At 45.5% G+C, this 57,671-nt stretch carries 61 protein-coding genes and 1 other RNA gene (1 of these 62 running past the window's edge); 43 read left to right on the plus strand and 19 right to left on the minus strand.

Features of this window, described 5'->3' with window-relative positions; translation table 11 throughout:
- Positions 1-793, minus strand: the 5' portion of a protein-coding gene (locus tag DN730_RS09340; protein ID WP_115467846.1) for an NAD-glutamate dehydrogenase. Its footprint begins 4,025 nt before the window's first position; the window shows 793 of its 4,818 coding nt (coding positions 1-793); its start codon is at positions 791-793; its stop codon lies off the left edge, out of view.
- A gap of 258 nt (positions 794-1,051) precedes the next feature.
- Between DN730_RS09340 and DN730_RS09345 the strand changes: the two genes are divergently transcribed.
- From DN730_RS09345 to DN730_RS09365, 5 genes are all read left to right on the plus strand, one after another.
- Complete coding sequence (locus DN730_RS09345) at positions 1,052-2,104, plus strand: GlxA family transcriptional regulator (protein WP_342768175.1); 1,053 nt, start codon at positions 1,052-1,054, stop codon at positions 2,102-2,104.
- A gap of 139 nt (positions 2,105-2,243) precedes the next feature.
- A complete protein-coding gene (locus DN730_RS09350; protein WP_115467847.1) occupies positions 2,244-3,011 on the plus strand; it encodes an ABC transporter ATP-binding protein in 768 nt (255 codons plus the stop codon).
- Between the two features lie 94 nt (positions 3,012-3,105).
- On the plus strand, positions 3,106-3,861 hold the full coding sequence (locus tag DN730_RS09355) for a transporter substrate-binding domain-containing protein (RefSeq protein ID WP_115467848.1): 756 nt from the start codon (positions 3,106-3,108) through the stop codon (positions 3,859-3,861).
- A gap of 64 nt (positions 3,862-3,925) precedes the next feature.
- Complete coding sequence (locus tag DN730_RS09360) at positions 3,926-4,615, plus strand: ABC transporter permease (RefSeq protein ID WP_115467849.1); 690 nt, start codon at positions 3,926-3,928, stop codon at positions 4,613-4,615.
- Between the two features lie 4 nt (positions 4,616-4,619).
- Positions 4,620-5,336: an ABC transporter permease gene (locus tag DN730_RS09365; RefSeq protein ID WP_115467850.1), complete on the plus strand. Its 717-nt coding sequence runs from the start codon at positions 4,620-4,622 to the stop codon at positions 5,334-5,336.
- A 71-nt stretch (positions 5,337-5,407) separates the two neighbouring features.
- On the opposite strand, the gene glnK is transcribed toward DN730_RS09365, so the two are convergent.
- On the minus strand, positions 5,408-5,746 hold the full coding sequence (glnK, locus tag DN730_RS09370) for a P-II family nitrogen regulator (RefSeq protein ID WP_115467851.1): 339 nt from the start codon (positions 5,744-5,746) through the stop codon (positions 5,408-5,410).
- A 134-nt stretch (positions 5,747-5,880) separates the two neighbouring features.
- On the opposite strand from glnK, the gene DN730_RS09375 reads away from it, so the two are divergent.
- The gene (locus DN730_RS09375; RefSeq protein WP_115467852.1) at positions 5,881-6,261 is read left to right on the plus strand and encodes a hypothetical protein; all 381 of its coding nucleotides are present in this window, start codon (positions 5,881-5,883) and stop codon (positions 6,259-6,261) included.
- A 7-nt stretch (positions 6,262-6,268) separates the two neighbouring features.
- Here DN730_RS09375 and hemE read toward each other — a convergent pair whose 3' ends face one another.
- The 3 genes from hemE to DN730_RS09390 form a co-directional block, all read right to left on the minus strand.
- Positions 6,269-7,369, minus strand: a complete 1,101-nt coding sequence (gene hemE, locus DN730_RS09380; RefSeq protein ID WP_115467853.1) for a uroporphyrinogen decarboxylase — start codon at positions 7,367-7,369, stop codon at positions 6,269-6,271.
- A 124-nt stretch (positions 7,370-7,493) separates the two neighbouring features.
- Positions 7,494-8,297, minus strand: coding sequence for a DUF2927 domain-containing protein (locus DN730_RS09385; RefSeq protein ID WP_115467854.1), 804 nt, complete (start codon positions 8,295-8,297; stop codon positions 7,494-7,496).
- Complete coding sequence (locus tag DN730_RS09390) at positions 8,284-8,820, minus strand: NUDIX hydrolase (RefSeq protein ID WP_115467855.1); 537 nt, start codon at positions 8,818-8,820, stop codon at positions 8,284-8,286. Before DN730_RS09390 ends, DN730_RS09385 begins: the two co-directional genes overlap by 14 nt.
- 216 nt (positions 8,821-9,036) lie before the next feature.
- On the opposite strand from DN730_RS09390, the gene astE reads away from it, so the two are divergent.
- The 22 genes from astE (at position 9,037) to gspM (ending at position 29,892) form a co-directional block, all read left to right on the plus strand.
- On the plus strand, positions 9,037-10,035 hold the full coding sequence (gene astE, locus DN730_RS09395) for a succinylglutamate desuccinylase (protein ID WP_115467856.1): 999 nt from the start codon (positions 9,037-9,039) through the stop codon (positions 10,033-10,035).
- An 85-nt stretch (positions 10,036-10,120) separates the two neighbouring features.
- Positions 10,121-11,206 carry a zinc ABC transporter substrate-binding protein ZnuA gene (znuA, locus tag DN730_RS09400; RefSeq protein WP_115467857.1) on the plus strand — a complete coding sequence of 362 codons (1,086 nt, stop codon included), beginning with the start codon at positions 10,121-10,123 and terminating at the stop codon, positions 11,204-11,206.
- Positions 11,207-11,306: 100 nt separating this feature from the next.
- Entirely contained in the window at positions 11,307-12,275 is a 969-nt protein-coding gene (locus DN730_RS09405; protein WP_115467858.1) for a KpsF/GutQ family sugar-phosphate isomerase, read from the plus strand.
- 25 nt (positions 12,276-12,300) lie between these two features.
- Positions 12,301-13,158: a 3-deoxy-8-phosphooctulonate synthase gene (gene kdsA, locus DN730_RS09410; RefSeq protein ID WP_115467859.1), complete on the plus strand. Its 858-nt coding sequence runs from the start codon at positions 12,301-12,303 to the stop codon at positions 13,156-13,158.
- Entirely contained in the window at positions 13,159-13,749 is a 591-nt protein-coding gene (locus DN730_RS09415; RefSeq protein WP_115467860.1) for a KdsC family phosphatase, read from the plus strand.
- Positions 13,750-14,526 carry a 3-deoxy-manno-octulosonate cytidylyltransferase gene (gene kdsB / locus DN730_RS09420; RefSeq protein ID WP_115467861.1) on the plus strand — a complete coding sequence of 259 codons (777 nt, stop codon included), beginning with the start codon at positions 13,750-13,752 and terminating at the stop codon, positions 14,524-14,526. It abuts the gene before it with no gap.
- Between the two features lie 9 nt (positions 14,527-14,535).
- On the plus strand, positions 14,536-15,270 hold the full coding sequence (locus DN730_RS09425) for a hypothetical protein (RefSeq protein WP_115467862.1): 735 nt from the start codon (positions 14,536-14,538) through the stop codon (positions 15,268-15,270).
- A 158-nt stretch (positions 15,271-15,428) separates the two neighbouring features.
- The gene (locus tag DN730_RS09430) at positions 15,429-16,313 is read left to right on the plus strand and encodes a type II secretion system protein N (protein WP_158541195.1); all 885 of its coding nucleotides are present in this window, start codon (positions 15,429-15,431) and stop codon (positions 16,311-16,313) included.
- A gap of 11 nt (positions 16,314-16,324) precedes the next feature.
- Positions 16,325-18,202 (plus strand): type II secretion system secretin GspD, encoded by a 1,878-nt coding sequence (gene gspD, locus DN730_RS09435; protein ID WP_245957933.1) that lies wholly within the window; start codon positions 16,325-16,327, stop codon positions 18,200-18,202.
- A gap of 219 nt (positions 18,203-18,421) precedes the next feature.
- On the plus strand, positions 18,422-19,756 hold the full coding sequence (traF, locus tag DN730_RS09440; RefSeq protein ID WP_115467864.1) for a conjugal transfer protein TraF: 1,335 nt from the start codon (positions 18,422-18,424) through the stop codon (positions 19,754-19,756).
- Between the two features lie 11 nt (positions 19,757-19,767).
- Positions 19,768-20,274 (plus strand): hypothetical protein, encoded by a 507-nt coding sequence (locus DN730_RS09445; RefSeq protein WP_115467865.1) that lies wholly within the window; start codon positions 19,768-19,770, stop codon positions 20,272-20,274.
- Positions 20,271-21,524 carry a hypothetical protein gene (locus DN730_RS09450; RefSeq protein WP_115467866.1) on the plus strand — a complete coding sequence of 418 codons (1,254 nt, stop codon included), beginning with the start codon at positions 20,271-20,273 and terminating at the stop codon, positions 21,522-21,524. The genes DN730_RS09445 and DN730_RS09450 overlap by 4 nt, the downstream gene beginning before the upstream one ends.
- Before the next feature lie 75 nt (positions 21,525-21,599).
- Positions 21,600-22,541, plus strand: coding sequence for a hypothetical protein (locus tag DN730_RS09455; protein ID WP_115467867.1), 942 nt, complete (start codon positions 21,600-21,602; stop codon positions 22,539-22,541).
- Positions 22,542-22,568: 27 nt separating this feature from the next.
- Positions 22,569-24,065 (plus strand): type II secretion system ATPase GspE, encoded by a 1,497-nt coding sequence (gspE, locus tag DN730_RS09460; protein ID WP_425452728.1) that lies wholly within the window; start codon positions 22,569-22,571, stop codon positions 24,063-24,065.
- A gap of 2 nt (positions 24,066-24,067) precedes the next feature.
- Positions 24,068-25,270, plus strand: a complete 1,203-nt coding sequence (gene gspF, locus DN730_RS09465) for a type II secretion system inner membrane protein GspF (protein ID WP_115467869.1) — start codon at positions 24,068-24,070, stop codon at positions 25,268-25,270.
- Positions 25,271-25,309: 39 nt separating this feature from the next.
- The gene (gspG, locus tag DN730_RS09470) at positions 25,310-25,768 is read left to right on the plus strand and encodes a type II secretion system major pseudopilin GspG (protein ID WP_115467870.1); all 459 of its coding nucleotides are present in this window, start codon (positions 25,310-25,312) and stop codon (positions 25,766-25,768) included.
- An 8-nt stretch (positions 25,769-25,776) separates the two neighbouring features.
- A complete protein-coding gene (locus DN730_RS19260) occupies positions 25,777-26,253 on the plus strand; it encodes a type II secretion system protein (protein ID WP_115467871.1) in 477 nt (158 codons plus the stop codon).
- Entirely contained in the window at positions 26,234-26,620 is a 387-nt protein-coding gene (gene gspI, locus DN730_RS09480; protein WP_158541196.1) for a type II secretion system minor pseudopilin GspI, read from the plus strand. The genes DN730_RS19260 and gspI overlap by 20 nt, the downstream gene beginning before the upstream one ends.
- A complete protein-coding gene (gene gspJ, locus DN730_RS09485) occupies positions 26,617-27,252 on the plus strand; it encodes a type II secretion system minor pseudopilin GspJ (RefSeq protein WP_115467873.1) in 636 nt (211 codons plus the stop codon). The genes gspI and gspJ overlap by 4 nt, the downstream gene beginning before the upstream one ends.
- Positions 27,249-28,223, plus strand: a complete 975-nt coding sequence (gene gspK, locus DN730_RS09490) for a type II secretion system minor pseudopilin GspK (protein ID WP_115467874.1) — start codon at positions 27,249-27,251, stop codon at positions 28,221-28,223. Before gspJ ends, gspK begins: the two co-directional genes overlap by 4 nt.
- 20 nt (positions 28,224-28,243) lie before the next feature.
- Positions 28,244-29,380, plus strand: coding sequence for a type II secretion system protein GspL (gene gspL, locus DN730_RS09495; protein WP_115467875.1), 1,137 nt, complete (start codon positions 28,244-28,246; stop codon positions 29,378-29,380).
- Positions 29,377-29,892, plus strand: a complete 516-nt coding sequence (gene gspM, locus DN730_RS09500) for a type II secretion system protein GspM (RefSeq protein WP_115467876.1) — start codon at positions 29,377-29,379, stop codon at positions 29,890-29,892. The genes gspL and gspM overlap by 4 nt, the downstream gene beginning before the upstream one ends.
- Before the next feature lie 6 nt (positions 29,893-29,898).
- Here gspM and DN730_RS09505 read toward each other — a convergent pair whose 3' ends face one another.
- The 3 genes from DN730_RS09505 to DN730_RS09515 all read right to left on the minus strand — a co-directional run bounded on the left by DN730_RS09505 (position 29,899) and on the right by DN730_RS09515 (position 31,067).
- On the minus strand, positions 29,899-30,465 hold the full coding sequence (locus DN730_RS09505) for a 5-formyltetrahydrofolate cyclo-ligase (protein ID WP_115468041.1): 567 nt from the start codon (positions 30,463-30,465) through the stop codon (positions 29,899-29,901).
- 6 nt (positions 30,466-30,471) lie between these two features.
- A non-coding RNA gene (gene ssrS / locus DN730_RS09510) (6S RNA) lies at positions 30,472-30,649 on the minus strand.
- A gap of 124 nt (positions 30,650-30,773) precedes the next feature.
- Positions 30,774-31,067, minus strand: a complete 294-nt coding sequence (locus DN730_RS09515) for a cell division protein ZapA (RefSeq protein WP_115468042.1) — start codon at positions 31,065-31,067, stop codon at positions 30,774-30,776.
- Positions 31,068-31,215: 148 nt separating this feature from the next.
- Here DN730_RS09515 and prfB point away from each other — a divergent pair.
- The 4 genes from prfB to DN730_RS09535 all read left to right on the plus strand — a co-directional run bounded on the left by prfB (position 31,216) and on the right by DN730_RS09535 (position 35,280).
- Positions 31,216-32,311 (plus strand): peptide chain release factor 2 gene (gene prfB / locus DN730_RS09520; protein ID WP_115467877.1). Its coding sequence is split into 2 segments (ribosomal slippage): positions 31,216-31,287 and positions 31,289-32,311, totalling 1,095 coding nucleotides; the frame shifts between segments, so codons are not numbered across the junction.
- Between the two features lie 38 nt (positions 32,312-32,349).
- Positions 32,350-33,852 (plus strand): lysine--tRNA ligase, encoded by a 1,503-nt coding sequence (gene lysS / locus DN730_RS09525; RefSeq protein WP_115467878.1) that lies wholly within the window; start codon positions 32,350-32,352, stop codon positions 33,850-33,852.
- Positions 33,853-33,967: 115 nt separating this feature from the next.
- Positions 33,968-35,026 carry a histidinol-phosphate transaminase gene (gene hisC / locus DN730_RS09530; protein ID WP_115467879.1) on the plus strand — a complete coding sequence of 353 codons (1,059 nt, stop codon included), beginning with the start codon at positions 33,968-33,970 and terminating at the stop codon, positions 35,024-35,026.
- A gap of 35 nt (positions 35,027-35,061) precedes the next feature.
- Positions 35,062-35,280, plus strand: coding sequence for a VF530 family protein (locus DN730_RS09535; protein ID WP_115467880.1), 219 nt, complete (start codon positions 35,062-35,064; stop codon positions 35,278-35,280).
- A gap of 60 nt (positions 35,281-35,340) precedes the next feature.
- On the opposite strand, the gene dxs is transcribed toward DN730_RS09535, so the two are convergent.
- The 3 genes from dxs to xseB are packed head-to-tail and all read right to left on the minus strand — an operon-like array spanning position 35,341 to position 38,394.
- Positions 35,341-37,224, minus strand: a complete 1,884-nt coding sequence (dxs, locus tag DN730_RS09540) for a 1-deoxy-D-xylulose-5-phosphate synthase (RefSeq protein WP_115467881.1) — start codon at positions 37,222-37,224, stop codon at positions 35,341-35,343.
- Between the two features lie 49 nt (positions 37,225-37,273).
- The gene (gene ispA / locus DN730_RS09545) at positions 37,274-38,155 is read right to left on the minus strand and encodes a (2E,6E)-farnesyl diphosphate synthase (RefSeq protein WP_115467882.1); all 882 of its coding nucleotides are present in this window, start codon (positions 38,153-38,155) and stop codon (positions 37,274-37,276) included.
- A complete protein-coding gene (gene xseB / locus DN730_RS09550) occupies positions 38,152-38,394 on the minus strand; it encodes an exodeoxyribonuclease VII small subunit (RefSeq protein ID WP_115467883.1) in 243 nt (80 codons plus the stop codon). Before xseB ends, ispA begins: the two co-directional genes overlap by 4 nt.
- Before the next feature lie 169 nt (positions 38,395-38,563).
- Between xseB and pomA the strand changes: the two genes are divergently transcribed.
- The 3 genes from pomA to dapB all read left to right on the plus strand — a co-directional run bounded on the left by pomA (position 38,564) and on the right by dapB (position 41,279).
- Positions 38,564-39,319: a flagellar motor protein PomA gene (gene pomA / locus DN730_RS09555; protein ID WP_115467884.1), complete on the plus strand. Its 756-nt coding sequence runs from the start codon at positions 38,564-38,566 to the stop codon at positions 39,317-39,319.
- Positions 39,320-39,352: 33 nt separating this feature from the next.
- The gene (locus DN730_RS09560; RefSeq protein ID WP_115467885.1) at positions 39,353-40,360 is read left to right on the plus strand and encodes a flagellar motor protein MotB; all 1,008 of its coding nucleotides are present in this window, start codon (positions 39,353-39,355) and stop codon (positions 40,358-40,360) included.
- Between the two features lie 118 nt (positions 40,361-40,478).
- Positions 40,479-41,279: a 4-hydroxy-tetrahydrodipicolinate reductase gene (dapB, locus tag DN730_RS09565; protein ID WP_115467886.1), complete on the plus strand. Its 801-nt coding sequence runs from the start codon at positions 40,479-40,481 to the stop codon at positions 41,277-41,279.
- A gap of 86 nt (positions 41,280-41,365) precedes the next feature.
- On the opposite strand, the gene DN730_RS09570 is transcribed toward dapB, so the two are convergent.
- From DN730_RS09570 to DN730_RS09585, 4 genes are all read right to left on the minus strand, one after another.
- A complete protein-coding gene (locus tag DN730_RS09570) occupies positions 41,366-41,860 on the minus strand; it encodes a MarR family winged helix-turn-helix transcriptional regulator (protein ID WP_115467887.1) in 495 nt (164 codons plus the stop codon).
- A 171-nt stretch (positions 41,861-42,031) separates the two neighbouring features.
- Positions 42,032-43,420 carry a cryptochrome/photolyase family protein gene (locus DN730_RS09575; RefSeq protein WP_115467888.1) on the minus strand — a complete coding sequence of 463 codons (1,389 nt, stop codon included), beginning with the start codon at positions 43,418-43,420 and terminating at the stop codon, positions 42,032-42,034.
- A 3-nt stretch (positions 43,421-43,423) separates the two neighbouring features.
- On the minus strand, positions 43,424-44,404 hold the full coding sequence (locus tag DN730_RS09580; RefSeq protein ID WP_115467889.1) for a YbgA family protein: 981 nt from the start codon (positions 44,402-44,404) through the stop codon (positions 43,424-43,426).
- Between the two features lie 10 nt (positions 44,405-44,414).
- The gene (locus DN730_RS09585) at positions 44,415-45,383 is read right to left on the minus strand and encodes an NAD(P)/FAD-dependent oxidoreductase (protein WP_115467890.1); all 969 of its coding nucleotides are present in this window, start codon (positions 45,381-45,383) and stop codon (positions 44,415-44,417) included.
- 108 nt (positions 45,384-45,491) lie between these two features.
- On the opposite strand from DN730_RS09585, the gene DN730_RS09590 reads away from it, so the two are divergent.
- Together DN730_RS09590 and DN730_RS09595 are read left to right on the plus strand one after the other, a co-directional pair.
- Entirely contained in the window at positions 45,492-46,358 is an 867-nt protein-coding gene (locus tag DN730_RS09590; RefSeq protein WP_115467891.1) for a MerR family transcriptional regulator, read from the plus strand.
- A 94-nt stretch (positions 46,359-46,452) separates the two neighbouring features.
- On the plus strand, positions 46,453-46,692 hold the full coding sequence (locus DN730_RS09595; RefSeq protein WP_115467892.1) for a DUF2061 domain-containing protein: 240 nt from the start codon (positions 46,453-46,455) through the stop codon (positions 46,690-46,692).
- Between the two features lie 73 nt (positions 46,693-46,765).
- Here the strand turns inward: DN730_RS09595 and DN730_RS09600 are convergent, their stop codons facing one another.
- Entirely contained in the window at positions 46,766-48,115 is a 1,350-nt protein-coding gene (locus DN730_RS09600) for a sodium-dependent transporter (protein WP_115467893.1), read from the minus strand.
- 510 nt (positions 48,116-48,625) lie between these two features.
- Here DN730_RS09600 and ectA point away from each other — a divergent pair.
- The 5 genes from ectA to DN730_RS09625 all read left to right on the plus strand — a co-directional run bounded on the left by ectA (position 48,626) and on the right by DN730_RS09625 (position 53,488).
- Entirely contained in the window at positions 48,626-49,129 is a 504-nt protein-coding gene (ectA, locus tag DN730_RS09605; RefSeq protein WP_115467894.1) for a diaminobutyrate acetyltransferase, read from the plus strand.
- 63 nt (positions 49,130-49,192) lie between these two features.
- Positions 49,193-50,503 (plus strand): diaminobutyrate--2-oxoglutarate transaminase, encoded by a 1,311-nt coding sequence (gene ectB, locus DN730_RS09610; RefSeq protein ID WP_115467895.1) that lies wholly within the window; start codon positions 49,193-49,195, stop codon positions 50,501-50,503.
- 87 nt (positions 50,504-50,590) lie between these two features.
- Entirely contained in the window at positions 50,591-50,980 is a 390-nt protein-coding gene (locus DN730_RS09615) for an ectoine synthase (protein WP_115467896.1), read from the plus strand.
- A gap of 29 nt (positions 50,981-51,009) precedes the next feature.
- Entirely contained in the window at positions 51,010-51,939 is a 930-nt protein-coding gene (gene thpD / locus DN730_RS09620; protein ID WP_115467897.1) for an ectoine hydroxylase, read from the plus strand.
- A 106-nt stretch (positions 51,940-52,045) separates the two neighbouring features.
- Complete coding sequence (locus DN730_RS09625) at positions 52,046-53,488, plus strand: aspartate kinase (RefSeq protein ID WP_115467898.1); 1,443 nt, start codon at positions 52,046-52,048, stop codon at positions 53,486-53,488.
- 105 nt (positions 53,489-53,593) lie between these two features.
- On the opposite strand, the gene DN730_RS09630 is transcribed toward DN730_RS09625, so the two are convergent.
- Positions 53,594-55,792: a bifunctional diguanylate cyclase/phosphodiesterase gene (locus DN730_RS09630; protein ID WP_115467899.1), complete on the minus strand. Its 2,199-nt coding sequence runs from the start codon at positions 55,790-55,792 to the stop codon at positions 53,594-53,596.
- A gap of 318 nt (positions 55,793-56,110) precedes the next feature.
- Between DN730_RS09630 and DN730_RS09635 the strand changes: the two genes are divergently transcribed.
- Entirely contained in the window at positions 56,111-56,764 is a 654-nt protein-coding gene (locus DN730_RS09635) for an HD domain-containing protein (RefSeq protein ID WP_245957934.1), read from the plus strand.
- 9 nt (positions 56,765-56,773) lie between these two features.
- On the opposite strand, the gene DN730_RS09640 is transcribed toward DN730_RS09635, so the two are convergent.
- Together DN730_RS09640 and DN730_RS09645 are read right to left on the minus strand one after the other, a co-directional pair.
- Complete coding sequence (locus DN730_RS09640) at positions 56,774-57,223, minus strand: MarR family winged helix-turn-helix transcriptional regulator (RefSeq protein WP_115467900.1); 450 nt, start codon at positions 57,221-57,223, stop codon at positions 56,774-56,776.
- 50 nt (positions 57,224-57,273) lie between these two features.
- Entirely contained in the window at positions 57,274-57,663 is a 390-nt protein-coding gene (locus DN730_RS09645) for a Rieske (2Fe-2S) protein (RefSeq protein WP_115467901.1), read from the minus strand.
- Between the last annotated feature and the right edge of the window lie 8 nt (positions 57,664-57,671).

Below are 57,671 nucleotides of genomic sequence, written 5' to 3' on the forward strand. Positions count from 1 at the left end.
ATTTCTCTTTCTTGGTCACACGGAAGGTGCCCAATCCAGAGTTCTCTTGAAATTTAAGGTGAGTTTCACCGTCTTGTTCAACTAGGTCATAAGCGCGAAAACCAACGAATGTGAAATGGTCGCTTTCTACCCAGCGCAAGAATGCAAGATTTTCAGCGTGTGTTTCGTTGTCTTTTAAATGAGATACGTTTTCAGAGTCCTTAATGATATCGGCAAGGCGTGCTTTCATTTTTGGCCAGTCGTCGACACACTTTTTCACGTCCTCCATCGTATCTAACAACGCTTCACGAATTTCTTCCATTCTGGGAAGATCTGAGATCCGGTCGATTTCAAAACGAATGAGTGCTTCTACGGTGGATTTTTTTGAGTTGTCATTAATACTCTTAAGTTCACCTTTAGCCGTTCGTTCGACGCTAACAATTGGGTGTGCAGTAAAGTGGATCGTATGACCTAGGCGAACCATCGCCATATTGAATGACGATACGAGGAATGGCATGTCGTCTGTGAGTACTTCGACGACAGTATGTGTCGATTGCCAGCTATGTTCCTCATGGTTGGGATTATAAACACGGACCTTAGGGGAATTAGGTGTACGTTGTTGGACAAAATCCCACAAGCAGAGTGTCGTGCCGTAAAGATTATCAATTGAATTTTGCTGCATGTCTTCAAGGAGCAGGTCCTCGAAATAGAGGTTAGTCAGCTTGATCAGGTCGTTAGATTCAGCGCTGCTAAAGTTGTCTTTAATCTCTGCTTCTATGCGAGCAATTAATTCGCTCTTTTTTGTATTCGTCATGTTTACTCATCCTCATGAGTGAGTGGTGCTTAAATGAATGTCTATTATTCTTATCAAAAAAGGCTACCCAACACTGATTATTCGATTATTATGAAAATTCAGGTTGTTTGATAGATAGTAACTTTTCAAATTGCGACATTTCGTTTTAGTGAGGCGTCCGGTGCTTCAAAAAAAGCTTGATGTCACTTCGAAAAGCCTCTGTTATTCATTCTAAACGATATAAACCTCTTTTTAGTGAGCTCATCGCAGGATAATAAATTGTACAAGTCGGAATTTGCATCACGTGAAATCATGCAAGCGAGTAAAAAAATGCAAAAATACGGTTTTTTACTCATGCCGCAGTTCTCTATGCTGGGTTTCTCGTCTGCTATAGAAGCATTACATATGGCCAATTGGGTCAGTGGTAAAGAGCTATACCGTTTTTGCACTATAGGCCAGAATACAAAAGAAGTACTTTCGAATTCTGGTGTGACGACTGTAGCGGACTATCTGACAAATGAAGCTCCCCTAGATTTAGATGGTATTTTTATCTGTGGCGCATCGCCTGTCGTTCAGGTGGACGATTCAAGTTTAGACGGCTGGCTAACATCTTGCGCGAAAAAAGGCGTTGGATTAGGGGGAATTTGCACAGGTAGCCATGTCCTGGCGCGAGCGGGGTTACTGAATGGCTATCGGGCAACCATCCATTGGTGGAATATAGCGAATCTGCGTGACGAGTTCCCACAAGTGATCGTATCTAATTACCTGTTTGAAGTAGACCGTGACCGGTACACCTGTAGTGGCGGAAGTGCGGCGATGGATATGATGTTGTTTCTAATTGGTAAGCAGCACGGTATGTCGCTCGCAAGTAATATTTCAGAGCAATTTGTCTGTGAGCGTATCCGAACCAATGAAGATCCGCAAAGAGTGCCGCTCCAAGCACGAATCGGAACAGGTCAACCTAAACTCGTAGAAGCAGTTCAGCTAATGGAGGCGAATATTCGGGAGCCTCTTTCGTCTGATGATATTGCTTTTCATGTAGGGATTTCACGGCGTCACCTTGAAAGATTATTTAAGCAAAACCTGGAAACGGTTCCATCAAGATATTATCTGGAGCTTCGTTTGAAGCATGCGAAACAGCTTATCACGCAGACAGATAAGTCCATATTAGAGATCGGACAGGAGTGCGGTTTCACCTCAGCGCCCCATTTTAGTACCACTTATAAGGGCTTTTTTGATGTCACACCGAGAGATGAGCGCAAGTTGTTAGCTAGAAAAACATCAGATCCTGTCCCTTTGGACAAGAAAAAGAGACAACTTTGGCGAAAATAGTTTTACAATATAAAGGATTGTAGTTGGCGTGAATATTGAATCGTTCTACCCGAACCTTGAAAAACGAAAGCGTAGGCTTTGAGCTTTACCAAGCTTGCCCGTTGCGCAAACAGAGTCATCAAAAAGAAAGGTAATAATAATGTCAAAAGCCCCTGCTTTAGAGCTAAAGGATATCCATAAAACCTTTGGAGATCATGAAGTATTAAAGGGAATTTCTTTGGAAGCCCATGATGGCGATGTGATTTCCATCCTTGGCTCCAGCGGCTCAGGCAAGAGTACGTTTTTACGCTGTATTAATCTCCTAGAGAACCCTACCCGTGGTGACATTCACTTTTATGGTGAGCAGCTATCGCTTAAACCAGGTGACAGTGATCTACAGGCTGCCGATATGGCGCAGCTCACTAGAATGCGTCAAAAAATAGGGTTTGTATTTCAAAGTTTCAATTTGTGGCCACACATGACGATTCTTCAGAATGTTATGGAAGGCCCTCTGCATGTGTTAAAGCGTCCTAAACGGGAAGTGCAGGAATACGCAGAGTACTTACTCAACAAGGTAGGCATTGCTGAGAAGAAGCATATGTATCCTAATCAGCTTTCTGGGGGCCAACAACAACGTGTTGCTATTGCGAGAAGTTTGGCGATGGATCCGCAAATTCTCTTGTTTGATGAGCCTACGTCGGCGCTCGATCCAGAGCTTGTTGGTGAAGTGTTGGCTGTTATGCGTGGGTTGGCTGAAGAAGGGAGAACGATGTTAATCGTTACTCACGAAATGAATTTTGCACGCGAAGTATCCAGTGAAGTGGTCTTTCTTCACCAAGGGTTGGTGGAAGAGCAGGGCACGCCAGATAAGGTGTTTGGAGCGCCTGATTCTGAGCGCTGCAAAGCATTCCTTTCATCGGTATTTTAAGGGTGTGAAACAGAGTTAGATGTGCCTGAGTGACGTGTGGAATGAGGGTACATTTAGTAAGAAAAAATCTATAAACAAACAAAAGGGTCCAAGAATGAAATTGAAGAAAATTGCCTTAGGGTCTGCGGTTCTATTGAGCGCAGCAGTATCATCATTTTCCGCGCAAGCGGCTGATACGATCAAAATTGCAACGGAAGGCGCTTGGGCGCCGTTCAACTACATTGATGACAACGGTAAGCCGCAGGGTTTTGATGTCGACATCGCTTGGGCGCTGTGTGAAAAAATGGATGTTGAATGTAAAGTCGTGACACAAGATTGGGACGGTCTCATTCCTGGTCTTAAAGTGCGTAAGTATGATGCCATCATTGCTTCTATGTCGATTACGGAAGAGCGTCTTCGCCAAGTTGACTTCACCAACAAATATTATTCTGGTGGTTTACGCTTTTTAGCACCAAAAGGAAAAAGCTTTGACCTAGATAACCTCGATGGCAAAGTGATCGGTGCACAGCGTGCGACGTTGGCAGCTCAATACCTTGAAGATAATTACACAGGTAATGCAACACTTAAGTTTTACGACACGCAAGACAGTGTATATCTAGATTTGCTTTCTGGTCGCTTGGATATTGTATTGTCCGACGAGTTACCAACGTACGATTGGCTGAAAACCTCTGGTAACGGTGGTGATTTCGAATTTAAAGGTGAGTCCTTTAAGAAAGAGGATGAGATCGGCATCGCAGTTCGTAAAGGTGATAAGTTGAAAGAGAAGTTCAACACCGCGTTGGAAGAGATCTTGGCGGATGGAACCTATGAAAAAATAAATGCTAAGTACTTCCCATTCTCCATCTACTAAGATGACTATCGCAGTGCGCTGCTTATAGCGGCGCACTGTAAATTTATCGTTTGAGACTGTCTGTATGTTAGATCTTCACGGTTTTGGTGATCAGCTTCTTTTGGGAGCGTGGGTCACAATACAGCTAGCACTGTGTTCTTTGGTCGTGGGATTAGTGCTTGGCCTGCTAGGTGCCTCGGCCAAGCTGTCCAATATTCGTCCATTACAATGGATTGCCAATCTTTATACTACTGTCATTCGGGGTATCCCCGAACTGCTAACAGTGCTGATTATTTACTTCGGCGCTACGTCAGTGTTGATGTCTATCGCAAGCCTCTTTGGCTACGATGAATACATAGAAATAGGTCCGTTTGCAGCCGGTGTAACCGCATTGGGGTTAACGTTCGGTGCGTATGCAACGGAAGTATTTCGAGGTGCATTGCAGGCCATTCCACGAGGTCAGCATGAAGCCGCTATCGTTCTTGGAATGGGAGCACGCCGAAAATTCTTTCGTATTATTTTGCCGCAAGTTTGGCGCGTTGCGCTACCTGGCATCGGCAACTTGTTTTTAGTATTGCTCAAAGATACAGCGCTGGTATCTGTTGTAGGGCTTGAAGACATCATGCGTAAGGCTAATGTTGCTGTGGGCAACACTAAGGAACCCTTTCTTTTCTATATGGTTGCGGCATTTATGTACTTAGGGTTAACCGTTGTTTCGATGGTTGTTGTGTCCTATTTGGAAAAACGCGCCAGTCGTGGCTTGGTAAGAGGGTGAGACGGTGGATTTAGATTTTTCAGTTGTTATAGAGTACTTTCCGCGTCTCTTGACAGGAATGTGGACCACGATTGAACTGGTTATTTTGTCAATTGTGCTGGGTGCCATTGTAGCTCTGCCTTTGGCGTTGGCTCGAATTTCTAAAAATCGCTGGATCAGCTCGCTGCCATTTGCATACATTTTCTTTTTTCGTGGCACGCCACTGCTGGTGCAGATTTTCCTTGTTTATTACGGTGCGTCACAATTTGAAGCAGTGCGAGAAAGTTTCCTTTGGCCAGTTTTAAGAGAGCCTTTTTGGTGTGCGATCATCGCCTTTACATTGAACACTTCTGCGTATACGGCGGAAATCTTTAGAGGTGCAATACAGGCCATACCTGAGGGCGAGGTAGAAGCTTGTAAAGTCGTTGGTATGACGAAAACGCAGATGTACCGTCGAGTATTACTGCCACGTGCGTTTGGTATCGTGCTACCAGCTTATGGTAATGAAATCATTCTAATGCTGAAAGCGAGTGCTTTAGCCAGTACCATCACATTGCTAGATCTTACTGGCATGGCGCGCACGATCATTGCTCGTACATATACTCCGATCGAAATTTTCGTTGCTGCAGGGGTGATTTATCTGGCGATTAGTATGGTTGTTATCTACATCTTTCGCTTAGTAGAAAAGCGCCAAAACCGCTATTTAGGATCTTTATCAATTAAGGTTCCAGACAAAGGCTAAAACATAAGCAGTAGACATAAAAAAAGAGGCGTTACAGCCTCTTTTTTATGAGTTCAGGTCAGTTTGCTGGGTTAAATCGCATCAGCACCTGTTTCACCCGTTCGGATACGAATGACTTGCTCCAATGCCGTTACGAAGATCTTGCCGTCACCAATTTTACCAGTGTTGGCGCTCTTTTGGATTGACTCGATAGCACGATCTACTTGGTCATCATCCACTGCGAGTTCGAGTTTTACTTTCGGCAAAAAATCCACAACGTACTCAGCGCCGCGGTACAGTTCAGTGTGACCACGTTGGCGACCAAAGCCTTTTACTTCTGTAACAGTGATGCCGTTAATGCCAATTTCAGACAGCGCTTCTCGCACCTCATCTAATTTGAACGGTTTTACGATAGCTGTTACCAATTTCATAGATTCTCTCCATATAAGGCGTTGTTTTCATATAAATTACCATTCAAAAGCAGAGCCCGCTACTAAATGCAAAAAATTGTTCTACAGTTAATTGTCATAGTGCACATATCGTCGACCTGGGTTCGGAGGTAGCGGTGACTCAGTCAAGTATCATAGCATTTGAAGAAAGCGTTGATGCCTTTATGCAAGGCATTAAAATCGAGCTTCTAAAACGACAGCAAATTTGTGTCACGCACCAAGCGATGCCGCAATGTTTGGATTGTTTGCGGGTAACAGATGAAGAATCCAATGATTTGATGCTTAGGCTGATATTGATAGGGTATAACCCGCAATTAACCGTAGGAAGGCTGTCTTGGTTGGAAGGCACTGGTCGAGAGCATATATGTTGCTATTTGAACTCCTCTTTTGAAGCAATAAAGCTTAAACGCAACCATATATGGGCAAAAGAAAAACACACCGCCGAAGCGATGTGTTTGATGGAGTGGTCTCGTATTCACTCGCCATTGATTCGTTAATGAAGCACTACAAATCATTCAATGCGTCTAAGTCTTCGTACGCTACTTCATGGTAAGGGCGGCTCAGTTCGTGTACTGCATCGATTAAATATTTAGGGCGTTCAGGGTCTACAAATTGGTGGATGCCGTGGCCTAAGTTAAATACGTGGCCGCTGCCTTTTCCATAACCTTCAAGCACCAACGCAACTTCGCGTTCAATCACTTCTTTGTCTGCATACAGTACACATGGATCTAAGTTGCCTTGGAGTGCAACTTTATCACCAACGCGGGCACGAGCTTCCGCTATGTCAGTTGTCCAGTCTAAGCCGAGTGCGTCTGGCCCCGTAGCCGCCATATTTTCTAACCACTGACCGCCATTTTTTGTGAACAGAATGACAGGGATTTTACGGCCTTCATGTTCTCGGATTAAGCCATCCATAATTTGGCGCATGTATATTAATGAGAATTGTTGATACATCGGACCGCTCAAAGCACCACCCCATGTATCAAAAATTTGTACTGCTTGCGCACCTGCTTTGATTTGGCCGTTTAGGTAGTCGGTGACAGATATGGCAAGTTTATTGAGTAGCGCATGCAGTGTTTCCGGGGATTGGTACATCATTCCTTTGATGTGACGGAAGTCTTTACTTGAGCCACCTTCCACCATGTAGGTTGCGAGTGTCCAAGGGCTTCCAGAAAAGCCAATAAGCGGTACTCGACCATTTAACTCGTTGCGGATGGTTGTCACGGCCTTCATGACATAGTCAAGATCTGATGAGGTCGCAACAGGGAGAGCTTCGACATCGGCTTGGGTACGCACTGTATGTTTAAACTTTGGCCCTTCTCCCGTTTCAAAATACAATCCAAGCCCCATTGCATCGGGGATTGTTAGAATGTCGGAAAACAAAATGGCTGCGTCTAGGTCGTAACGTTCTAAAGGTTGCAGAGTGACTTCACAGGCGAATGAGTCATTTTTACACAGACTTAAAAAATCACCCGCTGTCGCACGACTGGCTCTGTATTCTGGGAGATAGCGACCTGCTTGGCGCATCATCCACACAGGTGTGGCATCGACAGGCTCTTTTAAAAGAGCTCGAAGAAAACGGTCATTTTTCAGTTCTGGAAACATTCAATTACTCCGGTGAGCTATCTGGTTTGTGAGCATTCTACCTAAGTTGAGCCAAAAAGAAGATCCAATAACCAGAATTTATGACACGGATTAAAGAATTAATAGATTTCCTGAAAGATTTTCGTCATTCCCCTAGATATCGCTTTAGGCTGTATCGCTGAGATCGCTCAATAGCGTCTTCAATTTCTCGTTGGCTATGCAAATCAGCGAGTACAGTAGGCATGCGTGCGACGACCTGTGCTACATCCATACCGGGTGTGAATCTCGGTGAGTAAAGCGCTTTTAGTAATATGTAGTCTAAAGGAGACAAATAGGAATCGATGCTGACGTCATTAAATATCGAAGGGAAAACGTCGTTCGAATCATTTGGAAGGCCTAGAAGCTGAGTGATTTCTTCAACGATGCAGTCTAAAAAGCGTGCTTTTTGGCGCGCATAGTCGACGGGTATGAGGATGGTGCCACGTTGAATTCTTTTGCGCTTATCAATAGAGAAGTTTCCTAAGCAAACCGCTTCTTGTAACGCTTTGCGAATTTTGTTTGGGTCGCCAATATATTGACGGACCTTATCTTCCATTTTTGCATACTGAGTAAACACGACAAAAATATTGGCGTTTTGGGGGGAATCGGTAAAGTCGATAGATAGCCCAGTAATGTAAGCGAGATGTTGAGCATGAACGCTTAACAGTTCTTTTTGGAACGCTGCATCACCAGCATCGCTTTCAAAGTACAGTTTTATAGGTTTTTCCCAGCGTATTAGCTTGGGGTAAAGAGTTTCTTTGTATTCCCTTTGCAAGGCAATTTTTAGAAAACTCTCTGTTATATAGTCATCAGTTTGCCAGCGTTCCTGAGCAGCTGCGATGTTCGAGTAGCCGCAGATAAGAAACGCAAGGCACGTTATACACCAGCTCTTGAAATTAAATTGGATCATTCTCAGACATCTTCAATTCATTACGCACATAATGCAGTAAAGCGTCATATGAATCGGGTGTAAAGGGTAGGTTGTAAGTATTGTTAAGGATGTCCGAAATGGACATATTAAGGACTTCTGCTACTTCTTTTGCTTGAAGTGAGAGAGGGCCGTGTGTCGCGGGATTATAATGACACGAGAATACTTTGCCCCATATGCGAAATCCCTCGCCTTCTGTAAAAAACATACCATGGCTCGTTAATGGTAATGAAACGCCAATTTCCTCTTCGAGTTCGCGTTCCGCACATTCCAGATAGCTCTCGCCCGTAGCGACAACGCCTCCGGTAGTGACACCATAATACCCAGGGCAGAATGCCTTGGTTTCGGTGCGTTTTTGTAACAGAAGTTGGTCTTTGCCTGTAAAGACTAGAATAAACGTGACGCGATGAATGTCACGCCCAAAATTCATGAGCCGCCGTGATACGTCGCCAACGATCCGGTTTTCTCGGTCAACTAGGGTGATGATTTCATCGGTATCAGACATGGCACCTGTACTTTTTCCTGCAAAGGCGACAGGGTAACGATTTCTGTTACAGTTGGAAAGTACTATGGAAAAGATGGTGTTAGTGGCGGTATGAGTTTCGTAAATGCGACGTTTGTTTTATCGAACTAATATTTATAATTGTTCAAGCACTCATATGAAGTGTGGTTGCATTATGATGCCAGTATTTGCAGAGTAAACATTTTATGGTAGTAAGACATGGCGACGATCATTGATGATTTTTTATCTTTTACCTTATCCAACCCTCACTCTGTGTCGCAGCAAACACATAAGCTTTCATGTGGAACTGTGATACTAGAGGCGGCTGGTATTTTGAGGTTCGAGCCAGATAGCCAGGCGAAAGCCAGTGTGGTGTTATCTGCTGGCATACATGGCAATGAAACGGCGCCGATTGAGCTATTGAATGATTTAGTAAAGCAGTTGTTTCGTGGGGAGTTGAATCTGGCGGTTCGGCTGCTCATTATTTTTGGTCATCCTGAAGCGATGATTGCTGGGAAGCGATTTATTGATGTGAATCTTAATCGTTTGTTTTGTGGTGCATGGGAGCGGTATGAAGGGATTGAGGTAACCCGTGCGCAGAACCTGGAGCAGGCTGTCTCCGAGTTCTTTTCTAAACACCAAGGCGGTCAAAAGTTACATTATGACCTTCATACCGCAATACGTGGATCGCAATACCAAAAATTTGCTATTCATCCATTTACGGGTGGTCGAGCGTACAATATTGCACAATTTCGCTGGTATGCGGCTTTGGGGGTTGAGGCGGTATTGTTATCTCATCAACCTACGACAACATTTTCTTATCATTCTTATGTTAATCATGGCGCTGAAGCGGTAACAATCGAGCTTGGTAAAGTCAGGCCCTTTGGAGGGAATGATTTATCGACGCTGGCGCGTGCAGCCGAATCTCTTACCAGTTTGATTGAAAAGGGTAGTTTACGACAGGCTGATATGGAGGCTATTCAGGGATTTGCAGTCATTGATGTGCTAGAGAAGGATGCAGAAGATTATGAGCTCAATATCGACCATGATGTAAAGAATTTTACTGAATTCGAAGCCGGGTTTGAGTTAGCTAAATCGAGTCATAGCCGATACATAGTTAAACAAAGTAATGATGCAATTGTGTTTCCAAACACCGATATTCCAGTTGGCCAGCGTGCAGGGCTAGTGGTGCGTCGAATAGCGCTGAACAAATTGTAGAGAGGTTTTAGATAAAAGGATTGAGCTTTTGGCAATGCGTTGATATTGTTATGTTATAACATCTTGTAACGCAGAGAGTCTTTCTATGTTTAAGTCCGCTTTACCGCTTTCTTTACTATTGTCCGTGTCTGCTTTCGCAAACACCGATGTTGTGACATCAATAAAGCCTGTTTCCATGATTGTGTCTGCTGTGGGAGGGGGGTATGTGAATACCCAGCAGCTAGTCACGAGCCAGTCTTCGCCACATGACTTTGCGCTACGTCCATCGGATTTGCGTAAGCTCAACCAAGCAGATCTTGTCGTTTGGGTAGGTGAGTCTCTTGAAAGTTTTCTAGAAAAACCTTTGGCGAACTTAGGGACAAAGAAAGACATTGAATGGATGGCTCTAAATGGTATGACGCTTCGCGAATTTGGTGAAGACGAGCACGAACATCATGATGAGCATGAACATCATGACGAGCATGAACATCATGACGAACACGAGCATCACGATGAGCACGAACATCATGACGAGCATGAACATCATGACGAGCATGAACATCATGACGAGCATGAACATCATGACGAACACGAGCATCACGATGAGCACGAACATCATGACGAGCATGAACATCATGACAAGCACGAAAAAGATGACCATGCTGGGCATGACCACTCTGGAACGGATCCCCATGTTTGGCTTGACCCAGACAACGCGATTGTTTTAGCGAAAGCAGTGGCAGAGCGTTTAAGTCAGATCGATCCTGACCACGCTGCAGAGTTTGACGCTAATTACCAAGCATTTGCGAAGAATCTGAGTAGTGTTGATGCAAAGGTTGCTAGCCAACTAGCACCCGTAGCAAATGTGCCGTACTTCGTATTCCATGAAGCGTATGGTTACTTTGAAAATCAGTATGGGTTAAACAATCTAGGTGCGGTGACCGTTAGTCCAGACCGTAAGCCGGGTGCTAAGACAGTAGCGTATATTCGTGAAGAGATTGAGAAGCACCAAGTGACATGCATTTTCAGCGAACCGCAATTTAGTCCCGCTATTGTTGAAACACTAGTGAATGGAACCGATGTCAAAACAGGAGTTCTCGATCCATTAGGTACCTCAATGGATCTAACTGATGCAACGTATAGTGATTTCCTACAGTCTCTAGCGTCACAATATTCAGCCTGCCTAAAATAATGCTTTTTATGTGAGCGCCTACCATGACGGGTGGTAGGCGTTCCCGTTATGCCACTGTATAATCACGAGCATTACTATAAGGCGAGATGGCCCAAGCATTATGACTTCACCCGTTTCCTGTCAGGCTGACACATTGATTGCCAGCGCTAAAATGACGTTAACCACACAAGGGCAGGCGCTAAGCGGCTTAGCCCAGCGCATTGATTCCAGCTTTTCAACCGCTGTCGACATGATACTCAATTGTCGCGGTCGCACGATCATCTGCGGTATGGGCAAATCAGGTATTGTTGGTAAAAAAATTGCGGCGACTTTAGCCTCTACCGGGACACCTTCTTTCTTTATGCATCCTGGAGAAGCCTTTCACGGCGATCTAGGGATGGTTCAAGCCGATGATGTTCTTATTCTGATTAGCTATTCAGGTGAAACTGAAGAAGTAATTCGTCTGCTTCCCTCGCTCAAGGATTTTGGTAACTCATCCATCGCAATTGTTGGTAACCCAGCATCGACGTTGGGGCAACATTGTGACTGCGTACTAGACATCGCTATTGATCGAGAAACCTGCCCAAATAACCTTGCGCCAACTACATCCACCACCATGACCATTGCAATGGGCGATGCATTAGCCGTAGCCTTAATGCAATGTCGTGACTTTCAGCCAAAAGATTTCGCACGCTTTCATCCTGGCGGCAGTCTCGGCCGAAAACTGCTAACACGCGTTCGTGATTTGATGCACAAAGATAACTTACCTTTCTGTTCGCCTTCGTCGTCTCTTCAAGAGGCGATTGCCGTGATGACGCAAGGGCGAAAAGGGGTGGTATTGGTAAAAGAAGATGGCCGTCTGGTCGGTATCTTTACCGATGGTGATTTGCGTCGAGCAATGCTGAAAGATGCGGCGGGGTTGTTAACTAAAACTGTTGCGGATGTGATGACGCCTAACCCTAAAACGATTTCGCAAGATACAATGATCGTTGAAGCGGAAGAGCGGATGCTACGAGACAAAATAACCTTATTAGTCGCTGTCGACGAACACCAAAATGTCACAGGTCTACTTGAGATATACGACCGCTAATTTATTTATATAGGACACCAGTATTATGGCGCAAACTAGCAAAGTTATTCGCATAGGCGATAACGTAGAGGTCGCAAACCACTTACCGTTCGTATTGTTTAGCGGTGTTAATGTGCTTGAGTCGCGAGATTTGGCAATGAAAGTGGCAGAAGAACACGTCAAAATTACTGAGAAACTCGGTATCCCTTACGTATTTAAGGGGTCTTTTGATAAAGCCAATCGTTCGTCTATTAACTCGTTTCGTGGTCCAGGTATGGAAGAGGGGCTTAAAATACTCCAAGAAGTAAAATCAACGTTCGGTGTGCCTGTCATTACCGATGTGCATGAAAACGAACAGTGTGCTCCGGTTGCTGAAGTGGCTGATGTCATTCAATTGCCAGCGTTTCTATCGCGTCAGACAGATTTAGTGGTTGAAATGGCAAAAACAGGCGCTGTGATCAATATTAAGAAAGCCCAATTCCTTGCGCCGCATGAAATGAAACACATTCTAACCAAGTGCCAAGAAGCCGGTAACGATCAGCTCATGCTATGTGAGCGCGGCACTATGTTTGGGTACAACAACCTTGTTGTCGACATGTTGGGTTTTGGTGAAATGAAGGCGTTCGATTTTCCTGTGATGTTTGACGTGACGCATGCATTGCAGCGCCCTGGTGGTCGCTCAGACTCTGCTGACGGACGTCGCGCTCAAGTAACTGAGTTGGCGCGTGCTGGGATGTCGCTTAGTCTGTCTAGTATGTTTTTAGAAACTCACCCAGATCCTGATAATGCAAAATGTGATGGTCCTTGTGCGTTACCGCTGTCGAAGCTAGAGCCATTTCTTAAGCAAATTAAACAGCTTGATGAACTCGTTAAGACCTTTGAAACACTAGATACGAGTGCCTAAATGGATACGTTATTTCTTTCAGACTACTCAGAGCTGGTGCAAGGCAGCTTATTAATGAAAAAGTTGCCGTTCTTAAAGTTGGTTGTGTTTGATGTTGATGGTGTCTTGACCGATGGTGGGTTGTATTACGGTGCCGAGGGCGAGAGCATTAAGCGGTTCAATGTGAAAGATGGCGTGGCGCTCAAGCTGTTACCAAAGTGGGGGATTGATGTAGCCGTGATTACGGCAAAAGATTCTGCTCCACTGCGCAAGCGCATGTCTGATCTCGGCTTAAAGCACGTATATTATGGTTGTCATGATAAAGCGGCGGCATTTGACGAGCTAATGGAAACGCTTTCGCTTGAGCCAGAGCAAGTCGCCTATATTGGCGATGATGTCATTGACCTACAGGTTATGCCAAAAGTTGGGGTGTCGTTTTGTCCAGCCGATGCCCATATTTTGTTACGCCGCCATTGTGATATCGTGCTTAAACATAGCGCGGGTCAGGGGGTGGCGCGTGAGTTGGCAGACTTGGTTCTATCGACCAGAATGAAATTAGACGTAGCCTATGAGCTAGCATCCCGCCCAGAATTTGAAAAGAAAGATTCATAAATGATGACCTTACCATCCTTTCATATTGTGATCCCTGCGCGTTATGCGTCGCAACGTTTTCCGCAAAAAATGCTTGCAGACTTGTCTGGTAAACCTGTTGTCCAGTGGGTTTATGAATTAGCACTCAAGGCTGGTGCTCAGTCTGTGACGATTGCAACGGATCATGCTGCAATTGAAATCGCGGCTAAGGCATTCGGTGCGGATGTTGTGATGACTCGGCCTGACCACGAAAACGGTACAGAGCGACTTTCTGAGGTGGCAAAACTACAAGGCTGGTTGGGTGATGAAATAGTTGTGAATGTACAAGGCGACGAGCCATTGCTTCCTATTTCGTTGATCCATGATGCTGTGCGTGCATTAGCAGAAGACCCTGAGTCCGAAATGGCGACGGTGGCTTGCCCAATTAACCGAAAGGAAGACATCTTTAATCCGAGTGTGGTGAAAGTAGTGTGTGATGCGAAAGGTAGAGCATTATATTTTAGTCGCGCCACCATGCCTTGGGATCGGGACGGTTTTGCAGATGGGGCAAATGTAATCGCGGAGGGATATCCTGCGTTGCGACATATTGGGCTTTATGTATACCGCGTATCGTTGCTTGATCGTTATGCTCAAATGCCGATGTCTCCATTGGAAAAGTGGGAAAAGTTAGAGCAGCTAAGGTTCTTGCATCAGGGGATAAAAGTTCAGGTAGCGACGACCCCACAAATGCCTCCTCATGGAGTGGATACGCCAGAAGACCTCCAAGCGTTAGCAAAGAAACTTCAGTTTCAAGCATAAGGAATTACAGTGGGACGTAAAGCATATACTTTTCTAGCTTGTTGGTTTGTCATTGTCGGACTCGTAACCTGCTTAGCTTATGTGCCGCTTTCTTTTTGGTTGTCGTATATTCGCCCATATATTCCAAACACCGTAACTGTCAGCCAGCTTACGGGTTACTGGTGGGACGGTAAAGCTCGTCTGATGACGAACAACTTACGTGGACCAGTAGATTTAAGTTGGTCAATAGATTCGCTTTTAGACCCCGTTTCTTGGCGCTTATCACATGAAAAATTTCAGGGCGTTGGTCTCGTTAAGATCAGGCCAGATCAACTCGAATTTTGGGTGGATAGTTTTAACTTACACGCTGATATGTTCAACGGTCTACTACAGCCCGAGCGGGTAGCGGTGCACGGCGCTCCAGTTTCTGTGTCCCGCTGGTACGCAAAATGGCAGTTTTCAACTCAAAAGTTTGAAATGTTTCGCGGCAGCGCTCAGTGGGCGACAGGGGCTATTTCATACCCAATGGGGCGCAACATTAAAACCTCAACCTTTGAAAATTGGAGCGTAGAAGGGAGACTGAAAGATGGCTTTCCTGAGCTTGTGTTGCGCTCGCAAGAAAATCGTCATCTAGGTGATGCTAAACTCTTGCCAAGCGACGAATTGGAAGTGACCGTGATGCCGGCAATGGTCGAGGCGCTCGGTCAGCGCTGGCGAGGATCAAAAGATTATCCTGCGTTCGTTATGATTCAGTCGTTGTTGTAAACCTTCGTTGCAGGCCGATAAACATTATTTACAGTGCGTTTTTATTGCATTATGTTGAGGGTTTGTTGAAGATAGCGGGTAAACCTTCAACAAGAATTTTATGTGAGATGCGAGTAATCCTTAGTTTCATTGACATATTAAGTAAGTGGATAGTAGCGGTGGCAGCCGTCACAGTGTTAGCTGTGAGTCTATCGGCCCTTATTATGCTGCAATTCTGGCCGTCTTCGGTAAATGAAAACCTAGCTCCCATCTCTGCATCGTTTGCGCCGACCCAAGCGGCCATTCAAACTCCTAGTGCTGCATTATTCGGTGTATCGGCTGAGTCCCCTAGTCTTTCTGAAGTCGTCAAAGAAACAACACTCAGTTTACAGTTAAAAGGCGTCTTTCCAGCACAAGACCCAGAACACGGTATGGCGATAATCGCCAGCAAAGGTCAGAACGATGGTTTGTTTACCGTCGGTGAACAGGTGTCACGTGGGGTGGTTCTGCAGGCTGTTTTGTCAGACCACGTGGTGATACTCAGGGGGAATACTAAGGAAACTTTGTTCTTCGAGCGCCCAGATGATGTGGAGTTTATTCGCTCTACTGCGGACGCTATACCAGCCACCTCTCCGGTACAAGCAGCAACGGATACCGGATCTGGCGTTCTGCCAGGTAGTGCGCGTTCGGCCTATCAAAAAATGTCTGGGGATACGTCAGCCTCTTCGACGCGTTCCAGTCACCCACTTATTAATGATATTAATCAGCTATCTGTTGCGCAGATGTTGGATAAATATGAAGAGAGGTTTAAGTCGAACCCCCAAGCGCTGCTGTCTTCTTCAGGTTTAGAGGCGACAGGACAATCCTACAAAGTGACCGCTAGTAGCCCACTGATTGGTCTTGGGTTGCGTCAAGGGGATGAAATTTTATCAGTTAATGGTCAAAGTGTTGGGAACGTATCCGCCGACGCTGGTTTAGCTGATGTCATGCGTCAACAAGGAGTGGCGCGAATCGAAATGCGCCGCGGGTCCCGCCGCTTTTTTGTAAATTACCCTATTAGGTAAAGGAATCATTGATGTCGTTTGTGTCGTATAAATGGATGAAAGGCTTTGTGTTAGGGGGTTTGATGTTGCCTTGCCTAGTGGGGGCGCAAACGTGGCAAGTTAATCTGCAGCAAGCGGATATCGGTATCTTTATCCAGCAAGTTGCCAAAATGACAAGTAAAAGCTTTATCGTTGACCCACGGGTCAAAGGTAAAGTGACCGTTATTTCCAATTCAGAGTTGGACGAAGATGCTGTGTATCGTCTGTTGCTGTCTGTGCTAACTGTGCATGGTTACGCAGCGATTGACTCCCCAGAAGGTATTAAAATTTTACCTCAGAACGTCGCCAAGCAAGGTGGGTTAGACTACGACACGGATGGTAAAGCGGCAGGCGAATTGCTTGTTACGAGAGTGATTGCAATCAAAAATGCGGTGGCCTCTGAGCTTGTCCCGATTCTTCGCCCGCTCATTCCACAATACGGACATCTTGCCTCAGTAAATGAAGTCAATGCGCTTATTATTAGTGACCATGCGGATAACATTCGCCAGCTAGAGCAACTTATTGATCGCCTAGACAGCACGGTAGAGGGGCAAATACGCATTGTTCGTTTAGAGCATGCATGGGCTGCTGATGTACTGGCTTTAATCGAAACCTTGATGACGGGCGAAGGGGGCAATAGCAAAGGGGCAAATACAATCAGCACTAAAGTTATAGCTGATGAGCGCACGAATAGAATGGTACTTAAAGGCAAAGAAGCTGAGTTGGATCAGGTGGAACAGTTGATTGCAGAGCTGGATCAACCATCCAAAAAATCCAGTCGGCTGACAGTCATTCCTCTCCGTTATGCCGACGCTGTCAAAACGGCCGAATTGATTAATGGATTGGTCGGGACAGGCAATGACGAAACCACTAAGCGTCCAACGAATACATTTGTACAAGCCGATGAAAGTACGAATGCATTAGTGATTAGCGCTGAACCTAATGTCATGGTGGACATACAATCGGTACTTAATGAGCTGGATACGCCTCGTGCTCAAGTGTTGGTCGAAGCGATTATCGTTGAAGTGAAAATGGAAGGCTCTGAGTCGCTAGGGTTTCAATGGCTATTTGGCGACGCATCAGAATCAACCACCCCAGTGGTGGGGACGAACTTTACCACAGGAGGCAATAGCTTAACGGAGATCGCAAGTGGCGTTGTAACGGGGACGCCGACGCTGTCAAATGGTTTGACTGCAGGCGTGGCGAGCTTTAATAGTGATGGCGATCTAAACCTTGCTGGCATTTTGCAAGCCATTGAAAGTAGCTCCAATGCCAATTTGCTGTCAACGCCCAAAATAATGACGCTTGATAACCAGACATCGAAGATTTTAGTGGGTGAGACGCGGCCGTTTCAAACAGGAGGCTATGCTGACAGCAGTAGCAATGCCTTTGTGACAACCACACGTGAAGATATTGGTCTAACGTTAGAGGTTACACCGCATATCAACGCGGGAGACGAAGTTCGGATGGAGGTGTCTCAAATAGTTGAAGCGGCGTCACCAGAGGCCAGCTCGTTAGGAACGATCACGACTAAGCGAGAGATCGAAACTACAGTGATTGCAGGCAACCGTAAAACGATTGTTTTGGGTGGCCTCATCGAAGACAACATCGTAGAGATTCAGCAGAAAGTCCCCTTGCTTGGAGACATCCCTGTGATTGGCGCATTATTTCGCAGTACGTCTTACGAGAATCAAAAGAAAAATCTACTGGTCTTTATCAGACCCACTATCCTGCGCAATCAAACGGATGTATCTAACGTAACAGAAGAGAAGTTTAGAGCGTTTCGCTCAATAGAGTTGACTCAACCACTATCCTTAAATCGTTCTGATAGTCTCGAAGGGCGGTTCCAGTCTCCAAATAGCCAACCTTAAAAGATGGCGCGTTAGATACTCTGATTGATGCATTTATTCGCTCGCTCAACTCTGTCAGGTAATCGTCATATAAGTGCGCTATTGTTCACAAAAAATATGTTAGTGTAAAAAATCGCGATATTTTAATTTATTGTGTAAACTTTTTGTACGATATGTCGACAACATAACAATTGCCACTTACGAGTTGGCGCTGTCCTTTACATTATAAGAGGTTTCGGTATGAAGAAAATGCTTGTCATCGCAGGGAGCTTAGCATGTGGCGTTAGTTACGCTGCCTCTCCTGTGTTTCAACCTATTGGTTCTAGTTTTACTCTCGGCTCCAGCGCAAATCCTTCCGCCTTATCTACATCACTTTATAACCCTGCTGCCCCTTTTTTAATGGTCGACACAGACGAAGGTGACCGCTTCCGCTTTGGCATCATCGGGCCAGGTGGCTTTGGGTATGAACTTGGACAAGTCGATTCGTTAACGGATGAGATTGATCGTTTGGAGAAAAAATTAGACGAAACGGCGCAGACGGCAGAGGCAGCTCAAGCCCTAAAAGACGATGCAAATAACATAGTTACTTTGCTTGGCAAAGATGCTAACGGTAAGCTTTCGACTGCTGGACAGATTCCTTTTTTTCCCGTGATTTATAAGCATCCGAAATACGGTTCGTTCACATTTGATGCGTCTTTGTCCGCTGTGGGCAATGGTAAGTTTATTGATGATCGAATTGATATTGTGGGTGACGATACTGACGGGGATGGTACAGATGACACGTACATTTTAAGTACAAAATCATCGATATACACCAAATACGGTACTGATTTAGCCTTTGGTTTTGGTTACGCAAACGACCTGTGGTCTAATCAGCACGGCATGTTGATAGCGGGTGCTAAAGTGAATATCCATGCTGTTACGCTTGGTAAAGCACTACTGCATTTAGGTGCAGCAGATGAAGATGGTGCGGAAGACTATTATGCCGATTCGCTCAGCGATAATGGAAAAACAACTATCGGCGCCAGCCTTGATTTGGGCGCAATCTGGACGTCTGAGTATTACCAATTTGGTATAACAGGAACAAATCTAAATGAGCCGACCTTTGAGTACGGTTCACTTAAACAAGACTGTAGCCAATTAGCCAGTGAAAGTGTGGCTCAGAATAACTGTTATGTAGTGGATATATTAGCTAACCAAGGGCGTATTGCGCTTTCTGAAGTACACACAATGGAGCGTCAAGTCACTATAGACAGTGCGGTATTTGTGGATGACAAACAGTGGGCTCTGACCGGCGCATACGATCTTTTTGAGACCTCGGATCTTCTAGGTGATAAGTACCAATGGGCTGTCGCTGCGGCGTCATACCATGGTGAAAATGCTTGGATTCCAGGATTCCGCATTGGCTACCGCAAGAATATGGCTGGCACAGAGCTTAGCTATCTTACTGGTGGCTTTACCCTGTTCAAACGCTTGAATTTTGATCTTGCGTATGGCTTAGAGTCTATTGAGATAGACGGCACTGAAGCGCCACGTAGCCTTTACGTATCTGCCGGCATCGAATCTGCATTTTAGGAGTGAATGATATGAATTTTAAGAGAAAAGCACTTAGCACTTTTGTAGGGCTAGCCACCCTAGGGCTGGTCGCGTGCGGCGGCGAGAGTGGCAGTCAGGACTCAGGTGCAGACAACTCAACGTCTTTCACCGGGCTCGTTGTAGACGGTCGTGTAGCCGGGGGGAAAGTTTGGGCAGATATGAACAATAATTACAAAATAGATGACTTTGAGCCTTATGCCTATACCGATAGTGACGGTTACTACTCCTATAATCCACTGACCAACGTAAATTATTGTGCCCTTCCTGTCATATCGGATGAGTACCAAAGATACTGCTTAATTTATGGGTCTTCTTTAGATGCGATAGTAATACGAGTGAAAGGCGGGACAGATCTATCGACTGGTGAGCGTTTAAAAGGTATCATGGCAATGTCCACCAATATAAGCAGCTCTAGCCAAATTTCATCGACACCTTTGGTGCTCTCTCCTATCACCACTCTTTTGAGCACGACTACGGATACTACTCAACAAGTTTGAGCACGACTACGGATACTACTCAACAAGCCAACATCCGAAGCGCATTGGGCGTTACCAGTGATTCAGATTTTCGCATAGACTTTTCTACCGCCTCAGATGACCAATCGAAAAAATTTCTTGCGAACTCTGTCGCTGTGCAAACAATGATGGATATTCTAACAAACGCTGCAGATTCTGGGACAAATATAGCTACTAATCAGCAGAATATTGTTACCAGTCTTGCTGAAACCGTTGCAACGCAGACCGTTCCTCCAGCGAGGTTAGCATCAGCCCGTATTCAAGAGATCGTTAAAAGCGTTGTTAAAACGGACACAACAAAACAGTCGGATTTGTCTAATCGGTTGCTTAACCTGAACACAGAGATTCAGAAAATTGAATCTGCAGCAAACATTGCCGCTGTAAACGCTCAACTTAAAGCAAGTGAGGTTGTTTCTCAGTTGATTAAGAAAGAGCACGCTACAGTGAATCCAGACACTAATGTTAAGAAAGTTTTAGATTCTGGTATCGATAGCCTTAGCTCTAATCTAACTACTAGATTGAACTCAAGTACTGTTGAGTTCGATATTGCGACGATTACGAAACAATTAGTGGATGCGGGCACAAAGGCTACGACTACGTTGAACTCTACCGAGTTAGATAGTGAAGTGTCAGATGCTGTCACTAAATCCACACTGGAAAGTATTACAGCAGACAATATTTGGGCGGGCCATTTCTTATCTCTATCGGGTAAAGAGGGTACTGAAACAGGCCGTGTGATTGCGTTTTTTGATGGCAGCGCGACGGATTCCCAAGGCAGTGCTTCACTTTGTTATGCGCTCAATGCGGATAATAACAATGATGATCAAGCCTCCATTGTTAAAGGGCGCTGGGCCAAAATATCGAAGAACACCGTTCAGGTTTCAACAGACTTAGGTGACTTCCAGATAAAAGCCTACAAAAAAGCCGTTATCACGGATGACCCTGATACGACTTCCGTCAATGAGAAAAATAATTATTTGGGTGTCGGTGACGGCAGTGTTGATACAGACACTTATGGAAATTTCTTCTTTAGTTCAGAAGCTATCGATAAAGATGCAACATGGTATTCTGACTTTAAGTCAGTAACAGGTGGTACTGAATCTGAAACGTGGGGTCTTAAAAAGACTGTTGGTACGGTTCCAACAACAGGTGATCAATGTAAGACGTTTGATTATGGTTCATTCGATAATATATTGATGACAAACCTCGGTACTCTTAATCCTCCAAAATAATACGAGTGAGCGGTTAATGTTGTAATAGATGAGCCGCCAACCTAGGTTGGCGGCTTTTTTTGTGGAGTTTTGATAATGAAAAAGATTTTTTTAGCGAGTTTAGTCGCTGCATCCAGTTTGGCTCAAGCTGAAATAAACAATGAGCCGTTTACTTTTATTGGCTTTGCGGGTGGGATGTTTAATTACAAAGAAAGCGGCACCATCACTGGAGATGTTAATTTTGAAACGACGCCCTCTAACTTTCAGATCTTTAACTATTCTGGGGGCTACACAGCAGTAGGCGAGCGCACAGGGTTCTATATCAATACTGTGAGTACACTGTATGCGACGACAGATGATGAATCATGGACGTTTAGCGCTCCTACCGGCTCTGGTGAACATCAAAAAAACAAGGTGACATCCAACTATAATGCCATTGATTTCTTGTTCGGCTACCTACTGGACGGGGGGCACCAGCTTGTCGTGGGAACAGGTTACCGTCGTACTTTGATGGATCGTAATAGCTTTTTGGCGGGATCTGATGTCGGCACATTTAACGATGTGCGCTACGCCGGTGAGAATACCAGCCTGACGGAGGCTGAGTATGACAATAAGTACGGTCTATCGTTTACTGATGGACAAATAGTCAACTATACCGAAACTTTTACCAACTTTATGGCGCAAGTCGGTTATCGATATGACACACGATTTAAGACATCAGGAACTGGCCCAAGATGGCAATGGGGAGCAATGTTAGGTGTCCCTGTTTACTACGAGGCGGTTAATACATCGAAGCCGCAGTATAACTTCTCTTCTATGTTTGATGGCTATAACTTTGATACGTATCTTGGATATGGATGGCGATTCTCCGAGAATCTAGGAATCTTGGCTAAAGTGAACTATTCCTATCGCTTGCGTGGCGAGTTAAAAGAAAATATCGGCTACAATGCAGAACTCAATCGTAACCGATACGCTATCATCCCTGAAAACGTTGTCAGCTTTTGGAACGTTGGCCTGAACGGTTACTGGAACTTTTAGCGTTTAACTCTTAGCACGGCTAAGGATGTGTCGTTGTCAGCATTAACATATTCATTCGTCAAAGAACACGGTGTTTTGTTGTATCAAGACACTGATCAATGGGTGCTTGCTCATCGCGAGGGAGTAACCATGTCCGCCATAAATGAAGGGATAAGGATATCCCCTTGTGCTCCTACTTTTCGATTACTCAGTGCCAGCGATTTTGATGCCGAGGTGGTGCGCTTTTACCAACGCGAAGGCGGTCAAACGCTCGCTGACGCGCAAGGTTTGAGTGACAACGTCGACTTAGAAACTGCGGCTGAGGCGATCCCTGAAAACGAAGACTTACTAGAGAGTGAAGGGGATGCGCCCATCATTCGCTTGATCAATGCCATTTTGAGTGAAGCGATCAAGGAAGGGGCGTCAGACATCCATGTCGAGACGTTTGAGCGCCGCTTGCAAGTGCGCTTTCGGGTTGATGGCGTGCTACGAGAGGTGATTTCGCCGAAGCGCGCCTTGGCTCCGATGCTTATTTCTCGCATCAAAGTGATGGCAAAATTAGACATTGCGGAGAAGCGAGTGCCGCAGGATGGGCGTATCGTGTTACGCATATCTGGGCAGGATACAGACGTTCGTGTCTCGACGTTACCATCGACGCACGGTGAGAGAATTGTGATGCGCCTGTTATCCAAGACGGCGGGTCATTTGGATTTGAGTCATCTTGGTATGAATGACTTGGATCGAGACTTATTACGGCAGTTAATCTCAAAACCCCACGGTATCATCCTCGTAACGGGGCCGACGGGCTCTGGTAAAACCACCTCTCTCTACGCGTCGTTAGGTTATCTAAATGACGGTAAGCGCAACATTATGACCGTCGAAGACCCAGTCGAATATCACATCGAAGGCATTGGTCAAACGCAAGTGAACCAAAAGGCGGACATGACCTTTGCACGAGGGTTGCGTGCCATTCTGCGACAAGACCCTGATGTGGTAATGATTGGTGAGATTCGCGACCAAGAAACGGCCGATATTGCCGTTCAGGCGTCTTTAACGGGGCACCTAGTGCTGTCCACGTTACACACCAATACCGCCATCGGCGCGATTACGCGTTTACAAGATATGGGGATAGAGCCGTTTTTATTGTCCTCATCGGTGGTGGGGGTCGTCGCGCAACGATTGGTGCGCAGATTGTGCGACCATTGCAAAACGCCCGTCGTGGCTGACTCCGCTACGAAACAACTGATGGGTGTCGATGTGTCGGAAGAACTGAAGCTCTTTGAGCCTGTTGGGTGTGAGCATTGTTTCCAGCAAGGCTATCGCGGGCGCTTAGGTTTATACGAAATTCTGACTATCGATCAACCGCTCCAACAGCTTATCCACCAGCACGCAAGTGAACAGGATATGGAGTCCTATGTTCGTTCGGTTCGTCCAAGTTTACGCGCTGACGGATTAACCAAAGTATTAGCAGGGCTTACCAGCCTTGAAGAGGTCTTACGTGTGTCCAATGAAGACGCAGTCCCCGTATCACGAGAAACCTTGTAGTTATGGCTGCGTATGAATACACCGCATTGACCCCTGCGGGTAAAAAGAAGAAAGGAGTCCTTGAAGCGGACAATGAGCGCCAGCTTAGGCAGCAATTGCGTGACTCAGGACTTGTACCGTTATCTATCTCTAGCGGTAAAACCGCTTCGAGTCGCCGCTGGTTTTCCCCATCTATCAACATCAAAGAGCGTGCCTTAGTCGTACGCCAACTGGCGACCTTGATTGACGCAGGGCTGCCAATAGAAGAGGCTCTGTCTGGCGTTGCAAATCAAAGTACGAAACAAAAAGTGCGCTCAATGCTGTTGGCGATACGCTCGAAAATATTAGAAGGCTTGCCGTTAGCGAGTGCGTTGGCCGAGTACCCGAATGCATTTCCCATTTTGTTTCGAGCGAGTGTCAAAGCAGGTGAAGAATCGGGGCACTTAGGCCCAGTATTATTGGAGTTGGCGGAATTCTCGGAGCGTACTCGCGCGAACGCTCAAAAAGTTCAGATGGCGATGCTGTACCCAGCGATTTTAACCTTGGTTGCAATCTCCATTGTGACGTTTCTCTTGGGCTCAGTCATGCCCGATATTGTCTCGGTGTTTGATAAACAAGGGGCAGAGCTTCCGACCATCACTACGGTAATGCTGGCGATTAGTGAGTGGATTACGGGTTATGGTCAAGCGACGCTCGTTGGTTTGGCATTGGTGTTATTAGTTTACGCGGCGTTGCTGCGCAAGCCAGCGGTGAAAACCGCCAAAGATGCCGCTTTGATGCGTATGCCTCTATTGGGGCGCTTTGTAAAAACGATTCAGATTACACGCTATATCGGCACCTTGGCGATGTTATCCAGAAGCGGTGTTGCGTTAGTCGATGCCATGGACATCGCCGCGCAAGTCGTTGAAAACAGTGTGATGAATACCTTGCTGTTTCAAGCACGAAAGCGTGTTAAAGAAGGTGTTAGCTTAGGTACAGCATTGTCAGAAACTAAATTGCTGCCGCCGATGATGTTGCAGCTTATTATCAGTGGTGAGCGCAGTGGCGAATTGGATACCATGCTTGATAAAGCGGCGCGTCAGCAAGAACAAGACAGTAATAATTGGATTACGACTATGGTAGCGTTGTTTGAACCGCTCATGCTGCTAGTGATGGGCGCAGTCGTGATGATGATCGTCATGGCTATTTTGCTGCCTATTATGAATATGAACCAGCTTTTAAATTAGACAGAATGACTGTCTGCGTGTCATTTAAGGAGTTTAATAATGACCCAATACACAACTCAGCCTTCGCCTCGCCATCACAACAAACAGGCTGGCTTTACGTTACTCGAATTGATGGTGGTGCTGGTAATTTTGGGAGCACTGATTGGTCTGGTTGCACCCAATATATTAGGCCGCTCGGATGAAGCGAAGGTGTCGGTTGCCAAAACGCAAATTCGAAATATTGTCTCTGCGTTGGACCTTTATAAATTGGATAATGGTAATTACCCTTCAACGGCACAAGGTTTGGAGGCATTAGTGACTAAGCCTTCGGGTTACCCAGAGGCAAAAAACTGGAAGTCGGGTGGATATATGCAAAAGCTGCCACAAGACCCTTGGGGCAATGAATTTTTATATGTCAGTCCTGGCTCTGCCGGTGCTTATGATTTGCTGTCACTTGGTTCCGATGGTCGTGAAGGTGGCGATGGTGACGCCGCTGATCTTTCGCCAAGCGATCTTTGAGGCGCTGAGTGAAACGCGTAAAAGGTTTTACGCTATTAGAGTTGATGGTGGTGTTAGCGATTCTTGGTGCTTTGTTGGGCGTTGTTGCGCCTAACTTAAGCTTTGATTCGCAGAAACAACAATTGCAGCAAGAGGCGCAATCTCTACAACACGCACTGCAAACACAAATTGATCAGGCTTGGCTTGAAGGTCAGACAACGCTGGTAAAGAGAAACATCGATACCGTGCGTTGGCTGCGGCAGTCAGATAAAGGTTGGCAAGAAAAAGGCTCGGCGTATGACATCTCGGACAATCTCGACTCATTCGTGACAACAGATACGCGCCAGCTTCGTGCAGCCGAGAAATCGCTGGGTGTAACAGAGCCTGTTGATCTGATTTTTTTGTCCACTGGCGAGTATTTAGCTTTTCGTTGGGCGTTGCGAAATCGTTCTGGTGAAGAAATTGTCATCGTAGGAGATGGAATCAATGCGCTGTCACTCGAATAAGCGAGGGTTTACGCTGATTGAAGTGCTGATCGCATTGGTGATTCTCGGTCTGGTGGGCGTTGTATTAGTGCAAACCACTCAGAACGCCACGGATCAAAGTCGCTATCTGTCTAATAAAGTGATCGCGACTTGGATTGCAAAGGATAGGGTGACGTCCATGCGTTTGGCCCTTAGGATCGGTGCAAAGGTGGCCTTTGATAGAGAAGAGACTCAACAGGCTCGGCAAGAGTGGTTTTCTGTGGCTCGGATAGCGAAACGTACCCAATTTTTAAATCGCATCGAAGTTGATGTGTTTCTCAAACGTGAGCCAGATACTCCTATCTATACATTAAGCGCTTATATCCCCAACCTTGAGGTGCGTCCATGAGGCACCGCCAACTCGGTTTTACACTGATTGAATTGCTGGTCGTTATCGGAATTCTAGGGTTCGTGGGCGCAGCGGCGTTTGCCATGCTGGGCTCCTCGTTGAGATTGCAGGGGAGCGTACAAACCAATACTCAACACATTGAGCAACTAACCCGTGCGATGAACTGGCTGCAAAGTGACGCGGAGCAATTTGTAAACCGCCCAATACGGGATGAATTGGGCGAGCCTGAACCCGCGCTTGAGGTATCTGGGCAGGGCTTTTCGTTGACTCATTTAGGCTGGAACAACGTGTTAGGCGCGCAGCGTTCAACGCTCCAGCGAGTCGAATATAGAATCGTCGATAATCACCTGCGACGACGCTTTTGGCGAGTCCTAGATCGAGATCAGGATTCTGCCCCAGTTGACCAGATGCTACTCAACGTGGAACAGTTTAAGGTAGAAGTGTTGAGTGCAACGGGTTGGCATCAACAATGGCCATTGGAAACCAACTTTCTGCCGGGTGAAAGCGCCGCCGAAGATGCACCTCTTGCCTTGCGAGTTGAGCTGACGACCGAGACGTTTGGTGCTGTGACGCGAGTGTTTGAATTGCCGAGTGTGGATCAAGTCTCACTTCTGGGAGCTAGTGAGTCATGATCAAGCGTCAGCGTGGTGTTGCGTTAATTGTTGCGCTCATGGTGTTTGCGATTGTGAGCGGCGTTGCGGTGAGTGTACTGAGTTCGGTTAATCAAACGTTGACTATCGCGCAGTTTTCACAACGTGATGTTCAGCAGAAAGAAACCTTACTAGGGGGCGAGGCCTGGGCGATGGCTTGGCTTGCGTCCCAGGGCAATGAGCAAGAAGCGTCTTTGGTGATTGATTGGCAAGCTCCGTGGCAACTGCATCAGCAAAATTTTCCGTTGGACGAGGAAGGTCAGTCGCTAGAGATAGAAATTGTTGATCGTCAAACGTGCATCAATGTTAATGGGCTGGTGCAGGAGTCTTCGAGAGAAGTGACGCGCCAGCGTTTGATGCGATTATCCAGCGCGTTAGGGGTTGAGAGTCTCTGGATCGACCATCTGAGTGACTGGGTGGATGAGGATCAGTCGTTAGGTTCGCCAAATAGCCGTGAAGATGAATACTATTTAGGGAAAGAGCGACCTTATCGAACGGGCGACACCTCGTTGTCATCACTGTCAGAGTTAACATTGTTGGGGCTTGATGATGCCTTACAAACAGCTCTAGCCCCCTATATTTGTGCGCTGCCTGTTGAGCTTGGGATGAATATAAACAGAATGTCTGATGTCATGTTGAAGGCTTTGTTGCCCGATATCTCGGCAGATCAACGTGCAAGTATTACGGCGCAGGTTCAAACCACGGGCTATCCCTCGGTGGATGACTTTGTTGCGTTGGAGATGTTTGAAGGCAAAGACATGCAATCGTCCGATTGGCGGATCGATAGTCGTTTTGTAGAGGTGTTTGTAACGTTTAAAGAGGCAGACTTTGAGCGGGTGTTGCACAGTCAATTAGTAAAAACGAATACGGGTACCGTTGTGCCTGTGACTCGATCCTTCGGCGCATTTGACGTACTATCAAACGCTCTGCTGACAAAGCGTGAGCAAGAATAAAGATGTGGGGAAAGGACTAAGTGCATAAGCTCATCATACAGCTGCAAGAACAGAAAGCAGACTCTTCGGCCTATGTGTTCCGATGGTGGTTGCTTCACCAACAGAGCGTGGTAGAGCAGGGCGAAACCGACTCGCAGCAGTCTCTAACTGAGATTGTCACCCAGTACGTCCCTGAAGCTTCTATGAGGGGCGAGTTGATTTGTATCCCTCCTTCCTCACGAGTGCATTATCGATATCTAGAGGTTCCGAAGCAGCAACGCAAACACTTAGCACAGCTCGCACCATTTTTAATGGAATCTCATATTGGGCAACCGCTTGAAGACGTGCACTTTGTTGCCTGTAAAGGCAAGCAAACCGTGCGAGTGGCTGGCGTTGATAAAGCACTGTTATCGCATTGGCAGTCGATACTGAGCTCATTGAGCTTTGCCTCGATTGCGATTGTTCCGCCACAATACTTGGTCGCACCAGACAGTGATGTACCCATTGATTTTTATGGTGATGTGATGATGCTGTCGGATCAACAGGTTTGCCATATTCCTGTTGAGTTTCAACGCGCTGATGGAGGCAATCATGTCTCTTCTATAGAAGAATGGATCTCTCATTTGTCTGATACGACGCAATGGCGATCACTTAATTTGTTGCAAGGGGAGTTTGCTGCGCCCTCTGGTTTAGGTAAGCATATTGCCAGTTGGGCGGTAATCGCAGGATTAGTGATGCTGGCTATGCTGGTCCACGTTGTGTCCTTGCATTGGCAAGCACACGATATCGCTGCGCAGTCAGAGCGTATCGAGGAGCAAACTGCCAAAGCATTTTTAGAATTGGTGCCTGATGAGGGTCGAGTTGTTAACTTATCGCGTCAGCTACAGGCAAGGTTGAGGCAATCGTCAGATAACATCTCCCAAGAGGATATGACGCCTTATGAGTTTTTGGCTAAGCTAGATCAGGCCAAAACTTCACTGGGCCTGATGCAGGGATTAACGCAAGTCTCATATCGCGATGGCGTCTATCGCTTTGAGTGGCGCGCAGAGCAGCGAATACAGCTTGATCAGTTGATCGATCAGTTATCTGATGCAAACGTCGACGCCCAATTGGAGCAAGTTGTGCGTGAAGAGCAAGGTTTTAGAGGTGTGTACTCGGCCGTAGGAAGTCCGCGATGAAGGCATGGTTAAGCAATCAATTTCAGCAAAGCCCGACGCTCTATGCGGTTTGGCTAGCATATAAAAGTCGCTCGACGCGTGAACAAGCGTTAATGTTCGTTGCAGCATTAGCAATCATGTTTATGCTGCTATTTTATGTTGTCTGGTTGCCAGCGAGTGAGGCAAAGCAACAAGCTGTCCAGCGATTAGAGGATGCGAACCGGCAATATCAATTGCTATCTATGAATGCTGAACAACTGGTGCGGAATTCTAGACAAAGTAAAGGGTTGCAAGACAGGTCAGCAGAAGCCTTGCGTAATGTCGCGAGTCAGGCAGCAGGTCAAGCTAAGCTGTCCGCCGATAGAGTCAGTGTAGATGGAGATAGTCGTTTACAACTATGGGGCAGTAATGTGCCATTCTCTGCAGTGTCCGCTTGGTTGGGAATATTAGCAAAGCAGCAGGTCATCATTCATGCATTTCAGTTGGAGCGGGTGTCGCCGGGTAAAGTGAATATTCGCTTTACTCTAGACTAACCACCTCTAGCGGTCACAACGAATAAAACGTGTCGGGGTTAGAATCCCAGCTAATGGAACATCCCATGAAGCCGTGGGTAGTTCTGTTACTTCTTGGCAGTCATGGGCCAACCCAATTAGCTTTGTTCGCTTGGCTTTGTGTTCAAACGTACGATCATAAAAGCCGCCACCCATTCCGAGGCGATCACCTTTCTTGTCAAAGCCTACCAACGGCATGAGTACGTAATCCATTTCCTCGCCGCTGAGGGGAGTAGAGTCAATTGGCTCTAAAATACCAAAGCGATTTTCTTGCCATTGTGAAGTTTGGGTGTAGCGTGCAAAAACTAAGGCCTGACCATTCAACACTGGTAGAAAAACATTCATGTTATTAGACCAACACCATTGGCAGATTTCGGCAGGCGAGATTTCACCATCGTTAGTGAGATAAAGCGCTAAATGACTGTGTGGAGTAGGTGAGAGAGCATCTAAGAATTGACTTAGCACGTCATGCGCTGCATCGCTTTGTTGTGCATTAGTAAGTTGCTTGCGCTTTTGACGAAGTTCGTATCGGAGTGTTTGGCGATCGAGAGTCATAAAAAAGAGTTTCCCAAGTTGCCGTTTCGGCTATTGGCCTTGAACCCAGTGGTTCAAGGTGGAATTCGCTGAGGGTCTTTAGGCTTTCCGACGCACGGACATGCTCACCGAACCTACAGGCTCATTCCGGGGCATTACTCATAGGCTCAAGGGCGTTAAGCCGCTTCGAACAACCCAGGAAACACAGCCAGTATAGGGCAATGCTATATAAAAATCATCTTAGATTTCTGAAGCTTAGTGCCACTACATGAAGATTTTTCGTGAACAAATCTCTTGCTAAAAGCCAAGTCGCTATGCTGCTTAGTAAGTTAGATGGCTTTTGTTTGCTGCCCAAGCGCCGCGTCAAGCTGAGAAGTCAGCTCTCTAAGCTGCTGTTCATTTGAGCGCGCATAGCGTCGACTGGATAGCAAATCATGGGTAATATTTAAAGCGGCAATGATGGCAATTTTCTCAAGACCAATGACTTTTCCACTTGCGCGTAGCTCGCGCATCTGGTTATTCAAATACTCTGAAGCTTCTTTTAATTCTGCTTCGTGACCTTTTGGACAATTTATATTAAAAGACTTGCCCAGAATGTCGACAGTAACAGTTGGCTTTTCCATGGTATCTCCGACAGCTTTGTTAGGCGCTACGCTAATGAATTGTATTTTCGTTATTTTCGCAACGAATAACATTTTATGCCGCTGGTAAATTCGTTACAATTGCCGATTAATCAAATCCACCCAATATTTATAGTAAATTGACATAAAAATGGAAATAAATCCGATACTTTTGAAGATCAAAGACCTTACCGAGCGTACTAAAGTGCTTCGGGGGTATCTTTGACTACGATGCGAAGAACGAACGACTTGAAGAAGTTAGCCGCGAATTAGAAGATCCTGATGTCTGGAATGATCCCGACTATGCTCAAAAGCTCGGTAAAGAGCGCTCTTCACTAGAAGCGATTGTTTCCACGATCGATAATTTAGAGTCGGGCGTAGAAGACGCTCAAATGCTGCTTGATATGGCAGTAGAAGAAAACGATGAAGACTCCGTAGAAGCGGTAAAGCTGGAGTTAGATGACCTCGACAGCCAGCTCGCAACGCTAGAGTTTCGTCGAATGTTTTCTCAGGAGATGGACCCCAATAACGCTTTCCTAGATATTCAGTCTGGATCAGGTGGTACCGAAGCACAAGATTGGGCCAATATTTTGCTACGTATGTACTTACGCTGGGGCGAAGAGAAAGGCTTCAAAGTTGATCTTGTGGAGGTGTCCGCGGGAGATGTTGCTGGCATAAAATCGGCAACCATTCGATTTGAAGGTGAATATGCGTTTGGATGGTTAAGAACCGAAACGGGAGTGCACCGTCTTGTACGTAAGTCGCCTTTTGATTCCGGTAACCGCCGCCATACGTCCTTTGCATCGGTGTTTGTGTCGCCAGAAATTGATGACAACGTAGACATTGATATCAATCCAGCAGACCTTCGCACCGACACTTATCGCTCTTCTGGAGCTGGTGGTCAGCACGTCAATACGACTGACTCCGCTGTTCGTATTACTCACGTGCCGTCAGGGATTGTGGTGCAATGTCAAAACCAACGTTCTCAACATGCAAACCGTGATTTCGCGATGAAGCAGTTGCGTGCCAAGCTGTATGAAATGGAAATGCAAAAACGCTCAGAAGCGGCGCAGGCGATGGAAGACAGTAAGTCGGACATCGGTTGGGGGAGCCAGATTCGTTCGTATGTATTGGATTCGTCTCGTATCAAGGATTTGAGGACTGGCGTAGAAACATCTAACACTGGCGCAGTGTTAGATGGCAATTTAGATCAATTTATCGTGGCGAGCCTTAAGCAAGGCCTTTAACGCACTAAACCAATTTGAAAAGAGTAGATTACAGAATCATGTCTAACGAAACTCAAAACGAGACCAGCGCAAGTACTGAAGATAACCGTTTAGTGGCGGAGCGCCGTGCCAAGCTTGAAGCCATTCGTGCTGAGCGTAATGCCTTTCCTAATACATTTCGCCGCGATGCTTATGCTGCGGATTTACAGGCGGAATTTGCTGGCCTCGATAAACCCGAGCTAGAAGAAAAGAATCATGTCGTCAGCATTGCGGGTCGAATCGTTCGTAATCGGGGTGCGTTTATGCTGCTCCAAGACATGAGCGGACAAATTCAAGCGTATGTCAATCGGAAAGCGTTGGCACCTGAAGTGTTAAAAGAAATTAAGAGTTGGGATTTGGGTGACATCATTGGTGTGACGGGGCCTGTCCACAAGTCAGGTAAAGGGGATTTGTACGTTGACATGCAATCGGTTGAATTGCTTACCAAATCACTTCGTCCGTTGCCAGATAAACACCATGGCTTAGCCGACATGGAAATGCGTTACCGTCAGCGCTATGTTGATCTGATTGTGAACGAAGAGTCTCGCAATACTTTTCAAGTGCGCTCAAAAATCATTTCTACGATTCGTCGCTTCCTAGAAGATCGTCGTTTTATGGAAGTAGAGACGCCCATGTTACAAACGATACCCGGTGGTGCTTCTGCGCGTCCATTTGTGACGCACCATAATGCAATGGATATGGATATGTTTTTGCGTATCGCCCCAGAGCTTTACTTGAAGCGTTTGGTTGTCGGTGGCTTCGAGCGTGTGTTCGAGATTAACCGCAATTTCCGTAATGAAGGGGTGTCCACTCGTCATAACCCTGAATTCACTATGATCGAATTCTATCAAGCCTATGCAGACTACAAAGACCTGATGGACCTGACAGAAGAAATGCTTCGTACGGTATCAGAAGCAGTGTTAGGTAAAACGGTTGTTCAGTATGGTGAGTACGAATTTGATTTTGGTGCGCCGTTTGTGCGTATGACTATGCTTGAGGCGATTTTACATTACAATCCAGAGCTGACGGCTGATGATTTGTCCACAGTGGAGAAGGCGACGGCTGTTGCTAAGAAACTGCATATTGATGTTCAGCCGATTTGGGGACTGGGTAAACTGTGGACTGAAATCTTTGAAGAGACGGCTGAAAGCAAGTTGATTCAACCGACTTTCATCACTGAGTACCCAGCTGAAGTATCCCCTCTGGCGCGTCGTAACGATGACAATGAATTCATTACTGATCGTTTTGAGTTTTTCGTTGGCGGTCGTGAGATTGCAAATGGCTTCTCGGAGCTTAACGATGCAGAAGACCAAGCGGCACGCTTCCGTCGTCAAGTAGAAGAGAAAGATGCGGGTGACGATGAAGCCATGCACTACGATGCAGATTACATTAATGCATTGGAGTACGGCCTACCACCAACCGCTGGCCAAGGTATTGGTATTGATCGTCTAGTAATGTTGTTTACCGATTCTCCATCTATTCGTGATGTATTGTTGTTCCCTCATATGCGTCCTCAGGACTGATTGAGGCTCCTTACTTATCACGTGTTTGATTTTGTATAAGGCCTCTTTACGAGGCCTTATTTTATGGTTTTAAGGCAGGGTTACTGTTACTCCCTTTTAGAAATGGAGCGTTGAAATGAGCCGTTTTTGGACAGATAAAATTGCCTCTCTGGACCCTTATGTACCAGGTGAGCAACCGCAAGATAAGCAATACATTAAGCTAAATACCAATGAAAGTCCTTACGGACCTTCGCCAAAAGCAATTGAGGCAATGCATGAGCAGGTGAGTGATAAACTGCGCCTCTACCCAGACCCTAACTGTCAAACGCTAAAAAATGCGCTTGCAAAGGCGTATTCTGTCGATGCTGATCAAGTGTTTGTGGGGAATGGCTCAGACGAAGTGTTGGCGCTTGCCTTTATGGGGTATTTTGCAGGAGACAAGCCACTGGCGTTTGCTGACATTACCTACAGCTTTTATAAAGTGTACGCTAATTTATACGGCATCACGCCTCATATTGTTCCGCTAAGTGACAATTTCGATGTCGTGCCAAGTGATTATGAGAACCTAGACGTTTCTGGGGTTGTGATTACGAACCCTAATGCGCCAACGGGTAAAGCTTTGCCTTTAGAGGATATAGAAAAAGTTTTGCAGGCGAACCCTGATATTGTCGTATTGGTGGATGAAGCGTACGTGGATTTTGGTGCGCAGAGTGCCGTGACATTAGTTGATCAGTACCCAAATTTAATGGTGGTGCAAACGTTATCCAAGTCTCGCGCTTTGGCGGGGATTCGTGTTGGTTACGCGATTGCGCAACCAGAGTTGATTGAAGGGCTAGAACGATTAAAGAACTCTTTTAACTCTTATCCAATAGATCGTATTGCATTGGCGGGGGCTACCGCCTCTGTGGAAGATGTGGATTATTTAGCCGATATTTGTCGTAAGACTATTGCGACACGAGATTGGACAACGGTTGAGTTGGAGAAGCTAGGCTTTCACGTTTTGCCATCAGCCACTAACTTTGTGTTTGTTACGCACCCTGAGCGCAATGCTGAGTCGATGTATTTAGGCTTGAAAGAGCAGGGAATTTTGGTGCGTTACTTTGGGAATAAACCGCGTATTGGTGATTATCTTCGTATTACAATTGGTACAGATGCAGAAATGGCAGCGTTAATAACCGCGTTAAAAGTCGAGTAATATTTCGCTGTTCACTCACCTTTAAGGGGTATGTCATGAGTCAAGAGCAAGTCAACAACCCATTGCATGGGCTGAGCCTTGAGAAAATTTTAACGCGATTGGTAGAGCGTTATGGATGGAGCGGTTTGTATCAAGAAGTGCGAATTAACTGCTTTCTTAATGACCCATCCATAAAGTCATCACTTAAATTTTTGCGGAAAACTCAATGGGCAAGAGATAAGGTTGAGGCGCTGTATCTCAATACTTTTCCCTAGCTAGCTGATTGTTAATAGAATCAAAAGGTGCCTAAAGGCACCTTTTTTCATCGACTGGAGCTAAATTTTTGTTAGCTTGTGCTGGATCGCCGCTAAGATACTGTCTTCATCAAGACCTACGCGCTTAAGCATTGAGCTATGGCTTGCGTGCTCTTCATAACGATCTGGTAAACCTAGCTGTAGAACGGGAACGCTAATGTGATGAGACTGAAGGCATTCTAGTACTGCGCTACCAGCACCGCCCATAATGGCATTTTCTTCTATGGTTACAAACAGCGTCGCACCTTGAAAAGACAACAAAGTCGCTTCGTCTAATGGTTTAACAAAACGCATGTCGATCAATGTCGCATCCAAGGATGTTGCTGCCTTCATAGCGTCGTAGGTCGGTCGACCAAAGCCACAAATAACGGTGCCAGATTGTCCTTTTCGTAGTATTCGAGACTGACCAATTGGAACCGCATTGAGAGTTGGCGTCAGCTCAATCCCTCTACCGGTTCCTCTGGGGTAGCGTACCGCCGCGGGGCCATTAAACTCATAACCTGTCTGCAAGAGTTTGCGACATTCATCTTCATCTGATGGTGCCATCACGACCATATTGGGTATGCAGCGTAAATAGCTGAGGTCGTAAGCGCCAGCATGGGTAGGACCGTCCTCACCGACGAGGCCTGCACGGTCAATGGCAAAAAGAACATCTAAATTTTGCAGCGCAACATCATGAATTAGTTGATCATAGCCTCGCTGTAGGAACGTAGAGTAAATCGCTACAACTGGTTTCAATCCATCACATGCCATGCCAGCGGCTAAAGTCACCGCATGTTGCTCGGCTATGGCAACGTCGAAATATCGAGTGGGGTACTGCTCTGCAAATTCTATAAGGTCTGAGCCTTCTTTCATCGCTGGAGTGATTGCGACAAGTCTATTGTCTTGTGCGGCGACGTCACATACCCAGCGGCCAAAAATATTGCTGTACTTTGGAAACTTTTTTTCGTTGGCTGGCGATGCTGGCTTTGGATCAGGTTCCACTTTATTGATGGCGTGATAGCCAATGGGGTCACCCTCAGCGGGTTCAAACCCTTTTCCTTTTTTAGTGATGACATGAAGAAACTGAGGGCCTTTACGGCCTTTTAAATTGCTGAGCGTCTGGGTAAGAAGCTCGACATCATGACCATCAATTGGGCCTATGTAATTAAAGCCAAGCTCTTCAAACATGGTGCCAGGGGACACCATGCCTTTCATATGCTCTTCAGCTTTACGTGCCAATTCTAATGCGGACGGGAGCCCCGAGAAGACTTTTCGGCCGCCTTCACGAATGTTTTCGTAGGTTTTGCTGGCCCACATACGTGCAAAGTAGCTTGATAAAGCACCGACAGGCTTAGATATAGACATTTCGTTGTCGTTTAAGATGACCAGCATATCGGCTTCGACATCACCCGCATGGTTCAGTGCTTCGAACGCCATACCAGCGGACATAGCGCCATCCCCAATAATCGCTACCGCTTTTCGATTAGTTTCTAAATGGCGTGCCGCCAGTGCCATCCCTAACGCAGCACCTATGGAAGTGCTAGAATGTCCTACACCAAAGGTATCGAACTCACTTTCTTCTCTCTTTGGAAAACCTGATATACCACCTTCTTGACGAATGGTAAGAAGTGCATCACGGCGGCCAGTTAAGATTTTATGAGGGTATGCTTGGTGGCCAACATCCCAAACTAAGCGATCTTCAGGTGTATTGTAGACGTGATGCAAAGCCACTGTTAATTCAACAACACCTAATCCCGCACCAAAGTGACCACCTGTTTGGCCGACGCTATATAGCATGAACTCACGCACTTCCCTCACTAAAGCAGGCAAGTCCTTTTTGTCGAGCTGACGTAAGTCCGCTGGCGTATCTATTTGATCTAAAAGGGGCGTCTGAGGACGCGATGTTGGTATTGTTTCGAACATGGGCACCAAAAGGTCACTTTATTAAGTCATAAAATAGCGTTGAATTATATCAGTGGTTGCGGTCAATAATATAGCTGGCTAGCTCGACTAATGGTGTTGCTTTGTTACCAAAAGGCGTTATTTTAGCGATCGCTTCGTCGTGTAGGTGTTGAGCGAGCGCTTGAGCACCCTCTAATCCTAGTAGTTTAGGGTAGGTTGGCTTATTCGCGTCTTCATCCGAGAATTGTGTTTTTCCTAGCGTTTGGGTATCGCTGGTGATGTCGATAATGTCGTCCTGTACTTGAAATGCTAAGCCTATTGCCGCGGCATAAGCATCCAGCGCGCCTAAATCTTGTTCGTTTGTTACTCCTACGCTTTGAGCGCCCATCTTTACTGAAGCACGTATTAGAGCTCCTGTTTTGTGGCGGTGCATGCCTTCTAAAGCTTGGGCATCAATGCTTTTGCCGACATTCGCAAGGTCGACCATTTGTCCAGTGATCATGCCAAAGCGTCCAGAGGCGGCTTGCAGTGTGTGTATCAACGAGAGTTGAGTCACTGGCTGCTGAATATGAGGTTGACTTAGTAATTCAAAAGCGAAAGTTTGCAAAGCATCACCAGCAAGAATCGCTGTTGCTTCATCAAATTGAATATGACAAGTGGGTTTCCCTCGACGTAGGTCGTCATCGTCCATGGCCGGAAGGTCATCATGAATCAACGAATAAGCATGGATGCTTTCGATAGCTCCTGCACTCGCATCAGTGAGTTCGTTTACCTCCCCAAATAATTGTGCTGTAGCATATGCCAACATAGGTCGCACGCGCTTACCACCGTTGAAGAGGCTGTAACGCATGGCTTCATGTAGAGTGTCGGCAGGGGAGTAGGCGGTTAGTGTTTGATTGAGATATTGATCCACTCGATCTCGAGCATACAGAGAAAATTGCTCTAGGTTCACTGGTTGGGTTCCGGGTCAAAAGGTTCTAGGCGTTCACCGTCATTGTTTTCAAGCAGAATTTGAACTTTTTGTTCTGCTTGAGTGAGAACAGACTGGCAGTCTTTGCTGAGTTTAACACCTTTCTCAAAAGCTTTAAGCGCGTCTTCAAGGGAGAGCTGATTGGACTCAAGTTGAGTAACAATCGTTTCGAGATCTGATAAATTTTCTTCAAAATGACGTACACTGGTTTTACGAGACATAAATACTTCTCTTTTGGTAACCTACAATTTGTAACAGAATTACGTCTGATTCACGAGACTTGTCACTCACTGTTTACAAAATAATGGTTTGATCATAGGACGCGAGACGACTATTTGTTTAAAATAACGTCCATTGGGTTGCATTATAGCTTTTTCGTAGGAGACGTGTGTGGATATCGCAACGTTAATTGGTCTTATCGGTGCCTTTGTAATCGTCCTTATGGCGATTCTTTTGGGTGGCTCTGCGGGGATGTTCTTAGACCCCGCCTCAGTATTGATCGTGCTGATCGGTTCTACATTCGTTGTACTAATACAATACCCTCTTGGTCAATTCCTTGGTGCAGGAAAGTCTGCAGCGAAAGCGTTTATGTTTAAAAGCGTACCGGTTGATGCGTTGATTGATGAGATCTACGGGTTGGCGGACGAAGCGAGAAAGGGGGGGCTACTGTCTCTCGAAGGTAAAGAAGTCAGCCATCCTTTTCTGTCCAAGGGCATTCAAATGTTGGTGGACGGCCACGATGGCTCAGTTGTCAAATCTCAACTGTCCAAAGATATGAACCAAGCTTTTACACGCCATGATAATGGCGCCAAAGTATTCAAAGCATTTGGTGATACAGGTCCTGCAATGGGGATGATCGGTACACTTGTTGGCTTAGTACAGATGCTTGCCAACATGGATGATCCTAAAGCCATCGGCCCAGCCATGGCGGTAGCCTTGTTGACGACGTTGTATGGTGCGATGTTGGCGAACATGGTGTGTTTACCAATCCAAGCCAAATTGACGAACCGTGCAAACGAAGAGTTACTTTGTCAGCAGCTGATACTGGATGCTTTGCTAGCGATACAAGCGGGTCAGAACCCTCGTGTGTTAGATGGCGCATTAAAAACGTATCTTGCTGAAGGTAAGCGTACTGAGCGTGAATAACCTTCATTCTAGTTGTAACCGGAATCTTGCCTCATGAGTGATGAAGAAGAAAACGATTGCCCCGAATGTATCGAGGGCCTGCCTGCCTATATGGGGACATTCGCCGACTTAATGTCGTTGTTGATGTGTTTCTTCGTATTGCTGCTGTCGTTTGCAGAAATGGATGTGTTGAAGTTTAAACAGCTCGCTGGCTCGATGCGTGAAGCATTTGGTGTGCAAAAGCAGATCGAAGCAGATTCGATTCCTATGGGCACATCGATCATTGCGCAGGAGTTTAGCCCCGGTAAGCCGGAGCCAACGCCTATTAATGAAGTGCGTCAAAAAGCAGATGATAGACCTGAAAACACGTTAGAAGTTTTGTGTAAGCCTGATACCGCGCAGCTTAATGAGCAAGAAGGTGCAGGTCAGCCTTCACCGACAATGTTTGTAGATAAGTCTCAGGCTGATTTGCAGCGCGAAAAACAGATTCAGCAAACCGAAGAAACCGCACAACAGATTGCGTCCGTGATGCGAGAAGAGGTTTCAAAAGGTACGGTAGAGATTGAAACACAAGAGCAAACAATCACGATCAGGTTGAAAGATAAAGGGTCGTTCGAATCAGGCTCTGCAGAATTAAACTATGATTTTATCCCTGTCATCGATATGGTTCGCGATGTTTTAATTGGGCTTAAAGGTTCGATAGCAGTCGAAGGGCATACAGATAATATTCCGATTGAAACCGCTCGTTTTCAGTCGAATTGGCAGTTATCTTCTGCACGAGCTATTGCTGTCGCTGAAGAGTTGTTTTCAACGGGGCAGCTTGAACAAAGTCGATTTGCTGTGACAGGGTTTGCAGATGCGCGTCCGTTGGTTCCAAATGACACCCCGGAGAACAGAGCGACTAACCGCCGTGTTGAAATCGTAATTAAGCAAAATGATTTAGTTCGAACAAACGTTATAGAGCCCGAGTATCCTCAAGCAGATGTGGGTGACGATACCATTGATGATTTATTTACCGACGGCGATGGTGGTTTCTTATTATCGCCAGACGAAATATTTTAGCGCTAGGTACTGTAAGACACAAAAAAGCAGCTTAATGGCTGCTTTTTTGTGTCTTGGGCTGAGATTTAGATCGTTTTTTGCTATCGTTCAACGCAAATTACATTGAGGAAAAGTGCTAATGCGAATTGCAGTGATAGGCGCGGCTGGGCGCATGGGAAAAAATTTAATTCAAGCTACGGTTGAATCAGAGGGTGTAAGTTTAGGGGCTGCGATTCTAAAACCCGGTAGTTCACTTATCGGAGCAGATGCAGGAGAAATCGCTGGGGTAGGTAAGCTAGGTGTTGCTGCGGTAGGTAGTATAGAAGAGTGTGTTGATGATTTTGACGTGCTAATAGATTTTACTTCTCCAGCGCTAAGCATCGCAAATGCGGCTGTTTGTGCAGAGCATGCCAAAGCGGTCGTTGTGGGTACCACAGGGCTGAATGATGCGGAAAAAGCCCAGTTACAGACCTTTGCAGAGAAAACAGCGATTGTGTTTGCGCCAAATATGAGTGTCGGCGTTAACCTAACGCTTAAACTATTGGCGATGGCGGCCGAGATTTTAGGGGATGACTACGATGTGGAAATCGTCGAAGCACACCATCGTCATAAAGTTGATTCACCTTCAGGTACTGCTCTACGTATGGGAGAAGTAGTTGCAGAGGCGCTTGGACGAGATCTAAAAGAATGTGCGGTATATGGTCGTGAAGGTCAGATTGGGCCTCGGACACAAAAAGAAATTGGCTTTGAGACCATTCGTGCAGGCGATGTCGTCGGAGATCACAGCGTTTGGTTTGCAACAGAAGGTGAGCGCATAGAAATTACACATAAAGCCAGTAGCCGTATGACGTTTGCCAAAGGTGCTGTTAGGGCCGCTTCCTGGTTGGCTGATAAACAGACAGGACTGTTTGATATGCAAGATGTGCTAAATCTTAAATAACGGTTTGGTGCAAATGATATGGGCCGCAAATTGGATTGACTTCAATAGCGGCCTTTGAACATAGCTAGATAGCCACTGTTATTGTGTTAATAGCGATCATGGCTGGTGGTCGGTGCGTGGATATCGAGCAAAGGAGCCGCATCAAGATGTTCTGCATCCATCATCATCGCCACCCTTTGTAATGAAGACAACATTTGCGTTTGTTCCCAACCATCAAGCGATTCAAATTCCATTATGAATTTCTCATGAAGTAAAGGAGGTGTTGTTAGCAGCATGTTGCTGCCTTCTTCGGTAAGACGCGCGTTGACGATACGTTTGTCTTTCTGAGCTCGCACCCGCTCAACCAGCTTTCTTTCTTCTAAACGGTTCAAAATAGTCGTTACTGTAGCTTGGCTTAGCGAAACATTATCGGAGATACGGCGTACCGTAACATCGCCTAGTTCTTCAATGGCACGTAAAACCATTATCTGAGGTATAGTCAGACCGCATGCTTTGACGACCCTCTTGGATTGAAGGTCGGTCGCGCGGATGATGCGGCGTAAATGCACTAGCACATCGTGTAAGTGTTGGGTTTCAGGCATACTTTCAAGTCAGCAAATAGTTGAGTGTTTCAATGAGGCGCGCATTATAAGGGGAAAGGAAATAATTCTAAATCCTTTCGCAAAATAATGTTCAGAATCCTAATGTTTAGACTTCAAAATAATAGTGCCGTTAATAAAAGTCAAATGCCTTATATAAGTTTCTTCTTTAGTTCACTTTAGGTCTTCGAATGCTTTGATGGCTAGGCTTCTTGCAATCTTGTAATCGATTATGGGTGCTTTGTAGTTTACTTTGGCTCGCAAGTCCGCTGTTGGATCATGTATTTCCTTTGCTTTGAGTGGTGCCAGTTCTGGCACAAAGCGTTTGATAAATTCTCCGTCGGGATCAAAGCGCTCTGACTGTCTCGTTGGGTTAAAGACACGAAAGTACGGTGCGGCGTCACATCCCGTTGAAGCACTCCACTGCCACCCACCATTGTTCGCCGCAAATTCGCCATCGATTAGCTTACTCATAAAATATTGCTCGCCTTTGCGCCAGTCGATGAGTAGTAGCTTCGTTAGAAAACTTGCTGTAATCATTCTCAATCGATTGTGCATCCAACCCGTTTGGTTCAGTTGGCGCATGGCCGCGTCCACAATTGGAAAGCCTGTTTCTCCGTTGCACCATAACTCGAATGCTTCTTGGTCTTCATTCCAGACAACATTTTCTGTTTCAGTCTTGAATGGTTTTGACTTGGATAGGTCTGGGAAATGGCCCATTAATTGTTTATAAAAATCTCGCCAGGCAAGCTCCTTTAGCCAAACGCTTGATTTCCAGTCTCTGTTACCTTGCTCCGATGTATATTCAATCGCTTCGAGGCACGCTCTTGGGCCAAGAACCCCGAGCGCTAAGTAGGGGGATAGTAGGCTTGTGCCGGGCATTGAAGGAAAATCTCGATCCGCTTCATATTGTTTTTCTTTATGATGGCAAAAGCGCCATAGTTTCTCCTTCGCTGCATCCAGCTTTGGCGGCCAAAGGTCACTACGAAAATTCGCCTTCGATGTGAGTGTTTGTGTGGATTCACTCGGCTCCAGTTGTTTCTCCAGATCTGGATAGGGTGTACGGTCTTGAGCTGATAGCATCTGCAACCAACGTTTAAAGAAAGGGGTGAATACCTTAAATGGTGTTCCTTGTTGATTGAAAACAGGCTTACTAACAAACAAGTCAGGAGCTAGACGCTGACAAGAGATCCCAGCTTTGTCCAAAGCTTGTTCAACCTTATCATCACGTCTTGCTTCATGTTGTGGTAGCTCATTTTGCCACCATACTTGTTGATATTTCTTCTCTTTGCACAGACTGGTAATGGCGTTAGCACAGTCGGAAAATCGGTTAAGCTTCAATATATGTACAGTGATACGCAGTGTCGACGCTTTGTCCTGCAGGTCGTTAATCAGTTGTTCACGAAACGCACATTTCGCACTGGATTCGTTGTGCTCCAACCACTGTGCGGGTGTTAACGCAATGACGATTGAAATATCACCTTGCTGCTGCGCACCATGCAGAGCTGGGTGGTCCGATAGCCTCAAATCATTTCTGAGCCAAACTAGTTGAGTGACAGCCATAAATTACACCGTGTTACGAATACCAAGTGAGTGTGGGTAAGGAGCGAAGTAGCGTTGTTGCTTAACATATTCACTGCCGTACAGCTTTAAGTAGTGATAAAGCAATGTGATGGGGGTGGTGAGATTCACCTCGCCACGGCGGTATTGTTCGACAACATCCAAGATATCTTTGCGTACCTCGACGTCGACTTGGCGCTTAAGGTATCCGACTAGATGCATTAAAACATTACAGTGGTTTTTTCTCTTCGCTGGTTGTGAGATAGCTGACATAAATTGGCTAAAATAGCGCTCTGTAAGCTCGTCTAAAGAGCATTTTTCTTGTCCTGAAAGCAACTTTCCAAGAGCTTTATAGGCGGGTTGAGAGTGTGCCATAACGACATATTTGTAGCGACTGTGAAAGTCGATGAGCGACTTCATTGAGGGGGCATTCAAGACACTTAACCGGAATTCGTGATGGGCGAACACACGTAGCAAGAAATTCTCTCTTAAAGCTGGGTCGTTTAGACGTCCATCTTCTTCAATCGGCAGAGTAGGATAACGATCTTTTAGTGCTTGGGTAAACAGGCCTGTGACCCGTTTCATATGCGGGTGACCGTTGTCTTGGTAGACCTTAATACGCGATAAGCCGCAAGATGGAGAGTTTTTCATGACAATATAGCCATCCAATGCAGGCAAGTTATCCAAGTAGCGATGATTAGCTTGTTTTAACTGAGCAGATAGGTCTCCGCTGGATTTCGAGGAGAAGATGAGCTGTGGGTCGTCTGGATCCCCTACTAAGCGCATCGTGGGGCGCGGGGTGCCAAATCCTGCTGACATTTCAGGGCAGAAAGCGTGATATTCGAAATGCTCAGCTAGCGGTCCAAGGCAGTATGTGGAGCGACTATGGCCGCCATTGAACCTGACATTTTCCCCAAGCAAACAGGAGCTAATGCCAACGGGTATCTTGTGACTTAGGTGATCTGGGTGAAGTTTGTGAGAGTCCATAGTGATCTCCTTAACCAAGGTTAAAATACTTGTTGCTAATGACTGCGTGCGCTGCTTGCTGACCACTTAGAAGGGCACCCTCGGCGTCTCCTTGGCATAGCCAGTCGCCGATTACTATCAAACCTTTCTGTGGGTCCATAAGGAAGCTCAAGGGGGATTCAACAATTAATTGGCGTCCCAATAACCAGCGGTGCGGGATGCCTATATCAACGATATCTAGCTGAGTAATGTTTTGAAACGCCTCACACATGGAGCGCTGTACTTTGGCCTTGTCCGCATCGATATTATCAGCGCTCCATCGAGGTGTACTTTGAATGACCCACGTATCGCTATCAGATTGTTGGCGACCAGGTTTGTCTGAGTCTTTTATAAGTGTCTGAATGATATTGTGATCTGTGGTTTGTAATGCGGCTGAGTCGCTTTTTTCAGTCTTCAGCCACATACTCCATTGGGCTTGGGTGTGCATCCCCGCATTGTTCGCGGCGGTGAGTAATGCGCCCGTATTAGGTATGGTTGCCAACAGCATGGCGGCTTGAATCGCGGGCGTCGCAATTGTAATTAGCTTGGCCTGAATAATAGGTTGGTAATTTTCATCGCGTAGTAACCAATATTGCCCTAAGCGCTCAACATGGTGGACTTTGCTTTGCATGTACAAGGTTGCATCTTTAGTTAAGTAGCGCGTTACCGCTGACATTCTGGGGACGCCGACATGACCACTTTGCCAAGCGGCCAATACCTTGTTGTCCAATAGTTCGGTGCGTAGCTCTGATAAGTTGTCGTCATGCAAGCTAATGATGCTTGCGCCCATGTCTACACTATCTTCGGCAAGTCGTTTACTACCTGAGCGGCCCCCTGTGCCTCGAGACTTTTCGATGATTGCGATCGATAGACCGCTTTGCTTGGCGAAATGTGCCATAGAGGCCCCGGCTAATCCGGCGCCGATGATGGCGAGGTCGGTTTTAGGTATGGTTGGGCTCATAGTAGTCTTCTTCTCTTAGAAAATTGGGGTATAATCTTGTACAAATATGTATCCTGTATAACTTTATTCTTATACAAAATTTATGAATGTACAAGTATTTGGTGAAAAATGATCAATTCAGCATCAGAAACTCTTTCGGAGCGATTTCCTATAAGGGAGTTGTCGCTACGCACGGGGGTCAATTCCGTTACATTGCGAGCGTGGGAAAGACGCTATGGGTTGCTTAAGCCATTGCGAACCGAAAAGGGGCATCGTTTATATACAAAGAGCGATGTGTTGCGAGTAGAGAAAATACTGTATTGGATCAATCAGGGAGTTTCAGTAAGTAAAGTGAGAGCCTTGCTGGATCAGCAATTGGAGTCGGTGGATTCGGAGTCGGTAGAGAACACGTGGCGCGAATGGCAGTCCGAATGCATTACAGCGATTCGAAAGCTCTCTCAAACTAAGTGGGAAAAATTGCTGCAGGAAACGATTAAGCAGTATCCTTTTGGTGTGATGGTGCAAAATGGCTTGCTACCGGTCCTAGCGGCATTAAAAGACGATGTCGCTGAGAAGTGCTATTTCCAAAGTTCATTGGCAGAGTTGATTACGGTGTTAAAGCTTGCTCCTAGGCACGTTGCTAAGGTGTCAGGAGAAGTAAGGTTGTTGGTGAGTTGCGACGGCAGTCCACTCATGGCAAAGCTCATTGCTTGGGAGTTGACGGAGCGGCAAGAACATTTCGTCTTGGTCGAAGGTGTGTCCAGTCGACAAGAGTTAAGTTTATTGGAGCAACGCTTGGGTGCAAGCCAGACTATCATCGTCGCTGAGCGTTACACTGAAAACGAAGCGAAGCAATGGCTATTAAGTGATCAAGATTTGTCGGATAAGAGGATTTGGATCGGAAGTGGCCTCTGGCTGCGTGGTCGAGATTTGGCTAATCAAAATCCACTGAATGTCTATTCTAGTGTTGCCGATTATCTCCAATCTATTGCTTAGTAATTTGCTATTAATCTATGAGTTATAATTAATTATATTGATTTATGATGCCTGGTTAATATGACTGTATAAACATTCATATCGCAGGCCATTTATGATCAAAACTATTACTTTCGCTATTGTGCATTTCAGCGTCGCTTTTTCAGTGACTTACAGTATTACAGGAAATTTTATTGTTGGCGGTGTTATTGCGCTGGTGGAGCCTGCAGTAAACACAGTTGCGTTCTATTTTCATGAACGGATCTGGGATAGACTCAAGGCTAACGAGGACACGAAGATGCATCTAAGTGGATCGCTGCGATCTACTTTTGAAAGCTACGCTTTAAAATCTTGATGTTTTTTTCGCTACAAAAAAGCCCCTTACTCTTTTCCGAGTAAGGGGCTTTTTGCTGAGTATTAAAGAGCCATTAAAGGTTCAATATAAACACAATGGATACTGCAACGGGAGCAATAAACTTCAGGATAAAGCGCCATACCGAGAATAGCGTCTCAGAGCTTAAGTTGATCTCGTCAGAAGCAAATTTCTGTTTCACGACCCAAGCCGCAAAAATAGAAATGAAGATGCCGCCTAGTGGTAACATGATATTCGCTGTCAGATAATCTAACGCGTCAAATGTGTTCTTGCCAAAGAATGTAACGTCTGACATGAAGTTGAATGAACCAAGGCACAAAATGCCTAATGCCCAAACAACGATGCCCATACCGATCGTCGCTTTTGTTCGGCTAACTTCAAACTTCTCAACGAGGTACGCCACAGTTGGTTCCAATAGTGAAATGGCGGATGTCCAAGCGGCGACTCCGATCAAGACAAAGAACAAGAAGCCGAAGAATTGACCTGCTGCCATTTGGCCAAATGCAACGGGTAAAGAGATGAACATTAGTCCTGGGCCCGCAGCGGGATCCATTCCATTGGAGAAAATGATTGGGAAAATAGCTAAGCCCGCTATCAAAGCAACAATCGTGTCTAAGAATCCAATGGTTAACACTGTTGAACCGATTGAGGCACGTTTGGGCATGTAAGAACCATAGGCCATGATGGTTCCCATACCCAATGATAGGGTAAAGAATGAATGTCCTAGGGCAACTAACACAGCATCCCAAGATAGTTTGCTCACGTCAAAGTCAAACATAAAGTGCCAGCCAGCCTCAAAGCCATCTGTGCTCATTGCGTAGCCAAGTAACACTAACAGTAAGACGAACAAAGCAGGCATCATGATGCGAGTTGCGCGTTCTAACCCCGCATTAACTCCTGCTGAAACGACTATAACAACCATCACGATAAAGACAGAATGCCAGAACAAAAGTGTACCTGGATCTGCTAGCAGGGCACTGAACAAGGCACCTGCTTCATCGGAAGTAATGCTGTTTAAAGCGCCGGTTGCTGTCGAGGTGATGTATTGCAATACCCAACCTGCAACAATGGAGTAGAACGATAGGATTAACACGCCAGTCAACATCCCCATCAATCCTACCAGTCCCCATTTTTTGGTGTGGCCTGATTCTTGTGCAAGTTCGGCCATGGCATTAACGGGGCTTTGGCGCGCGCGCCGACCAACGAAAATCTCAGCCATCATGATAGGAATGCCGACGAGCGCTATACAGACGAGATAGACAAGTACGAATGCACCGCCGCCATTTTCACCTGTGATGTAAGGAAATTTCCAAATATTACCAAGCCCAACGGCGGAGCCGGTAGCGGCCAAAATAAAGATCCAGCGGCTTGCCCAAGAGCCGTGGATGGATTTCTTTTCTTGCATAAAAGTCTCTTATTCTAATCAAGCGTTTCGCAGCGTTAAACATTTACCAATGGCATATGGTACGCCGTGTCGCAGCCCCGTTTTTTTGATGACGGTCAGGCTACATGCTTGTTTGTTAATGGAATAAATGCTCTCAGAAAGCGTGGCGGATGTTTTGTGACCGCTACGCTTTATAAAAACGATTATCGACCAACGATCTGGTTTGGCGGGCGATTTTGCAAACTTTGCCCGCTTTTTTCAAGCTAAATTCTGTCGAAATGGTCAGAAAATATGCAACCTAGCGAAACATATGTCGTTTGAGTTGATATTAATACAGTTGAAATATTTAGAGTTGAAAATAAAAGTTGATCTAATTATTTAGATCTGTAAACTATTTAGACATCAAAGCAGTTCGATTAGAAATACATAATGTCGTTTTTGGATAATTTAATAGGTCTAAAAACGAACTTTTTGAAGTTTTAGGCGAAAGCGATGCTTTCGAAAGACAATTAGAGATGTAATGGGTTGATTATGGACAACAGCGATATCTTATTGAGAAAGCCAACGGTCGAAGATGGTATGGATTTGTTTGATTTGGTGGAACGCTGTGCTCCGCTCGATCCAAATTCATCATATTGTAATTTGCTGCATTGCAGCCATTTCGCTGACACCGCTGCGGCCGCTGAAAAGGCGAATAGATTGGTTGGTTTTGTGTCAGGTTACCTCATCCCTAAGCGCCAAGAAGCGACGTGGTTTGTATGGCAGGTGGCAGTGGATGCAGAGGCTAGAGGGTACGGTTTAGCTAAAAAAATGCTGACTCACGTACTGTCTAGGCCAGATATGAAGTCAGTGAAGTATATCGAAACGACGATTACGCCAGACAACCAAGCGTCATGGGCATTATTTAGAAGTCTAGCAAAACAGTTAAATGCGCCGCTGGAAGATTCAGTAGCGTTTGATAGAGAGAAGCACTTTAAAGGGCGTCATGGCACCGAGCATCTTGTTCGTATTGGGCCATTTAGCTTGACCGATTAGCGCTTGCCGATTGTCAGCTTTAAACGTCAGAAGAATTATTAATTTTTTATTAGAGGATTAGTTATGAAAATTTTTGAAGAAATCGAATCGGAAGTTCAATCGTATGCACGTTCGTTTCCACGCGTATTTAACAAGGCTCAAGGTTGTCATCTATTTGACGAGGACGGTACTAAATATCTCGATTTTCTAGCAGGCGCAGGAACGCTTAACTACGGTCATAACAACCCGATTTTGAAACAAAAGCTTGTTGACTACATCATGGAAGATGGCATCACACATGGTTTAGACCTGCACACGAAAGCAAAGGGCGAATTTCTTGAGACGTTCAAGCAATATATCTTGGAGCCTCGTGACCTAGAGTATGTTATGCAGTTCACTGGCCCAACAGGTACCAATGCTGTCGAAGCCGCGATGAAACTAGCACGTAACGTGACTGGTCGTGAGAACATTATTACATTTACCAACGGCTTTCATGGTTGTAGCTTGGGTGCTTTGGCTGCAACGGGTAATTCTCATCATCGTGGTGTTGCTGGCACGACATTAGGCGGGGTAAGTCGCGTACCGTTTGATGGCTATTTGGGTGATGATATTGAGACAACGGAATACTTAGACAAGGTACTTTCAGATTCGTCGAGTGGTATTGATCATCCAGCAGCGGTACTGGTTGAAACAGTACAAGGCGAAGGTGGTATCAACGCTGCGAGCATGGACTGGCTGAAAAATCTTGATGCGGTTTGTAAGAAGCATGACGTATTGATGATTGTCGATGATATCCAAGCAGGTTGTGGTCGAACAGGAACATTCTTTAGTTTTGAGCCAGCGGGTATTAAGCCAGATATTGTAACCATGTCTAAATCTATTTCAGGTTATGGTTTACCTTTTGCGATTGTATTGTTCCGCCCAGAGCTTGATGAGTGGAAACCGGGTGAACACAACGGGACGTTCCGTGGTAACAACCTAGCGTTCGTGACGGCAAAAGCTGCGATAGAAACGTATTGGAAAGACGACTCATTCGCTAAAGAAGTTCGTCGCAAAGGTCAATATATTGAAGATCGCTTGAATGCCATTACTGATGAATTGGGCGAAGGTAACTTTAGTGTTCGTGGTCGTGGCATGATGCGCGGTATTAACTGTGTGAGTGGCGATCTCGCTAACCAAATCACGAAGGCTTGTTTTAAACAGAACCTCATGATCGAAACATCTGGTGCAGATGATCAAGTCGTTAAGTTTCTATGTCCGCTGATTATTTCTGACGAAGATCTTAAGCATGGCCTAGATATCGTAGAGCGTTCTATCCGCGAAGTATGTGCAAAAACAGACGAAATGCCAGAGGAACGCAGCTACTTTGATGAAAATTACGACATTGCTAGCTAATTAACGTTTTCTAAGAGAGTGCTCCAACGGTGCGCTCTCTTGTATTTCCCACTTTTTATTGGATTTCTATTTTTAAGGAGAGCAAACATGATTGTTCGTAATCTAGATGAATGCGAAAAAACAGAACGTCGGGTCGTATCACCTGATGGAAAATGGCAAAGTGTTCGTATGTTGCTTAAAGGTGATGAAATGGGTTACTCGTTTCATATCACTACCATTTTTGCTGGTGAAGAGTGTCAATTTCACTATCAAAACCATTTTGAATCAGTGTTTTGTATGGAAGGTGAGGGTGAAATTGAAAGCCGTGAAGATGGTAAGGTGTACCCTATCAAGCCAGGTACTTTATATAACCTGAACTTACACGACCGCCATACGTTGCGTGCGTTTAAAGAGTTGAAACTTGCATGTGTATTCAATCCGCCTGTAACAGGTAAGGAAGTACACAACAAAGAAGGTGCATACGAACTCGTCGATTAATATCATGCAGTAAGGAGGAAACGACCACCATGGCAGCGCCACAGTATCAGCCTAAGTTCGAACAAGATGATTATCCATCTAGAACGTTCTCAGAGCCAATGCTCATCCGTCGCCACGATCCGGTTATATACTCTAATGAGATCGATAATGCGCCTCTTAGTGAGGCGCAAATTGCGGAATACGAAAAGAATGGCTTTCTATTTTTAGATGATATTTTTAGTGAGTCAGAACTGTCTTCTATGGTTGCTGAAATGCAATCAATGCGAGACGACCAAGACATAAAGTCACGCGAGGAAACAGTAACCGAGAGGTCTAGCAAGGAAGTTCGTTCGGTTTTTGCTGTCCATCAACTGAATGAATTGTTTGGGCGTATAGCGGAAGATCCTCGGTTAGTTGCTGTTGCAGAATATATTTTAGGTGACAGGGTCTATGTTCATCAAAGTCGCCTAAATTATAAACCAGGGTTCGGGGGCAAAGAGTTTTACTGGCACTCTGACTTTGAAACGTGGCATACGGAAGATGGTATGCCACGAATGCGAGCGTTGAGTATGTCAATTACATTGACTGATAACGATGACACGAATGGTCCCTTGATGCTCGTACCAGGCTCTCACAAAACTTATGTCTCGTGCGTGGGTGAGACGCCAAAAAATCACCACGTATTGTCTCTTAAAAAGCAGGAGTTTGGCGTACCTGACAAGGCGTCGATGAGTGAGCTGATTGAACAGGGGGGAATCGTTACTGCAACGGGTCCCATTGGCCGTATTGTGCTTTTTGATTGTAATACGATGCATGGATCGAATAGCAACATCACCCCAATACCGCGCTCTAATCTATTTTTCGTATATAACGCACTGAGTAACAAAGTGACTCAACCTTTTGGGCATCAGCCTCCAAGACCAGAATATATTGGAGCTCGACAATCTATACGCCCTTTAAAAAGCGCCTTATTTAAGTAAGTTTTATGTAATTCATGCTTAATATTTGAGCGGCCTTATGACAAACTACGCGCCGGCGCTCACACTTGGTTGAGGTTCTCTAACCCTACAGCATTTCGGGTACAACATGGGACTACATACAGTTGATAAGATCGGTGGCACGTCAATGAGTGACTACCGTTCGGTTCGAGATAATATTATTTTTAAACCAGCCGGTACAGAGGACTTGTACCAGCGTATTTTTGTGGTTTCTGCATACGGTGGTATGACAGATAAACTTTTAGAAGCCAAGAAAACAGGTGACGCAGGTATTTACGCTCACTTCGCTCAAGATCGTAACCAAGATGCATGGGGCGAAGCGTTTGAAGATGTGCGTACCAGCATGTTGCAGATCAATCGCGATTTATTTGGCGAAAGCGAATTGTTAAAAGACGCTAATGATTTCCTTAGCGAGCGTCTTGATGAAGCGAAAGAAGCTTTAGAAGATCTGAGCCGCCTTTGCTCTCATGGACACTTTGCTATCAGCGAACATTTAGCGACCGTCCGCGAGATGTTAGCAAGCCTAGGTGAAGCGCATAGCGCATGGAATATGGCACATCTTCTAAAACGCGATGGGGTTAATGCCGTGTTTGTAGATCTGACTGGGTGGAAAAGCAACAGTCATATGTCTTTAGATGAGCGCGTTGTTGAAGCGTTTAAAGACATAGATCTAAGCAAGCAGTTGCCTATTGCGACAGGGTATGCCCACAGTGAAACCGGCTTGATGACGACCTTTGATCGTGGCTACTCCGAAATGACGTTCAGCCGTATTGCGGTGCTTACTCAAGCGCGAGAAGCCATCATCCATAAAGAATTCCATTTAAGCAGTGCCGATCCGCGATTGGTCGGAGAAGACAAAGCTGTGCCTATTGGTCGAACCAACTACGATGTGGCGGATCAATTAGCGAATTTAGGGATGGAAGCTATTCACCCTAAAGCGGCGAAAGGTTTACGTCAAAGTGGCATCGCGTTACGTGTAAAGAATACGTTTGAACCTGAGCATAGTGGAACGCTAATTACGGGTGACTATGTGTCCGATGAACCTTGTGTAGAGATCATCGCGGGCAGTCGTGGTGTTTACGCGGTTGAGCTGTTTGATCAAGAAATGGCGGGTGAAATCGACTCGTTTGATATGGGAATTCTTAAGGTTCTTAACCAGCTTGGTGCTCATATCATTGCGAAAGATATCAATGCAAATAGCATCACGCACTACTTGGCGGTCAACCTTAAGACGATGAAGCGAGTGATGCGAGTGTTGCGCGAGGAGTTTCCTGAAGCGGAAATTGCACAACGTAAAGTGGCAGTTGTATCGGCGATAGGCTCTGATATGAAAACAACAGGGATGCTCGCGAAAGCGGTGAAAGCAATTTCTGAGCAAAATATTAATGTTATTGCGATGCACCAATCAATGCGTCAAGTTGATATGCAATTTGTTGTTGATGAAGACGATTATGAAGTGGCGATCCGAAGCCTTCATAAAGAGCTAGTCGAGGTTCACGATCACGGTCGTGCTATCTGTCTAGCGTCCTAAGCTGCCAGAGGTCTTTTGATCTCTCGTAGAAGAGCCTCAAACATACGAGGCCAACAGATGCACGCGTAGGTATCTGTTGGTAAAGTGTTTGGGGCTTTTTTATGCCTAAACAACAGTCCTGATATCGTTACTAAAGGCATTAAATTGCTTTTCAGGTATCGGTCGACTGATAAGATAGCCTTGCCCCAAATCACAATGAAACGCCTTGAGCATTTCAAGTTGCTCAGCAGTTTCGATGCCCTCAGCAATCACTTTAGTATTGAGTTTGTGGGCCATAGCGATTATTGCCTCCACGATCATTTTGTCGTCAAGGTCATTTTCTAGGTCTTGTACGAAACTACGGTCAATTTTGATTAGATCAACGGGAAGGTTTTTGAGTTGGCCTAGCGAAGAAAATCCGGTACCGAAGTCATCAATCGCGATACTTATACCAAGTGCCTTGAGTTTATTTAGCGTGGCCTTTGCATGCTGTAGATCCGTTAATAGGGTTGTCTCCGTAATTTCAAAGCCAATGTAGTGGCCAGGTATCTGATAAGTGTTAATGAGTTCAGTAACGTATGGCACAAGGTTTAGATCGCTTAATTGAAGTGACGATAAGTTGATATGCAATGTAATAGGTGGCAATCCCTGGTCATTACGCCGCTTCAAATATTCAAAACTCTCACGAATTACATAATTACCGAGTTCAAGTATTTGTCCCGATTGTTCCGCCATCGGTATAAAAAGGTCGGGTAAAATAAGTCCTTTTTCAGGGTGTATCCAGCGTACTAGCGTTTCAGCGCTGATAACTTTGGAACTGCTTAAATCAAACTGTGGTTGGTAATGAAGTTCTAGCTGATGTTCTTTTATGGCCCTAGCGAGTGCGAGCTCTTCTTGTTGGTGCTCTATAAGCTTGGTCTGCATGTCTCTGTCGAATATTACGAATTGATTTTTGCCTCGACGTTTTGCTTCATACAATGCAACATCAGCAAAGCGCATTAGTTCGAGAATATTCTGGCTATGTTCTGGAAACAGAGTAATTCCAAGGGACGTGCTAAGTTTAAATTCCCGATGGTCAACACGTAGTATCTTTTGTGTGTTGACCAGTATTGCTTTGGTGGTTGTCTTAATATCCTCGATTGTGGCGTCGTAGATAATGATTGCAAATTCATCACCACCGAGTCGAATAACCTGGTCTCCAATACGGCAGTTTTGACTTAGTCGTTCTGCAACCTTTTGTAAAACGATGTCCCCTATATCGTGCCCTATAGAGTCATTGATGGATTTAAAGTTATCCAAGTCAAAGTAGATGAAGGCACCGTGTTGGTTGTTTTCAATCACAGACTTCAATTTATTGGGCATTGTGTTGTTCAGATAACGGCGATTAGGTAAGCCAGTTAGTGGGTCGTTATAGGCGAGGTCTTTTAATTCTCTAGTCTTCTTTTCAACTTCTTGTTGCAGTTGTTTAGGTCTAATCGACATTAGATAGATGGATAACGAAACTAATACGGCAATGGCAAATGTGATGAAGAGGATGAGCACAGAGCGAATCATTAATGGTTTTTGGATATCAATCGATAGTCCCAGTTTCCAGGAGCCAGTTGGGAGTGTTATTTCCGAATAAACAGAAGTAATTGGGTCAAGTTCTGTCTTTGATTTGTAAAACGTGGTTGCCTGATCGGTTGTATCATTATGGCGCTCGAGCATAATACTGTAACCGTCATTTTCTAGTTCAAATATCCCTGTATCTTTGAGTAAATCGTCTAGCATGATAAGCGCGGATGCAAAGCCCCAAAATGTTTGGCTATCTGTGTTATCGCTGACGAAAATTGGTGTGCGACCGATAACGGCAGTCCCTCCCTGAACAAGCCCGACAGGTCCTACAGCAATCATGCGTCGTTCCGTTATTGCCAGCCGCGCGGCTTCGCGGTATTTGGGGTGTTGAAGTATATTGAGACCAATTGCATTCTCATTGCCCGCTAAAGGGTAGATGTTTTCAATGACCCCATTAGGAGCTAACTGAATATTTTTTATCCCGCCAATAGACTCCATTATATTTTTCGCGTAGCTCTGAAAGTGAGATGTATCACCTTTTTCAACTTCGATTTGGTGTGCGAGGATTTGAGTCGAGGTGAAAGCTAGAGATAAGCTACGTTCTAAATCTGAGGCTTGTGATCGAGCTGTGCCACTTAAGAGAATTTTTTGACTTTGTATGAAGTTATTATTTGAGAGGTTGTTTACATAGGTGCCGATCAGAACGACAAAGACGAATGCGAAAGCGGGTATCGTGAAACCGCGAATGTCTTCGGGCAGTCGTATGTACATCCAATGGAACTCCAATCAGCGAGACATAGTTATAAAAAGCGCTAATTTCCGTAAGCTTTATCTAAGTTAGCGTTGGGATGCTAATTAGACGTCGAAAACTATCTTACTAGAATTTACGGATATTAGTAGCTAAAGTGGCTCCAAATAACAAATGTTTATTGTGTGATTTCTCACAATTAGAAAAGTTAGTATTAAAAACTCGCACTATGTGTTACCAGATCTCGTTGATACCTACCGCCATGCATCTCTATAGTTTCAACCGATTGGGTATGGGCTGATATGATATGGGTCTTTTAGTGTATAAGTGGGATAGTTTGGGTGAGTGTACGGAATCGAAATTCTATCGAGTTCATAGAGCGAGAATGTGAAGCGTTTGCTCAAAGCAAAATGGCTCAAGATGGTGCTCATGACTTGGCGCACCTTCAGCGAGTTGTTGCTATGGCGAAGCGTCTTGCGAACATTGAGCGAGCAAACCCATTCGTTATTGTGCCTGCAGCTTGGTTGCACGATATCGTTAATTTGCCTAAAAACCATGCCGAACGACATCTTGCTTCGCATTACTCTGCAACCGAAGCGGATGCATTTCTATCTGAACTTGGTTACGACGATCGTGATCGAGAGGCGGTAAAACACGCAATTGTGGCGCATAGCTTTAGTGCAAATGTTTCCCCTAAAACCCTTGAGGCGCAGGTGGTACAAGATGCTGATCGGCTTGACGCGCTCGGCGCGATTGGTGTTTCGAGATGCTTAATGGTGGGGGGACAGCTAGAGCGTTTTTTGTATGAAGTGGATGATCCCTTTGGTAATGAGCGACCTTTGCAAGACGATGTATATACGTTAGATCATTTTTACCAGAAGCTTCTGTGTCTAGAGGGGACATTTCATACACGAGCAGGCCAACAAGAGGCGACTCGTAGAACTCAATTTATGCGTGCATTTTTAAATCAATTGGCGTCCGAAATTGATCCTTAATGAGAGGCTCTAAAAGTTGCGTTCATTGAAACCTTTTAGATTTTTGGACATTGTACATGCCATACTGATGAATTGTTTCAGTTCGTCATCATTAAACCCCGAAGTCATTGCTTTGAGCGCGGTGAGATCGCATTGGGCTAAGGTTTGATAGCACTTATATCCTGAGCTGGACAGCTTGATAAAAAAGCTACGCTTGTCGCTTTGATTGGGGTGTCTAACAATGAGGTTTTGTGTTTCAAGCTCTTTGATCAGCCGAGTGATTTGACCCTTATCACGCTCTAACGTCTCCGCTAGCGTGTTGGCCGTGCATTGTTTGTGTTCATGTATGCATTTCATGACCAAAAAGTATAGCGGAGACAGCTCTACGCCATGCTTTTCCATGGTAATACGCATCGATTGTTTTAAACCATTGAGGATGCGGATTAGGGCGCTTTGTATTTGGGTTTCATTTTCAAACATATTAAAGCCTGCATTTAACAGCTGGTTATTTTATCATCAGTTTTATCATATCAGGTGTTTGTGTTTTGATGTCGGTTATTTACGAATACGGCATCGCTCAAATGTAGCGTATAGTGCTGGCCAGTCCAAGCCAACGCAATGGGCTCAAGATGGGAGGTAAGGCACGGACCACTGACGCACTGTCCATTATGTAACAGAAACTGTGCGCCATGATGCGCACATTCAAGAAGCGTTTGGCTTTCATCAAGTGGGGCTTTTTCTTCATTTGTTAGTGGCTTATTTAAATGCGGGCAAAGGTTGCGATATGCATAGAGAGTATTCGTGTTCTTTATCACTATGATGTCTAAAGCATCGTTCAGAGTTAGAACTATTCCCTCGTTGTCTACTAGAGCGTTGATTTTTTTTATGGTCTCTAGATCCTTTATGAGGCGTGTTTGCATTGTACGAC

It is taken from the genome of Marinomonas piezotolerans, assembly GCF_003362755.1.
Classification (GTDB): domain Bacteria; phylum Pseudomonadota; class Gammaproteobacteria; order Pseudomonadales; family Marinomonadaceae; genus Marinomonas; species Marinomonas piezotolerans.

Bases quoted from the DNA above. Each gene is read 5' to 3' on its own strand.
- DN730_RS09350 (WP_115467847.1), top strand. From the start codon at position 2,244: ATGTCAAAAGCCCCTGCTTTAGAGCTAAAGGATATCCATAAAACCTTT.
- DN730_RS09355 (WP_115467848.1), top strand. From the start codon at position 3,106: ATGAAATTGAAGAAAATTGCCTTAGGGTCTGCGGTTCTATTGAGCGCA.
- DN730_RS09360 (WP_115467849.1), top strand. From the start codon at position 3,926: ATGTTAGATCTTCACGGTTTTGGTGATCAGCTTCTTTTGGGAGCGTGG.
- glnK (WP_115467851.1), bottom strand. From the start codon at position 5,746: ATGAAATTGGTAACAGCTATCGTAAAACCGTTCAAATTAGATGAGGTG.
- hemE (WP_115467853.1), bottom strand. From the start codon at position 7,369: ATGTTTCCAGAACTGAAAAATGACCGTTTTCTTCGAGCTCTTTTAAAA.
- DN730_RS09385 (WP_115467854.1), bottom strand. From the start codon at position 8,297: ATGATCCAATTTAATTTCAAGAGCTGGTGTATAACGTGCCTTGCGTTT.
- DN730_RS09390 (WP_115467855.1), bottom strand. From the start codon at position 8,820: ATGTCTGATACCGATGAAATCATCACCCTAGTTGACCGAGAAAACCGG.
- astE (WP_115467856.1), top strand. From the start codon at position 9,037: ATGGCGACGATCATTGATGATTTTTTATCTTTTACCTTATCCAACCCT.
- znuA (WP_115467857.1), top strand. From the start codon at position 10,121: ATGTTTAAGTCCGCTTTACCGCTTTCTTTACTATTGTCCGTGTCTGCT.
- DN730_RS09405 (WP_115467858.1), top strand. From the start codon at position 11,307: ATGACTTCACCCGTTTCCTGTCAGGCTGACACATTGATTGCCAGCGCT.
- kdsA (WP_115467859.1), top strand. From the start codon at position 12,301: ATGGCGCAAACTAGCAAAGTTATTCGCATAGGCGATAACGTAGAGGTC.
- DN730_RS09415 (WP_115467860.1), top strand. From the start codon at position 13,159: ATGGATACGTTATTTCTTTCAGACTACTCAGAGCTGGTGCAAGGCAGC.
- kdsB (WP_115467861.1), top strand. From the start codon at position 13,750: ATGATGACCTTACCATCCTTTCATATTGTGATCCCTGCGCGTTATGCG.
- gspD (WP_245957933.1), top strand. From the start codon at position 16,325: ATGTCGTTTGTGTCGTATAAATGGATGAAAGGCTTTGTGTTAGGGGGT.
- traF (WP_115467864.1), top strand. From the start codon at position 18,422: ATGAAGAAAATGCTTGTCATCGCAGGGAGCTTAGCATGTGGCGTTAGT.
- DN730_RS09445 (WP_115467865.1), top strand. From the start codon at position 19,768: ATGAATTTTAAGAGAAAAGCACTTAGCACTTTTGTAGGGCTAGCCACC.
- DN730_RS09455 (WP_115467867.1), top strand. From the start codon at position 21,600: ATGAAAAAGATTTTTTTAGCGAGTTTAGTCGCTGCATCCAGTTTGGCT.
- gspF (WP_115467869.1), top strand. From the start codon at position 24,068: ATGGCTGCGTATGAATACACCGCATTGACCCCTGCGGGTAAAAAGAAG.
- gspG (WP_115467870.1), top strand. From the start codon at position 25,310: ATGACCCAATACACAACTCAGCCTTCGCCTCGCCATCACAACAAACAG.
- gspI (WP_158541196.1), top strand. From the start codon at position 26,234: ATGCGCTGTCACTCGAATAAGCGAGGGTTTACGCTGATTGAAGTGCTG.
- gspJ (WP_115467873.1), top strand. From the start codon at position 26,617: ATGAGGCACCGCCAACTCGGTTTTACACTGATTGAATTGCTGGTCGTT.
- gspK (WP_115467874.1), top strand. From the start codon at position 27,249: ATGATCAAGCGTCAGCGTGGTGTTGCGTTAATTGTTGCGCTCATGGTG.
- gspM (WP_115467876.1), top strand. From the start codon at position 29,377: ATGAAGGCATGGTTAAGCAATCAATTTCAGCAAAGCCCGACGCTCTAT.
- DN730_RS09505 (WP_115468041.1), bottom strand. From the start codon at position 30,465: ATGACTCTCGATCGCCAAACACTCCGATACGAACTTCGTCAAAAGCGC.
- DN730_RS09515 (WP_115468042.1), bottom strand. From the start codon at position 31,067: ATGGAAAAGCCAACTGTTACTGTCGACATTCTGGGCAAGTCTTTTAAT.
- lysS (WP_115467878.1), top strand. From the start codon at position 32,350: ATGTCTAACGAAACTCAAAACGAGACCAGCGCAAGTACTGAAGATAAC.
- hisC (WP_115467879.1), top strand. From the start codon at position 33,968: ATGAGCCGTTTTTGGACAGATAAAATTGCCTCTCTGGACCCTTATGTA.
- DN730_RS09535 (WP_115467880.1), top strand. From the start codon at position 35,062: ATGAGTCAAGAGCAAGTCAACAACCCATTGCATGGGCTGAGCCTTGAG.
- dxs (WP_115467881.1), bottom strand. From the start codon at position 37,224: ATGTTCGAAACAATACCAACATCGCGTCCTCAGACGCCCCTTTTAGAT.
- xseB (WP_115467883.1), bottom strand. From the start codon at position 38,394: ATGTCTCGTAAAACCAGTGTACGTCATTTTGAAGAAAATTTATCAGAT.
- DN730_RS09560 (WP_115467885.1), top strand. From the start codon at position 39,353: ATGAGTGATGAAGAAGAAAACGATTGCCCCGAATGTATCGAGGGCCTG.
- dapB (WP_115467886.1), top strand. From the start codon at position 40,479: ATGCGAATTGCAGTGATAGGCGCGGCTGGGCGCATGGGAAAAAATTTA.
- DN730_RS09570 (WP_115467887.1), bottom strand. From the start codon at position 41,860: ATGCCTGAAACCCAACACTTACACGATGTGCTAGTGCATTTACGCCGC.
- DN730_RS09575 (WP_115467888.1), bottom strand. From the start codon at position 43,420: ATGGCTGTCACTCAACTAGTTTGGCTCAGAAATGATTTGAGGCTATCG.
- DN730_RS09580 (WP_115467889.1), bottom strand. From the start codon at position 44,404: ATGGACTCTCACAAACTTCACCCAGATCACCTAAGTCACAAGATACCC.
- DN730_RS09585 (WP_115467890.1), bottom strand. From the start codon at position 45,383: ATGAGCCCAACCATACCTAAAACCGACCTCGCCATCATCGGCGCCGGA.
- DN730_RS09590 (WP_115467891.1), top strand. From the start codon at position 45,492: ATGATCAATTCAGCATCAGAAACTCTTTCGGAGCGATTTCCTATAAGG.
- DN730_RS09595 (WP_115467892.1), top strand. From the start codon at position 46,453: ATGATCAAAACTATTACTTTCGCTATTGTGCATTTCAGCGTCGCTTTT.
- DN730_RS09600 (WP_115467893.1), bottom strand. From the start codon at position 48,115: ATGCAAGAAAAGAAATCCATCCACGGCTCTTGGGCAAGCCGCTGGATC.
- ectA (WP_115467894.1), top strand. From the start codon at position 48,626: ATGGACAACAGCGATATCTTATTGAGAAAGCCAACGGTCGAAGATGGT.
- ectB (WP_115467895.1), top strand. From the start codon at position 49,193: ATGAAAATTTTTGAAGAAATCGAATCGGAAGTTCAATCGTATGCACGT.
- DN730_RS09615 (WP_115467896.1), top strand. From the start codon at position 50,591: ATGATTGTTCGTAATCTAGATGAATGCGAAAAAACAGAACGTCGGGTC.
- thpD (WP_115467897.1), top strand. From the start codon at position 51,010: ATGGCAGCGCCACAGTATCAGCCTAAGTTCGAACAAGATGATTATCCA.
- DN730_RS09625 (WP_115467898.1), top strand. From the start codon at position 52,046: ATGGGACTACATACAGTTGATAAGATCGGTGGCACGTCAATGAGTGAC.
- DN730_RS09630 (WP_115467899.1), bottom strand. From the start codon at position 55,792: ATGTACATACGACTGCCCGAAGACATTCGCGGTTTCACGATACCCGCT.
- DN730_RS09640 (WP_115467900.1), bottom strand. From the start codon at position 57,223: ATGTTTGAAAATGAAACCCAAATACAAAGCGCCCTAATCCGCATCCTC.
- DN730_RS09645 (WP_115467901.1), bottom strand. From the start codon at position 57,663: ATGCAAACACGCCTCATAAAGGATCTAGAGACCATAAAAAAAATCAAC.